Raw genomic sequence first — 57671 nt, 5'->3', positions numbered from 1 at the left:
TCCAGCGCCTGGAACGACTGCTCGATTCCCGCGCAGCCGAACCCGAGGAGGACGTCGCCCTCCCCGGCAGCCTGGTCGGAACGCTGCAACTGCCGCTGCAGCCCGCCAGGGACGTTCTGCAGACCCGACGAGGCGAACTCGAACTGCTGCAGGAGACCCTTGCCGACTACGCGCACGGCACCGTCCCCGTCGACATCTCCGATCAGCGGCTCGTGCGGAATCTGGCCCGGGCCCGCGGCGCCCTGGAAGCCATCTACGGCCAGCACCTGACCTTCGAGGGAGAGGACCGGCCCGCCTCCGGCCCGTTCGTCCACCAGCGAGTCACGACGCTGTCCGGAGAGGCCACGGGCATCGACAGCGACAAGATCGCCGGGAACTCCCGTGTCATCCAAGACGTGCAGACGGTCGATGCAGGCGGGAAGCTCATCGGCATGAGGGGCCAGCGGAACACCAGGCAGTAGCACGGCACCATTCAGACACCTGTGTACGCGGCCGTGCCGCAGCACCCGCTGACCGTCTCGAAGGGCTGATCATTGCCACCGATCGAACCGGCCGAACCGCCGACACCCCTGCCGTCCGCAGACGTTTCTCTGCTCAAGACAGCCACCGGACCGTCTCCGGCCGGCGAAGGGCACACCTGGCCTGACAGCCGAGGCCAGTCAAATCCCCAGGCACCCGCCGACGCGGCGGCGCCGCAAGCACCTGTCGGGACGGATGACCGGGATGACACTTCACCGGTCCAAGAGACGCCCGCGCCAACCCCACCCAGCGGTGCTCCTGCTCCCCGTACCGCCCCAGCAAACGGCAGCGTGACCGGCACGGACACCGGTGCCCACGCGAGCGACACGGGCACCGTGCAAAACGTCTCGTACAACTACGGGACTGTCGTCGCAAACCAGAACATAAGCGAAATCCAACGGCTGCGGGGAACGCCTCTGCCCCCGGACTGGATCGAGGACCGCCTTCACCCCTATCTGCCCGACGCCGAGACCACCAAGGCCGTCGATGCCATCCTCGACTCCTACAGGGTTGCCGTCATCCATGCGGGTGCCGGCACCGGCCGCTACACCACCGCCCTGCACACACTCGTACACCAAGGCGTTAAGGCCGTCCGGCAGGTCCGCCGCGAACCTGGAGAAGGGGTGGACCTCGAAGGACTCAAAGACGAGGACACCGGCTGGATCCTGGACCTGAGAGACAAGGACGAGACCCTGCGCCCAGGGTTCGGACTCCACCTGCGCGAAGTGACAGAGCACCTGCGCACGATGGGCTCCTTCGTCATTGTCGTCACCCACAGCGACACGTGGACGCCCGTTGCGGCCGAAGCCACCGAACTCGGCCACCGCCTGTCCCCTCCGGCCGCCCTCCAGGTGCTGCGCGCGCACCTGGAACGACGCCAACCCCCTATCGGCGAGCTGGACACGTGGCTTGCCGCAGGCGCAGTCACCGAGCAACTGGACGACCAGGCCACACCGGCCGAAGCCGCACGGTGGGCCCGCGTCATCATCGCGGCCGTCGAACTCAACGCCACCACCAGCGAACCCAAAGCCGTCGGCGAGCTCGTCGAAGCCGTCGTGCAGTCCGCCCATAACAACTGGCGCCGCACCCTGCGCACCTGGCACACGACCAACACCGACAGCGCCCACCGCAACTACCTGCTTGCCGCCGCCACACTCGACGGGGCACCCGCCGAAACCGTCTACGAAGCCCAGTCCACCCTCGGTGAGGCACTCAACGACACACCGCCGCCCACCCGGGGACAGCAAGGCCCCGGCATCATCGCGCTCACCGACGCGATCGGTGCGGAACTCGGAGCCGACGACTGCATCCGTTTCCGTAAACCCGGCTACGCTGAGGCCGTCGTCGACTATTTCTGGGTCGACCGCCCCCACCATGTCGCAGCCTTCACTCGCTGGACTGCCGAACAAGCCGCCTCACTGCCCCCCGACCTCGGCGTCCCCCTAGCCGAGCGCGTCACCCAGTGGGCCACCCGCTACACCCTGGCCAAACAGAGCTTCACCGTCCTGCGCGCGATCGCCGTCCACTGGGCCAAAAACAGCCACCTGCACGGCCACGCCCAGGACCTCCTGGTCGCGGCGGCCGTCGACCCCACAGCAGGCAAACGCGCCCGCGACCAATACCTCGCCTGGGCCAAGGCCCCCGACACAGATGAGCTCACCCATCGCCGGAACACCCCCATCGTCCTCAAACAGGCCCTTGCCGGCGCCCTGGCCCAACTTGGCCCGGCCTACCCGCAGATCGCCCTCAAACGGTTGTCGGAACTCGCCGTCAACACCACCAACGACGGCGTCGCAGACGCCGTCGGGGACGCGCTGACCGCCCTGTGGGACCAACCAGTCCTGCAGGGCACCATCCGATCCACCCTCACCTCCTGGTTCACCACCGCCCAGCACCACTACACCGCAGCCGCACGCCGGGCATTCCTGCACCTCGCCGACCGGACCACCCCCAACGGCATCCCCCTCCTGCTGGCCGGAGACGACAGCGAACCCAATGCCTGGGCTCTGACCGGCTGGCGCTGCGCCCTGGATGACGAGGCCAACACTCACCTACAGAGCGCCTTCGACACCTGGCTCGACACCGCCCTGACCCACCCACACCTTCGGCCTGCCGTCATCAAGACCTTCACCGAAGCCGTCTTCCGCTCCGACACCGACCGCACCTACCTCGCACCCCGCTACCTCGTCCTCACCCACGCGGCCTACGGATGGGAACCGGCCCGAGCCGGAGGCGAGCCCACCGCACGCACACACCTGCGCGACGCACTCGTCCTGGCCCTGAGGGAAGCCGACCCCACAGCACCCCCACGCCCGCACCATGCACCGGCCACGGCGTAAAAACAGCGGCTGGCCCTCACCCCGGGCAGGCACACTCGACCTCACCTGCCCGGCGCCCACCTCCATACCCGGCTACTTGTTCACCCTCACCCTCACCGGCGCATGGGAAGACCTCCCCTCACCCCACCCCCACCACAGCCCCGCCGAGGCCGCCGCAGACCACGCACTGACAACCGCCCGCGACATCACCGCCGACTACCTTCCGCACGACGCCGTGCCGGCCACCGCCCGCATCAACACACTCCTCGGCCGGCCCACCGACCTCCCTCACCTCCCAGTCCGGCTCGCCTGGGGCCACGTTCACCTCACCGCCGAACCCGACGCCATACACGCCGCGCAAACCCACCAGCGCCGCCAGCACGAACGGGAACAGCGCCGCTTGGAACACGACCGCCGCCTGGACGAGGCCCGCATCCTGCGCGACACCCTGATGAGCGACCCGTCACTGGCCCTGTCCTACTGGTTCGCCACCGCCCCCCACAGCATCGACACCGACACGCTGCCCCGCCTCGAGGCACTGCTGAACACCGCAGCCGCCTACGCACCGCAAGGCCAATGGGCACCACTGGCCCGCCTGCTGCACACGTTCTCCGAGCGCCTCACCGACGAAGCCAAGAACCATCTCATCGACACCCTGGCCACTCTCACCGACCGGTACGGGCAACCGGACATCACCACAGACATCCAGGCCATGCGTACGGCGACGGAGGCAGGAACCGACCCGCAGGACCGCGGCCAGCCAGATCGGGCGTAACCGTTCCGACAGGCCGTGATGTTGGACTCGCACCGAGCGGCTGACGGGCAGGCGCCGACACCACGAAGGTGAAGCGTGGTGACAGCCTGCGCGCCTCTCGCGGCCCGGTGCACCATCGAGGAGAGGCACTCGGGCGGGAGCGGCACAACGTCAGGCGGGTTCCTGGCCGACGGCATCGGCGTCCAAGGCCCTGTCGACGAACTCCCGTACCAACTGCCGGACCTGAACGGCCGACACTACCTGCTCCCACTGCGGGGTAAACGGACACTGCCAGCAGCGCAGCCGGAAACGGACCGATCCGTCCTCCTGCACCGAGCCCCACGCGGAGTAGGGCCGCTTCGCGCACGGGCCGTGCGGGTCGACCGTGAACGTCTGCAGCACGATGTCGGGCTGGTGGCGCGGCGGCACGGTCCTGTCGCGGCGGCAGCCCTCGCACTGCAGGAGATGGCTGACCGCACCCGGGTGGTGGATGAACCTGTGGCCGCCGCCTTCGTAGGTGTTGCAACTGGCACACACCGGCCCGCGCACGAATCCGTGCGCGTGGCAGTGGTCCCAGTACAGGGCCTGCCGCGGCCTGGGACACATTCGGCACAGGAACGCCTCCGGCTGCGAGTTCTTCAGCAGCGACGCATACAGCCTGCCGCGCAGGTGGCCTGTGTAGGGGCGGGCGATGGAGGCGGAGCATGCCGGGCACAGGGTGGTGTAGCCGCTGTTGCTGGACGTGCGCCACTTCCAGACGTTTCCGGCGGCGTTGCAGCGGCTGCACCGGGTGGCCTGTTCGACGCACTCGGCGGCGATCTGGTCCGCTCGGTCGAGGAGGTCGGCGTAGGCACGCGGGACCATCCAGGCGGTGCCGGACCACGTCAGCAGCGGCAGGGGGCTGGTGCACGCGATGGGCGACCGGCCGTAGCGTTCCTTGACCTGCTTGAAGGTCGCTCCGCACCCCAGCCCGTGGGAGTTGGGCCGACTGCGGCCGCACGGCCGCTGGCCTTCGCAGTGGCAGCCGTTGGCGCGCTGGTCGCGGTAGGAGATGTTGTCGAACCAGCGGTGGATCTGCGCGCGCCACATCTGGTCGCGCCCGGCGGACGAGAGACGGGCGTCGACCAGGTCCTCGGGGTCGAAGGGGAGTGAGGCGAGCCGTTTGCCGCAGGCGCGGATGTCCTTCTCTTCCAGCCGCCACCGCCCCCTGTACTTGTGGCCGCGGACGGCGGTGTCTCCGATGAGGACGTAGTCGCTCTGCTGGAAGGTGTAGCGCGACAGGGAGGCGGGCGCCGCGGGGACGGGGCAGCCCTCGGTGAGTTCCGCCAACAGCTGGTTGGCGTACTGCGGACTGATCGGTGGCATGGTCTGTCTCCATGTGCAGGTGCGGGGAAGCGGGCAGAGCGGGGCGGTGGGGGACGGCCCGCGACATGCCGACGTGACATGGCAGGAGGCGGGCGGGCCGGGCAGGGGGCGGGAGAGGTCACGGGCACGGTGTTGGCCCGCGCCGGGGTGAGGGCACCGCCTCCCAACCTCCGGTCAGGAAAGCTGCTTTGGCCTCTTCGCGGACGGTGCGGGATCGGCCCCCGGTGAGGAGGCTGGCTCGGTCGCTGTACTCGACGGGTCGGACCGCCGTCCGAGGCACCGTCCACAAGCCGTCACTGGTGGTTCCTGCCGCAGAGGTGAGCCGGTCCAGCCACCCTATGAGCGGATCGGTCCGCACGGCTGTCCTGGGCCTGGTACGGGTGTAGGCGATCAGCCAGTCCGCGAGCCACGGTCTGCCGGCCCGGCGGCTGATCTCCCGGAGCAGCAACGTTGTGGCGGCCTCGGCCCCGTCGGTCGCGGCCGTCTCGCGCAGCCGCTGCTGCCAGTAGGCGGCGCCGAGCAGTCGGGCCACGGTGATCGTCTCGGGGTAGCACACCAGCGCATGCGGCATCACCACCGCCGGCCTGCACCCCGTGACCGCGGCCAGCCGGCGCACCCGGTCCTGCCAGACCGTCTCGGACCTCCACCCCTGTACCTGCCACGACCACACCACCGCTGCGGCGAGCGCCACCAGGTCTGCGGCGTCCGGGCGGGCCCGTACGAGAGCGGCGTGGCGGCGGTGCGCGGTGAGCACCTCGGGCAGTGTCTCCAGCGCAATGCTTGCCGGTCTGCCGGGATGTGCCAGGAGCCAGCGACGGTGGCGTCGGCATACATGCCCGGCCGCCTGCGGGTACACCAGCACGCTCTGCCCGGGCAGCCAGGCCCGCCCGGTGCACGGAGGGCAGGCCCCCACCCACGCTGCGCACGGCCGGTACCAGGCGGCCCGCAGGATTTCGTCGTTTACGAGCCGCTCGTGCGTGGTGGTGAGAGCGGGCAGCACAGCGGTGAGCCGGGCCAGAGGCGCGCCGGTGAAGCGCGCCAGCCTCGTCTTCGCAGGCGCGTTGAGGAACAACTCCATGCCGCTGCTGGGAGTACCAGTCACCTCCACGCGGTGGGAGCTACCCAGGATGCCCCGGAGCAGGTCCTGGGCGGGCAGGCCGTATACGGCAGTCATTCTGCGGATCCATGAGCCGGTCAGTTCCCCTTCGACAGGCGGGAGTCGGTCGGGTGTGCGTGCGGGCGGGGGTAAGGGCACCGGGGGGTTTCCTTTGCGGCAGACGGCACGGAGGGCACGCCCAGGACAGAGATCGTGCGAGAGCGGGGGCATCCCGCCGGAAAAGGGGGCAGGGTGACGGGCCACCACCAGGGGGTGGGAGCGGGCGGCCCAGCGATGCGGCCCCTGGAAGCTGCATCGCTGCGCCGCCTGCCGGGGCCGGCCGGGGCCGGCCGGTCAGCTGCCGGGGCGCCGCTTGCGGGTGGCGCGGGCCGCGTTCGTGGCCTGGATGTCGAGCACCACCTGGGACAGCAGTTTCTTCGTGATCGCGTAACTCCCGTCCACGATGGAGCGGATCGCGGCTTCCCGGATCAGGAGGGACAGACTGGCCATCACCCCGCCGGTGAGCAGGTGGATGTAGTCGGCGTGGCGGATCAGCGTTCCGGGCCGGTGACGGGGCAGCCTGAGCGCCCCCTCCACGTCCCCGAGCAGCGCGCGCCACACCGCCTTCTGCCCGGGGGTGCCGTTGAGGAGCGGGGGAGTGCGCAGGATCTTGCAGCGGGCGGCGAGCTGGGCACCGCGGGGACCCGTCAGCAGCGGCGAGTTCTCCACGTCGACACCGGCCAGCACGAATGTCGCGGGCACCCGCTCCATGAGGGTCTTGACCTGGTCGGAAGTGTCGGCGCCGGGCCGGGTACGGGTGTTGAGCAGATGGACGTCGTCGAAGAACACCAGCCGGGTGCGGCGCTCGCACAGCACGTGGCACACGGCGTTGGTGATGGTGTTCTCGGTCATCCGGTCGTGGACGGGGATACCGGCAAACCGGGCCAGGACCTGGACGAGGCTTTTGGGCGTGTAGAGGGGCGGGATGGAGGCGAACGCCACGGGCATCCAGCTGGCGGCGCCCGGCCGGCGGCGCCGTTCGCTGCGTTCGAAGGACCGGCCCAGTTCCGCGAGCGTGGTCGACTTGCCCGCCCCGGGAGGTCCGGACACGATCAGGCCGCGCCGGGCGGTGCCCCGCTGCCGGTTGTTCACCAGCAGCGTCAACCTGAGCTGGGTCAACGCCTGTTCCATGGACGGAGTCCGCAGGATGACGAACTCGGAGTGGTAGCCCAGCAGTGCCTTTTGGCTCCAGCCCGGATCCTCCACCGGGGGCGCGGGCAGGCGCGGACGGGACACCTCCGCCTGCCACAGCAGGCAGCTGGTGACCGCGCCGGGAGTGATCTCGTCGTCGAAGGAGCCGTCCTCAGCGGCGACTACGGCAGCCATGGGTCGTTCATCTCCGGGTCCGTGTCGTTGCAGATGAAGGAGCCACCGGCAGACCGGCCGGTCTCCAATTCGTCGTCAGAGAGGTCGAAGGCGTCATCGCCCTCGTCCTCGTCGGGGACGGTCTCGTCGTCTACGTCGGGCACGGCGTAGAAGCCGGCCAGCCCGAACGATGGGGCGGGCACGTCCAGTACGTCGAGTCCGCCCTGCGGCACCGGCACCGCCCCCGAAGCGTGGGACTTCGCCACCACTCGCCGCTCCGCGGCCGACAGTTTCTCCTTGCCGGCGGCCTTTCTCAGGAACCGGTCCAGGGCCAGGGCCAGTTCGGCCTCGTGCTCCTCGCGGGAGCCGGTACGTTCGACCACCTTGCAGATGTGCTCCCAGACATGGTGCGTGAACGGGAGGGCGACCGAGGTGGCGTGGATCCACGCCACCTCACGGAACCCCTCCGGCAGCCGGACCCAGATCCGGACCGGGTCGTAGGGGTTGTAGTGCACCTCCCACCGGCCCTTCTCCGAGGCCACCCCGGAGTCCTGCCCCCGGTGGTCGTTGAGGCAGGCATCGTCGTAGGTGCGGTAGTCGAACCGGATGCCGGCATCCGTGATCGGCTGCCAGCGCACCGGCAGCAGCTCCACGTAGTCGTCCGCAGCCAGCGGCACCGGCACATACCCCGCAACCGGAAGCAGCGCCGCCCACATCTGGTTGGGCGTGAGAGCCTTCTTCGGCATCAGCGGATGGCGCAGGCCAGAATGCGGGCGGTGATGCCAGTGCACGACAAACTCGTCCCACAGCGCCTGGATCTCCGCCACGGTCCGCAGCGGCTCTTTCTCCACCTTGGAGCCGCGCTCACTTACGTTCGAACCGGTGAACCCGGCCAGCCACTGGCAAAACAGTGAGTTGATCGAACCGAACGGCCGCTCCACGTGCCCTTTGGCCGGCCCGTTGGCCGGAGGCACGGGCTGCAGCGAGATCCCCAGGCTCTCGCAGGCGGCCCGGGTGGCGGGCGAGACGAACACCTTGCCCTGGTCCACCACGACCGTCTCGGGCACGATGACCGGACGAGCCGCCGCGTCCTTCAGACGCTCGTCCATGCCCATCAGCTGCTCATGCGGCACGACCGACGCAGCCATCGACAGCGAGGCGTCCCAGCCGGGCCGCATCACCATCGGCGTCATCATCTGCGCCAGCAGCACCGCCACGTCGGTCAGTTTGCTGCCGGCTGGCCGCAGTACTCCCCACAGGCTGCGCGTCGTCACATCAACAGCGGTAGTCAGCTCCAGCCGACCGGCCACCCCGTCGTCGAGGACCACGAGCACGTCCATCGGGGTGCTGTCCATCATCACGAGCTCACCCGGGCGCAGCGCCAGCGTCGGCTTGAACGGCGGGGTCGGGCGCGAAACGCGGGCGCGCCGCTGCGCCACCGTCCCCTGAAGCCCGAGCGATTCCTCCACCGCGTCGATGAGTTTGTTGAACGTGGATTTCGGCGGCACCGCGACCGCCTGCTCACCGTGCTTGTCATCCAGCCACCACCGCACCTCCCGCCGCATCCGCGTCTTCCACCCCCGGGAACGGGAGCGAAGAGCCTCCTCAGGAAGCAGGGCGCGCAGCGCCTCGAGGAGTTGGGGATCGGCCCGGTCCAACCGCGTTGAGCCGCAGCCCTTCTTCTTAACCAGCCCCCACACGCCGTCCGCCCGGTAGCGTCCACGCCACCTGCGCACCGTTGCCCGGCTCACGCCCACCCAGCCCTGTAAGGCCAGTTCGTCGGCCTTCGCCTGCTCGCGCTGGGCCAGCGTCGTGGAATCAGGGTCGTACTGAGGCCTCACCGGGTCCTCGCCACCCGGTGTGGGCTGCCCGGTCTCTACCTCGCGGACATGCCGTTCCACCGCGAACGCCCGCCACTGCTCGTCCTCAGACACGGTTGACAGCAACCCCATCTGCGGCACCCGCAGACGCGGCGGACCACCCGCCAGAGCGAAGGAAGGATCACCGAGCAGCTCAGTCAGGCCGAACACCGCCAGACCGTCTTCTGCCTCTTGCCTGGCCAGCCAGATTCGCGCGCCGGACGTCATGCTCCCCTCGACACCCGCAACGGTCCACGCCTGGCCGCGGCAGGTGACGGCCGTACCGACCGTGAGCACCGGCCGGCTCACCGCTCCGCCCCCACCCCGGAGGTCACGGCGACGGCCCGCTCGTGCAGCGGACGCTCCAACGGTGTCTTCAGTACACCGGCCCACAGAGCGTGGAACACCGAAGGCCACACTGCGATCGGATCCCCCAGCAACCGCACTCCCTCGATGAGGGCCCGCGGGGTGCGGAAACACGCGGCCACCTCCGCCAACCGGCCGCACGCGCACCGCGGGTGCCGGTAGCCGGCCAGCCAGCGCACGTTGGCCTCCACAGCGGACGACGGGAACCCGACCAACCGGTAGTGCCAGCCGGCCGTGGCAGCGGCGGCCTCAAGATGGACAGCTCGCCTCACCAGCCGGCGCCCCGCTCCGAAACGGCCCACGCAGTCCACCAGCAGCCCGCTGCCGTCTGCCAGCCGCGCCATCAGGTGCGGGGCGTGGGAGACAACCCTGCCGCCCCGGCCCCGCCACAGCAACTCCACCGGCCGGCAGGCCAGTGCCACCACCTGCGGGTCATGGTCCAGCAGCATGACCTGCGTGCGCATGGCTTTGAATCCGTAGTGCACCAGAGCGTGGTTGGTCGCGGACCACCACCAACCCGGCGCCACTCGGCGGCCCTTCAGCACCGGGAAGGGCCGCACGGGCAGACAGTCCTCCAGCCGTTGTTCGCCGGCCACCTCAAGCCACGGCGCTTCGTGCTCGATACCGGCAGGATTTACGAACCGTGCTGTCATGCGAGCCGGATCGGCGAGGCGGCGTCTGGCGGGTGATGCAGGACACGAGCCCGACCGCTGTGCCATGGAAGGCGAAGAGATCACGAATAACTCCTGTACGGGGGAAGACCAGGACTTCAGACGTCGCCCGGCACGGCCGAGGCGGTGGCCTGGATGCAAGAGGCAGCCGCTGGCCAGTCCTCCCATCGGCGGCGGACCGAGGGAGGGCAGGCGTGCGTGCTCATACAGAACAGGCGGAAGGTGCGAGAAAGTAGGAAAAGGCCGTCATCGGCACAGGCCAGTGCCAGGCCGTCGTGAAGGACCGCTGCTGCCTGCGGATGTGCGCAGCGTCCTGTTTCTACCGAGGGGCATCCCGCGGCTCCGGGCCAGCGGCGAGCACGCCCGCGGCGCCACACGAGCCACGGGGGGATTGGCCGATGTCAGGCCGGCAAGGACTTCACCAGCTGGGTCAGGTTGTCAAGGAAGGCCCGGAAACGCTGGGGATCCTGCTCGTCGAGCTCGTCCAGCTTGCGGTTGGTCATGCCCATCAAGGCATCCAAGTCCTGCCCGGAAGGCTGCTCAAGCTCTGCCTCTCGCACCGGAGCAGGCAGAGCCCCAACTCCTGAGCTGGCCGCCGCCCTCAATGCTGGCGCGGGCCACACCATGCCCTGCTGGTCGCGGTGCACCAACAGCGCCAGCGCCAGCCACTCCACGAGGTACATGCCGCGCCGCGGCTTGCCGGGAAGGTCGCCGAGAAGGCGCCTGCCCAACTCCTCCGCCGGCAACGGACCGGGCCGCAACGCGACATCCGCCACTGGAACCGACCAGTGCGAAACGAAAACCCCTTGCAGCAGCAGCCGCGCGTAGGTCTGGTCTTCCTGCCAGCGCTGCACAACGGTCCAGCCGGCCTCGGTGACCGCGAACTTCCCGCGCCCGCCGCTGAACAGACCTACCTCACAGCAGAACCGCAGAGTCTGAGTGGCGGTTTCAGTGGTCACATCCTCCTTGCGCGCCACGTCTGCGCTAGAGATAGTGCGCCTCTCCTCGCCGCTGTCGAGGGCGGCATTCAGCGCGATCTGCCACTGGCGCCGCACACTGGCGCGATCGGTCGGAGATGTCCGTTGCCCGGATACGGAAGAGCGGACAACGACCTCCTTCAAGGACTCGGCGCAGACAGCATCGGGAGGGGCAGAGCCACCGGCGTGAGAGAACAGACTTTCCATGTGCGTGAGGCCTTTCTGATCTTGCTGCACGTGCGGATGACACACCACGCACCGCCCTCCGCACGCTGGGTATAGTGACGGGGCGCGTGAGGCCAACTACATGCGCACCGTGACACCGCCGGGCTACCACACACCGGCGGTGTTCGGTCTTTCGCGCATGCTCAGGCCAGCTGATTCAGCGGTTTTCGGCCCTGGCCCACTCACCGCCAAGCCGGTAGACGCCCCCGCGCGGGCGCACGAGCAACCCCTGCTTCACCAGGTGCGTCAGTTCCGGACTCGTGCTCTTGACGTTCACGTGGGGCAGCACCTTCTCGATGTGCTCACGGATTTCCTTCGTCGTCGCTTCTCCCTGCTCCAGCAGGAGTTCGCGGGTCGCCCGTTGGATGGATGCCCGTACAGTCGGTGGATCACCATGGCCGGGTTCCTCGGCGGTGTCGGGCCCCGTCTTCGGGCCCGTACTCGCCGTGTGCCGTTGGATCTTCTCCTGGAGAGCGGTGACCAACTCGTTGGCGCTCTGCGCCGAGCCAGCTCGCACCGCTTTCTCGGCGCGCACCTCCGCCAGCACACGTTCCGCGTCCTCTTCACGGCGGCACACCGCTTCGAATGAGGCGTTCTTCGTCGCCGCCAGTTCGCTGGCCTGATGCAGCATGCTGTGCAGAGCGGGCAGTTGCACGGCCGGTTCCCCCCCCCGGATCTTGAAGAAGCCGCTTGTCGGGGGGCGAGTCTAGGGGCGCAGCCGCCGCTCCTGGCCCCGTGTCAGAACCTGCGCACAGCCCCAACCCCCGCCACTGCGCTCAGCGCGCCGCTTCCACCTGCATGAATCGGTAGTTCCACAGGAATGACAGGCCTCAGAAGAATCCCACCATCGGGTGAGGCGCAGGCTCTCCGGCTTCACCGGGACACAGACATGTGCCCAGGCGAACCGGCGGCTTGCTCTGGTACCGCAGCCGCACTCACGCAGTCCTCGTCGCGGGAGGCCGTCCCATCCTGTGAAAGCCGGCTGCGGTGCCAGCGCCGACGGGATCACAGTGCGTGCAGCCGGGCCAGCCGGTGCGCCTCTTGCAGAAGCTGAAACACCTTGTGGTTCCCGCCCGGGCGGTCGGGATGCCAGGCCGCTGCCGCGGTCCTGTAGAGCCGGGAGACGGGCAGCCCGTGCGACGGATCCGAACCCGCCAGCCCGTGCAGCAGAGGCACAACCCGCGTGAGGGGCAGCGGTTTTGCCGCGGTGATCTGATCAAACTCGGCGTGGAAGAGAGCGACTTGCTCGTCCCGGATGCGGCGGGCAACGGCAGCCTTCTCGCGCCAGCTGGCCTGCTTGCAGGCGTCCGAGCAGAAACGCGGGGCTCTGCCCGGCTTCGGGAGCCGATTCCATCCCAGCCCGCACCAAGCGCACTTGAACCGCTGAATGGCCACACCTTCACGCGCTCGAACTGAGCGCACCTGACGCACCACGTCCATGTCCTCCGTATCCGTGTTGCCACCACGGCTACCGCACCGCAGAAGCGGCCATCAGACGAACCGCGACACGTCACGCCAAGGAGGGACCCTAAATACGGTTCCGGCCCCCTTTCTCCGCCGCCAGATAGACACCGCTCGCGGCCTGCAGACCGGTCCGTGCGTCGGCTTCATGCGTGTCACCACCCAACCCGCAACGCCCCTGCGCACAGAACCCTGCACCCCTCTTGGCCTGCGCAGACGTGACGGGCGCGAAGCCTGTGCCCCAGCGCTAGCGCCACACCCCGCAGTGCTGCTTTTCGTAACGCCTGCGCTTGCGGACAACCTGCCCTGACTACACGTCCAGACCTCAGGAACATCCACCGCTTGCGGGGGCCGCATGCTCCCGCCCGATTCGTAACGCAGGTCGCGCGAAAGTCCGCCAAGAGCGGTCGGGAGGATGCCGGCGACCTCAGCCCCACCGAGCCGGAGGGAGCCACGAGCGGCCCATACCTGACAGCAGCCGGCTGGGCTGGCATCCCGAACCAGACGCACACCACCCAAACCTGGACCGCGGCGGGCCGGGCCGCATCAGCGATCTCGCGCCGATGCAACGAGTCCCCAAGCAGGCCAAGGCAGCCCACACATGGGACATACGTTCGTAAGCATCCCCCTTCGGGGAGCAGCCCGCTGCATCAGCTCCCCGAATCCGCACAGGTCACATGGCATACGAGATCAGAAAAATCGTTCCCTGCGCGCAGCCGCACATCTTTGCTGGTGCGGCATGCTGAGATCCAGCGGAGCGGGTGGCCACACCCCGCCCTCAGGCGCTGAGGCCGAGACCAGGCGGAGGTCTTTGCCCCTCGGCGCCGGCATCCCCGGCCCGGGCGGCGGAGCTGATGGTCCGGGCGTGCCCAAGTGCCGTACACCTTCCTTCGTTCTTTCGGACTCCTGTCCTTGCCCGCAACCGCGATCGGCGCAGCCGCCGACGGTCCGGCAGCAACACCGTCACCGATACCCCTGACAGGCACACTATGGACGCGCACATCACTTCTCAGGACCATCTGCTCAACCAAGGCCCCCGGCCCCCGCAGCTCCCCCCGCCCGGAGAACGGCGTCGACTGCGTGAACTGTGGGGAGCCACCATCGAGGAAGTCGCCGACGCCCTCAATGAGGAGCCAGAAGTCATGTCCGACTGGGAGGCCGGCCAGCACAGCGCCGACACGGCCGACACCTATGCCTACCTGAGACTGCTCAATGCCTTCCGTGAGCAACTCCCCACGACCTACGAACCGGACTGGGCGGCCCTGCGCAAGCGACCGGCAACCCAGGCTGCGGCACCCGCTACCCCCGCGATCCCCGCTCAGGCCAGCGCTCCCGACCCGAAGGCCAAACCATCCCGTCGCGGAGCCCGATGGACCCATGAGGAGAAGGACCGCCTACGCACCGCATTCCTCGCCGGTACCTCCCTGCAAGAAATGGCCGAATCCCTGGGGCGCGGGGAGAAGGCCCTGCGCTGGGCGCTGTACCGCCTCAACCTCATCCCCTTCCCGGTCGACGACGTACCCGCCCCACACGCCGAACCGAAGAAAAAACCCAAGGCCTACACAGTCGCCGAAAAGCGCAAGACCCACCCCAACGCCTACGAACCCTGGAGTACCGAAGACCAGCGCCTGGCCGAATGTTGCGTAACGGGCGCATCGCTGGCCGAGCTGGCACAGGAGTTCGGCCGCAACCAGGGCGGTATCGCCTCCCGCCTCCTCAAGATCGACGCTGACGGGCCCGCTGTGGAAGAGGCCTGGGAGCACGGGGGATAGACCCACGACGCTGCTCCTTTGACAGCACCTCCAACAACTCCTACTGTGATGCCTAATCAGATATCAGAGTGCGCATATAGGGGTGTGGTTTCGGTGCTGCTGACAACCGGGCAGGCAGCCGAGGAGCTGGGCTGCGCTGTCACCACCTTCCGACGCCTCGTGCAGGCCGGACTGCTGCCCGGCCTCTCTCGCCGCGGCGTGCGGGTCATGATCCCCCTCACTGCAGTGCAATCCCTCAGCGCACGCCACCATGCAGCCCTCGGTCGGATCGAGGCCAAGGAGATCGCCGTACTGCGGGTCAACGCCGCCCAGCGAGTCGGCGAGCCAGACCGGGCCTGGATCGGCTTCGCGACTTCTCTCACCCCCGACGACATCCTCAAGGCGCTGCGTGGCTGGTGGCGATGCGACGCGGCCAGCGTCGCGGCTGGGGGAGTGCTGCCGGTGACCCTCTCGGGCTACGTGGTGGCCGTCCTTACCGGCCTGGAGCGGTGGGAGAAGAACAACCAGGGACGGTGCGCCTTCCCCGACGCCCGGCTGGCCGGCTACATCACCGACCTCGCCGCTCCGCAGCTTGTGATCACCTCCCCTGTGGACGCCGACCAGCGGCTCGCCGAGCTGCTGCTGGGCGCCCGGCTCACCTCCCACTCGGGTGGCGCGATCGCCTACGTCCCCACCAACACCACCGGCTGAACTCCCAGGCACGGACAAGGAAGCCCCGATGGACGCACAGAGCTACAACACTGCTCTCGCCGACCTGCGCACCGTGCGGGACAAGATCAAGAAAGCCCGGGCGGAACTGACCCGGCTGGAAAGCGAACGCGACCGGCGCATTGCCCACCTCGCTTCCTACGAGAAGGCAAAGGCCGAGCGGATCGCCCCGGCAGCCGGACTGAGCGTGGCCGACATCGTCTCCCTCGCCCCGGCCCTGGCCCCGGACAGCATTGCCGCCGATCAATCCCCACCGCAGCCCTCAGCCGCCGAACCCGTGGCCCCCGCCGCAGACAGCGAGCCCGAACCGGTCGACCAGACAGCAGCGGTGGCCCCCGCCAACGTCACCACCCGCGATCCACAGTCCGCACCCTCACCGGATCCGGCCGCTGAGAACACCCACGGCCCCCAGCAAGCGGCGCCTACGACACCGAATACGCCGCGCAGCCTGCCCTCCATCCCCGAAGGCGAAGCCGGCGACGCCTGGTGCACCCACACCGCGGGTCTAGCCTCCACCCGGCCCAACTTCACCCAGCAAGCCCGCTCCACCGTCTTCCTGGACACCACCACCGGCGTCCTGGTGCACCGCCACCAGACCCACCACCTCGACCTCGGCAACCAGACGGCCGCCGACATCCTCACCGCCGTCTCCGACACCCTCCCCGAAGGCGCCGAACGCATCTACATCACCGCAGGCGCCCCCTGGCACCGCAACGCCGACCGCTACCCATACCTACGCGACGCCGTCGCCGCCTGGCTCAACGCCCCCACCCCAGGCTGGCGCACCGACACCGGCCGCGGCCGCGACCGGATGGCCGGACACTTCGTCCACGCCCGCAACCCCGTAGGGCGCTACCAGCGCGAAGACGGCAGCCAGCACTGCGAGATCCGCTCGGTGGGGGAATGGTTCGACCTCGACGGCGACGACCCCGCCACCGTCCGCGACGCCTTCGTCCTCCTGTGGCAGACGCTGCGCCGCCACTGGCCTGACGCCGTCGTGATGGGCTCCCCCTCCCAGACCGGCCGCGACCTGTGGACCCGCACTATCCCCCAACGCGGCCAGTACGCCGACGGCTTCCCCGTCCTGTCCGAGGAACTACGCGGCCTGCTGCACGCCACCGCAGGACAAGGCCGCAACGAACTCATCACACCACCCCGCGTCCCCGCCCAACTGCCCCAACTCGTCGAATACGACCGCACCTTCGCCTACGCCAAGCACACCTGGAAATCTCCGGTCGGCACCCCCCGCCGCATCACCGCCGCCACATTCGCCGCCTGGAGCGAGAAAGAACAGAACCGGGCCCTGTACGGCTGCGGCCACTGGCACGTCCGGGTCACCGTTCCCGACACCTGGAACCACGTCGGCCTCCTACCCGCCCCGGCACCGGGCGAGCGTGCCTGGCACTACCCGAGCCAGCCCCGCACCACCTTCACCACCTGGGCCGGCGGCCCTGAAATCCACACCGCTCTGTCCAACCCGATCACACCGTGGAAGGTCGAGATCCTGGACGGCATCCTGTGGGAGAACGGCAAACCACTCGACGACTGGGCCAAGAAACTCAAAGAGACCTGGACCAACCTCTCCGCCCAAGCCCACTTTCAGGGCGACGCCCAGCAGGCCCGCGCCGCCCACCTCGCCTCCCGCGCGGTGCGCGCCATCCTGCTGTACGGCATCGGAGCATTCGCCCAACGCCCCCGCATGGTCACCGGCACCACCCCCCGCACCATGGAGCGAGACGTCCCGCCCGACGCCGAAATCATCGGCTTCGACGACGAACTGATCACCTGGCAACGCCCTAGCGGCTACAGCCGGGACACCAACGCCCACCCCGAATGGACAGCCGCGATCTGGTCCGGCGCACGGGCCGCCCTACTCACCCAGCGCCACCGCGACGACGACACCTACGCCGGAGCCCTGCACACCCCGCCCGGCAGCGTCGTCGCCTTCCGCACCGACGCCGTCTACCTCACCACACCGCAGAACTGGCCCTACCACCATCAGCCCGGAGACTACCTGCTGCGAGGCCACCTCAACGGTCCCCTCACAGCACCCACCACCGAAGAGGACCTCCTCGCTCTGCGCGACGCCGGCCGCGCCGCCCTCGCCTCCCCCGGCCAGGAGACCTGATGCCCCCCCGCTCTCGCCGCCAACAGGCGACGCCACAAGATGAGCTGAACGAAGCCGCGCGACTCGCCGACCGAATCCAACACGTCGGCTACACGAGACGCGACATCGCCCGCATCATCAACCGCGACCCCTCCCTGGTCTCGCAGTTCTACACAAAGAACAAAGGAGCCGCCTTCGTCACGGCCCTGCGCGAAGTCCTCACTGCTATCGAAACCGCCGGCATCACCGAACTGCCCGAACTCGCCGCCATCGCCGCCCGCCACACCCAGCGACGCACCACCGCCTCCGGCTCCCACGCCCGGGTCCGCGGCAAAGCCGTCCTCATCACACCCAGTGGATCTGGAACCGGCCGCGTCGGCGCCCAGGCGATCGCCTCCGGCTCCGCCCGCCTGCGCCCGCTGATCGCCGAAGCCGCCCGCCGAGGCCTACGCCTGGCCCTCACCGTCCGCCTGGCCAAGACCGGCTACCTACTCCCCTCCGGCAGCCGCACCGACTCACCCGGCATCCGCCGCGACGTCATCCAACGCGCTGACCACACTGAAGAGCGCTCCTACGGATCCGCCCAGACCGGCGGCTTCGACGCCGCCGACTTCGCCCGCCGCGTCAACGCCGCAGCTGGCGACGTCACCGCAGCCGTCCACCAATGGCTCGTGGAAACCGGGCGCATTCGCGCGGACGCCCACATCCTCCACCTGGAAATCCGCACCTGGCGCCCCGCCAACCGACCCCGAGACACCGCACCGGGCCCCATCCGGGCGTGACGCGGTGCAGACACACCCTGGCACGGACAGCGGTAGGTTGAACGCCATGGTGAGGTTGTCGGGGAACGAGTACAGGCCGCGATCGCCGCACTCAAACGGATGGCAGGGGAAATGCGAGCCTACCTCGCCGCCGCGCTCGGAATGAGCCAAGCACAGGTCAGCCGACGAACTGCTCCACACCGCCGACGGCCGCGTCTGACCCCCGCGTATGGCGAGTCCGATACGGTTCCGGTCCGGACTCTGGAACGCGGCAGCCCCGACGGAGCTCGTCGAGGCTGCCGCGCAACCAAGTCGTCCCCGCTACCTATGCCATGCCATGGCACAACCAGCAGGCCGGTGGGCTAAGCGGCGGGTGTGTAGGTGACGGTCTGGTTGGGGCAGGCGGCGGCGAGGTCGTTGAGGGCGGTACGTTCGGCGTCATCTACGCTGAGGTTCCAGCGGAGCTTGGTGCCGGTCCATTCAACGGCATACCGGCAGTGGACGTCGGAGGCCGGGGGCATCCACTGGGCGGGGTCCTGGTCGGCCTTGCTGCGGTTGGAGCGGGCGGTGACCGCGACCAGGCTGGCCTCGGCACCCTGGTCATTCGCGTAGGCCTCGCGGCGCTGCGCGGTCCAGGCGGAGGCGCCGCTGTCCCAGGCTTCGGCCAGGGGAACCATGTGGTCGATGTCCAGGCCGGAGGCGGACGTCACCGCGGTCTGGTCGTAGTAAGAGGTCCTAACAGAAGTTGTTGATCATGTGACTTTCGGCTTGGGTGGTCGTTGGTCTGGTCGTGGGGAAACGTCAGTCGCGGCCGTGGATCGTGTCGGACGAACTGTGGTCGCTCATCGAGCCGTTGCTGCCCGAGCCGGGGCCGAAGCTAATGGCGGGCCGGCCGCGGGTGCCGGACCGACAAGCCCTGTGCGGGATCCTGTTCGTGCTGCACACGGGCATCCAGTGGGAGTACTTGCCCCAGGAGCTGGGCTTCGGCTCGGGCATGACCTGCTGGCGGCGCCTGGCCGCCTGGAACGAGGCCGGTGTGTGGGAGAAGCTGCACGTGGTGCTGCTGAAGAAGCTGCGGTCGGCGAAGCAGCTGGACTGGTCGAGGGCGGTGATCGACTCCTCCCATGTGCGGGCGGCCCGACGGGGCCCAAAAGCGGGCCCAGCCCGGTCGACCGCGCACGGCCGGGCAGTAAGCACCACGTCCTCACGGACGGCCAGGGCATCCCGCTCGCGGTGTCGCTGACCGGCGGCAATCGCAATGACGTCACTCAGCTGATCCCGCTGCTGGACAAGGTTCCACCCGTGGCCGGCACGGTCGGGCGGCCGCGGAGACGGCCAGACCTGCTCTTCGCGGACCGCGGCTACGACCATGACAAGTACCGGCGACAGCTGTGGAAACGCGGCATCCGGCCCATGATCGCCGAACGAGGCCAGCCACACGGCTCCGGCCTGGGCATCTTCCGCTGGGTCGTCGAGCGCACCATCTCCTGGTTGCATGGCTTCCGCCGCCTGCGCATCCGCTGGGAACGACGCGACGACATCCATGAAGCCTTACTCGGCCTCGCCACCTGTCTCATCACCCACCGACACGTCCAACGCCTTTGTTAGCACCTCTAAGAGGCCGTTCTCTTTCCGAACCTTGTGTGACGTCCTCGCTGGTCAGACATGAAGTAGCTGCTGCCGCGGGAGCCTTGGCTTGTTGCCGGGCGAGAGGTCGTGGGGGTGGCGGATGCCGTCGATGCGGGCGGTTCTGGAGGCACGGCAGAAGGCCGCAGCCGCGCAGGTGAAGCAACTCGAAGCCGAGTTGGAACGGGTGCGGACGGCTCTGGCGGACGCGGAAGAGGTGCACCGGCGCCGGGTGATCGGCCTGGAGCAGTATCTGGAGGCGCTGGCCGAGGCGGATGCACCCGCCGACATGGCCGGTGAGGTGTCGCGGAGGAAGCCGGTCGGACCGCGCCGGGCGGTTCCTCACCGGCGACACGCGAGCGAGGTGAAGGAGCTGTCGCCGGACTATCAGGCGTTGATGGCCGCCGCGGTCGATGCGGGAGCCGACGGGCTGGGTGCCCGGCGGGCAGCGGTGGTGCTGGGCTGGGACAGCGCGTCCGCCTCCCGGGTCGAAGGTGCGAGGGCCCGGCTGAAGCGGCTGGTGGAACGGGGCTGGCTGGTGGAACCGAAACCGGGCAGGTTCATGCCGCCCGCACCGGAACAGGACACCGGTGCCGGGCGGCCAGGCGGCGGCTCATCAGCATGGTCATCGACCACAGGATGACGGCTTCGCTGGTGTCGGTGCGCCGCTCGTAGTCACGCACCAGGCGCCGGCTGCGCAGGCACCAGGCGAGTGATCGTTCCACGACCCAGCGGCGGGGCAGGACGCGGAAGCCGCGGGTGTCGTCGCTGCGGCGGACGATGTCGAGGACTACTCCGAGCTGTGCTGCACTCCAGTCGCCGAGATGGCCGGTGTAACCGCCGTCGGCCCATACCCGTGTCAGCCGCCCGAAGCGCCCCTTGGCCGTCGGCAGCAGGATGCGGGCGGCGTCCCGGTCGGTGGCCGAGGCCGGTGTGACCAGCACGGCCAGCAGCAGACCGAGCGTGTCGGTGAGCAGGTGACGCTTGCGCCCGTTGATCTTCTTGCCGGCGTCGAAGCCCCGCGAGGTGAGGGCGACGGTGGCGTCCGCCTTCACCGACTGAGAGTCCACCACTGCCGCACTCGGCTCCTGATCACGGCCTTCGGCCTCGCGGACGGCACCGCGCAGCCGGTCGTGCAGTTCGGCCACGAGTCCCGCATCCCGCCAGCGGGCGAAGAAGGCGTACACCCGTGGCCAGGGCGGGAAGTCCGACGGCATCGCCCGCCATTTGATGCCGTTGTCGACGAGGTAGCGGATCGCGTCGATCATCTGCCGGTGGCAGTAGCCCTCCGGCCGCCCGCCCCGGCCGGCCAGCCATCCCGGCACCGGCAGCAGATCCCGTACCAGGGCCCACTCGTCATCGCTCATGTCCGAGCCGTACCGGGGCCGACGCCCCGGGAGGTCGGCCGCGTTCCCGAACCTGTGGGCGAGACAGTCACACCCAGGAGTGGACGTACTGGACCCGGCAACCGTGACCACGCGACACTTCGACAACAGGGCCTCTTGCTCCTCGCTGGACTCGACATCCGCGAGCTACCAAGAGGCCCTTCTTCCATGCATCCTCACCGGCCGACTCACCCGGACCAGGCCCCTGTTCGAACCCGATCGACTCCACGAGCGGATAGAGAACAGCCAGTTAGCTTGTCGTTTAACCTCGGCTCTCGATGAGACGGGCGAGTGATTCTGTGGGCCAGCAGAGCCACTGCAGAACTGGGTTGGTGACCACGAAGTAGTGGGCGCTGACCCGACCTCGCTCCTTGTCCAGGATCTGCGGGGCCTCATCGCGGTAGACGTAGCGGAGATAGCGGCGGCGGATCGGTGCTCCTGCTATCAGCAGCACTGGTGAGGCGACAAGGACGGCCAGCTGGACCAGGACTTTCACGACTGTGAGCTTGGCTCTCTCCTCATAGCGCATGCGCTCAGTGTGCTGGCCCTCTGTGTCACTCGTCAGCCTGTTCTGCGGGGTTTGGTGCCCACCTTGTGGTGGGCGGGACGGCTGTATGCCTCGCCGGTGGCGAGGACGCGTCCCACGTCATGACGGATAGCCGGATAGCGGTTCTTCGAGCCGGGCGGTCGGCCTGGGCCGGGACGGGAGGGTTTCGGTGCGCCGACGGGTGAGCCGGTCTTCGCGTGCAGGTTTCTGAACCCTCTGCGGACGCGGGCGGGTGTCATTTTGTTCGGCTCGGTCGGCTTTTCCCAGGGCCTGCGAAGGTCGGTGGCCAGCGGGCGGGCGATCCGGAGCTGGGCATAGGCGGCGATGACGAGCCAGGTCCACCGGTCGGCCGCTTCCGAGCTGCGGAGCCGGGGCTTGGTCCACCCGAGGGTCTGCTTGAACAGGCGGAATGTGTGCTCGATGTCGAAGCGGCGGAGGAAGGACTGCCAGCAGCGGTCGACGTCCGCTTCGGTGGCGCCGATTCGCGACCACCACAGCCAGACCGGCCTGTTGACTCCGCCGCTGGGCAGCTTCTCCACGGCTAGGCGGATGACGGTGCCCTCGATGATGGGCAGCGGCCCGTTGTGGTCGAGCCATGCGGCCCGGTGGGTCAGCCGCGGGTGCAGCCGGTCCCATGCCTGCGCGGTCGCCTTCCCATAGAGCCGGGTGGCCGTGGCGGTCACGGCCTGCTCGGTGCCCCAGGTTGCGGCGTCACCGAAGACGAACTCGCCGCCGTGCTTGGGTGGCCGGCCGCCCTTGGGGTTGGCCAGGTGGAACTCTTCGCGGGAGGGTGTCGGACGCCGCATCACCCGGTCTGAACGGAGTCGGCCGAGGATCTCGACGGGCAGGTCACTCAGCAGGTGGGCGATGCGCGGGGCGTCGTATCCGGCGTCCAGCACGACCAGGACCTCCGGGTCACCCGGTCGCCACTGGCCGGCGGTGACTAGCCGCTCGACGACCTCGCGGATCTGCACCGTGGTCACGGCGGCGACGTCGGCGCCGGGCTCCAGGCGGACAGCGTCCAGCACCGCCGTCCAGGACGTGCGGCCGGTCTCCAGCGCAGCCACCACCGAGTACGGCCAGCCTGGCACCATCTGATGCTTGCCCTCGCCCCGGCCGAAGGTGTGGCAAAAGGCACGGTTGGCAGAGGTGTTGGCGTCCGGTCGCAGCCACGGCGAGACATCGACGGCCAGTACGAGCCGACCGTCCGCCGCCCTCGGCAGCGGCACCTCGGTCAGGGCACGACGCAGCCGTGCGACGTCGATCCGGCCCTGGTTGAGTCCGCCGTACAGAGCCCCGTGACCTCGGCGGTGTTCGGGCGCGAGCGCGAGATCAACCAGCGTCCGAACCGGCCCGTCCGTGCACAGCAGCGCGTCGCACAACTCGAACAACGCGTCGCCCCGCGTGGTCAGACACGCGTACAACTCCGACCGGAAGCGTGACACTTCCGCGAACGCATCCCGCAGGACGCCCTGATGCACCAAACTCACGACCACGGCCTTCGCGCTGATCCACTCTGTGACGGAGCACAGGATCAGACGAAGGCCGCCTACACGTCCGCCGAACTGCGAGAACGCTGATCAAGTTCGAGCCGCGTTCGACGCTGGACGTTAAACGACAAGGTTAGACGTCATCTCAATTGGTATGTGATGGCGTAGATAGTCGCTGGCAGGCGTGCTGTGGGGGAGGGTTGAATGCCGTGGTGAGCGACTACTGGACACCCGCGCATCAAGCGGTCGAGCAGGAGGACGCTGAGGCCCTGGCCCGGTTGTTGGCCGCTGGTTCCGATCCCGACGAGGTCTTCAGCAACATGACGCTGCTGACGCACGCGATCGACGTTGAGGGCGATGGGGCCCTGCAGAGCGGGCAGCCGTTGACTGTGCACACCACGGCCGTGTTGCTGGCCTTTGGTGCTGATCCGGAGCTCGCAGACCCAGACGGCCGTACCCCCATGGACATGGCCAACCACTACGGCCACGACCTGGCGATGAAACTGCTGCAGACCCACATCAGCAGACGAGCCGCCGAAAACAGATGAGGGTGCAGGCGATGCGAAGGTCACGGCGACGAGAAGGCCACCACGTGCGCGTACTTCCTGACCTGGGCCGCAGTGACGGACGACGCCTGGCCCTACCGCAAGAGCTTCGCCTGGCGGCAAGCCGTCGCCGACCTCGGTGCGGTCGGCACGCTCACCCGCATGTACCGGCCGCAGACCAACGGAAAGGTTGAACGCTTCAACCGCACCCTGCTCGACAAGTGGGCCTACCTGCGGCCCTGCACCGCCAACGACGAACGCACTGCAGCCCTGGCAGACTTCCTCCCCACACCTACAACCACCACCGCTTCCACACCGCACTCGGCGGCCAACCGCCCATCAGCCGTGAACAACGCTTCAGGTCAATTCACCTAGCTCCTGACGCACGTCCAGATAGCAGCGCAGCCGTACGCCGGGCTCACCAGGGACCCGAGTAGCACCGTCCGCCAGCGCGGTCGCCCACCGCCCGGCAAGAGCCTCCTGGATGGCGAACGCGGTCTGGTCGTCGGCGGCCGCGACTTCAACCACGGCCAGGCCTGGCTGCGCCACATGTGCTTCGTTGATCGACTTCATGTATGGCATTACGCCCGGCCGCCCGCAAAGTTCCGTCGATTTCGGCTTCTTCACACGACCGGGTAGAGGCTCTCCGGGCCGGGAGAGCGGGCTGCCCCGGCCACCACAAGCGGTCCTGGACGAAGGCGGCCGACGAACGACATCGGGCCCTTCCTCGTACATTGGTCCTGCCTCTACGCTGTCCCAGTGTCCAAGTGTTCCCAGCCAGGCGTCAGCGCCGTCACCCAGGGGAGAGCGTGGACGTCCCAACGTTGATCGTGCTGGGCGCAGCGGGCGGTCTGCTGCGGGGGGCCGTGGACCTCTACACCCGCTTCGTGTCCTGGCAAGCCGTCCGCCTCGCCTGTCTTCAAGCGGGCAACCAAGCCCCGCGGTTCCGGGAGTACTTCGACCCCTCCACCGACATCGTCGCACCCGCAGTGCACACCGTCATGGGGGCCGGCGCAGCAGTGCTGTTCGGCACCACAGGACAGATCAGCGGCGCGTACGCCGCACTCGTTGTCGGCATGTCGGCTCCCATGCTGCTCACCCAACTCACCCGCGTCCAGACAGTGAACGAGGTGATCACCGGTGACCGCCCGGCGCCTGAGACGGCGCAGACGGCGGCAGAGAACGGGACCACTGCCACCGGCGCGCTGGCCGGTACCGGACCCGCAGGGGCCGTAGGGCCGCCACTCTTCCCAGTGGAGCCCGGGCTCGCGCCTTCTGCGGGCCCGGCCCATCCCTCCGCCCCAAACCCGAGCTCACGGCCCACTGCCCGGTCCTCGGCCAGGCCGCCCGCTGCAGTCACTCGCGCGCAGGATCCCGGCCCCGAAGAGCCCCCAGCGGACGAAGCCCAACTCCATGAGCCCGCGCGCCCCACGAGTACCCCGCTGGCTGCCGACGCGCCCGACGGGACGGGATCTGGCATCGATGGGCGCAGCGCGCCACGATGGCGGCACGGCCCGGTGATGGGGGAGGAGGGGCTGTGAACAGCGTTCCGCAGCACCTGCTCAGCGAGGACCGCCAAGAGTACGAGCGGCTCCTCGATGAGGCGCTGCGCTCCGCACCACATCGCCCTGAACTGGCCGCAGCCGCACGGCGACTCAATCCCGAACAACTGCGCACCATGGCACTCAACGCGACCGCACTCATCACAGCGGCCGCAGCGACGGAGTACCAGTACTACCTGAAGGTCCGCGAGGAAATGCCCGACCCGGCGCACCAGTCCGCGGGCCGGGCTTCCACCGCCTCCTCGTCGGCCCCTTCTCGCTCCGCCCTCCGCCCGGCGGCCACAGGCAGACCTGGCCCAGCAGGTCCGGGCCGTCGAATCGGCGGGGCCGTTCCCAGTGCTGGACCATCCAGCGGCCGCCGAGTTGATGGTGTCGCTGCGCAGCGATGGGCCAGGATGTCTTATGGACGTCGCCTTCTGGCAGCGCTGCTTGGTCTGCATGTACGTCCAGAGGCGCCAGCAGGCGGCGCGATGGATTCCCGCAGAGTAGATCAAACCTCGAGGGAGGCGGGCGAATCTAGGGCATTGTCGTTCTTCGCTCTGCCTGCCGCCGTCCTGTCCGCAACGGTCACTGCGATCTTCCTCCTCGCTGGCTTCGCCCTCACGCTGTTCAATGCAGCGTCGAAGGCCGCCCGTCCCATGATCACGGCTGGGTTGGTGTCGGGGGCCGTTGCTGCGGGCGCACTTGTCCTCGTTTGGGCCATCTCCCGTCGTCGGCCGTCTTCACTTGATGACATGTCATACGGCGAGATAAACGAAAAGGTGGGGCGAGCCAGAGAAGCGTGGCGCAAGGCTCTGCTGGAGCGCGGCATCCTGCCCTTCCTGCGGGAGGCACTGACCGACCCTGACAGTGCTGCAGCCCTTTTGTCTGCGCCGCCAGCGCCGACCAGCCGTATGCCGCGCCTCGGTTACGACCGCCCCGGTTTTTCGCGTCCCGATAGCGGAGCCCCGGGGCAGCGCCCGAGTTTCACCAGTCCGGACTACAGCAGCCCAGACTTCGGCGGCCCCGATCATCAGCCGGAGTGACTCGGGCACCGCTACGTCACCCTTCACCTGAAACAGGCCCTTGATCTTTGGACGTTGTTGCAGACGCCCCCGAGAAGCGGTTCCTCCCCGATCCTCCAGTTGCCTGGACTGTGGGACTGCCGGAAGAGGTAGCCGGAAACCTGTGAAGCTGCGCGGCACCGCGGCCAAGCCTCCGCGGGCCTTCGCTCGCGCACTGTTCAGGCGGCCGGAGGTGTGGCGGGGTGGGTGCCGATCCATGACAGGCCGCCGAGGTCGAGGTGATGCCGACCGCGGGTGACAGCGACGTAGGCGAGGCGGGCATCGGTGTCACTGACCGGCTCGGGGATCGGGCGGCCGTGCGCGTCCTGTTGATCGGTGTCCTTGGGCGGGGGAAAGTCGTCAGCGATTCTGACGGTGGGCCATTCGCGGCCCTTCGCCGTGTGGGCCGTGGAGACGGTGACGTCGGCGACCTTCTCCTCGGTGAGCTGGTTGATCGCGGCCAGGATGGCGTCGGGTCCGTGGGTGTCGACGAGGTCCACGAAGGGCTGCAGGTCACCGCCGGCGGGGTCGTGTTCGGCGTACTCCTGCAGCTCGCCCCAGGAGCTGAAGAGGACGAGTTCGGGGTGGGAGGTTCGGCGGCCGTCCTTGAGGTCGCGGGCCGCGAGTGCCAGTGCGGCCAGAGTGTGCCCGCCGCGGGTCAGTGCGACGCGGTGACCGTCGCCGAGCAGGCGCATGACCTCGGTCATGGCGCCGATGTTGGTGCGGCACAGCACTGCGTCGGGGCAGTCGAGGTCGCCGACCTGTGCGGGGATGGTCTCGGTGCCGGTGAGCCTGATGGGGGCGTCGGTGAGCGCCAGCCACCGGTTGGCTTCTTCGGCGATCAGCGGGCCGAAACGGAAGGAGCGGGTCAGGGTGAGGGGCATGGCGTCGAAACCGGTCATCACGTCCCTGGCGCCGCGCCAGCCGTAGATGGCCTGGGCGGAGTCACCGACCATGACGAGCTGGGCATGGGCGCGCTGGGCGGCGAAGACCTTCTCCAGAACAGGGTTGGTGTCCTGGGCTTCGTCGAGGAAGAGGAAGTCCGCTTCGAGTCTCGGTTCGGTCAGGGCCCACATTTTCAGGTAGTGGTCGTGTTCGAAGCGGACCACACCCTGATCGGGGTCGTGCAGGTCGGCCCAGGCCTTGCGGGCGAACGGCAGTGCCTGTTGTGCGAGTTGGGCGTGCTCGTCTGCGGTGTCCAGGCCACGCAGATTCGGTACGTGGTGGCGGGCCAGGGTGCGGTCGGCGGAGTAGCAGTAGCGGGTCACGGTCCGCAGTACGGTGTGGGACAGCGCTCTGGGGCTGATCTCGTGGGAGCCGATGCGGACCGGGTGTGTGATGCCGAGTGCCTGGCCGGTCTTCCACGCGGGCTGGCGGGGGCTGTTGAGCCGGCTCGTGTAGCGGTGGCCGACGGCGGCGTAGGCCGTTGCATGGGCGGTCTTGCACACCACGGTGCGGGGGAAGCGGGTGGCGGCGTCCCGGGCGATGTCCTTGTTGAAGGCGAGGTAGCGGCCGCGGCGGCGGGTGCTGGCGGCGAGCAGGCCGAGCGTGCTGGTCTTCCCCGTTCCGGCGCCGGCCTGAATGACGAGATGGTGGCCTGCCTCAAAGGCCTCGACGGTGTGGGCTTGTTCATCGGTGGGCGTGCGCAACGAGGGCTCCGTGAAAGAGAGAAGAGAGAAGAGAGAGGCGCAGAGCGGAGGGAAAGAGATCGCCGCCGCCGCGTTGTACGCGAAGGGAAGGGGAGAGAAGAGGACCGTTACGGGGCTGTCGATGTGCGGCGGTGCTGACGGCCGTGCAGGAGGCCAGCCGCGCAGGCCAGGACCTCTTCAGGGGTATGGCGGGCGAGCAGGCTCTCGAGCCGTTTCTCCAGGCGGCGGGCGCGTTCTTGTTGGTCCCGGGCAACACCTGCGCTCACCCGCTGGCGGAGTACGTCCTGGGGACGCTGTCCCACGGCGGCGGCGTCCTGGCGCAGGGCCTGGTCGGCGTCCTGGCTGAGTGCGATGTTGATCACGACCTGGCCGTGCCGGTCGGGATAGTGCGTGGTCAGCACGTCGATCGGCAAGCGTGTACCCAGCCGACGCCGCAGCGCATGCAGGGCGCCGCCCGGATGGCGTGCACTGTGGAGCGCCATCAGGCGTGTGCGGTCCGCGTTCGCGGCCAGAGGCACGCCATCGGATGCCGCGCTAAGTTCGCCGTGGGTGGCTGGTCGGGTCAGGGTGATCTCGACGGCGTGGTGCGGTGTCACGGTCGGGCTGCCTGTCGTGCACGGCCCGCAGGGCCGGGGCGTCGGGCGGGGGCGGGCAGGCGGGTGTGGATGTGCGTGTGGTGGCGGATCGGGTCGAAGAGCTCGAAGTCGGCCACCGCCAGGTCGGCGGCCGTCGGGGTGGTGGCATGCTGCGGACAGCGCTGGGCGCGCCAGCGCAGCTGCTCGGCGTAGGGGAGGCGGCTGAGGTCGTATACCGCCATCACGTCGGCGGGCAGGGCCAGTTGGCCGTCCGCCGCGGTGGTGGGCATCAGCTTCCAGGTGCCGGCCGGGGCGTCGGAGGTGAGTAGCGGGCTGGTGCAGCGGTGGCGGCGCCGGGTCTGGGCGACGCACAGGATCTCGTCCACCGGCCGGGCGGCGAGATAACGGACGTACAGCAGCTGCACGATGGGCCGGGCTGGCCGGCAGACGGCTGGCCGTGATGGCGGACTGTCCGGCGAGGCCGGGGCAGGGGTGAAGGTGCCGGTGTCGATCAGGCGGCGCGAGCGAACGGCCAGCGACCGGCGCAGTCCGGCCAGCTCGGGGAGAGGTGGGGGAGTGTCCCGGGCGGGGCAGACGGCGGCGTGCGGCAGACGGCACCAGCTGCTGCCGTCCCCGGCCGGGTTGGCGACGCCGGAGCTGACATGCCAGCGCCACGCCACTGGTACCTGGGCGGTCGGCAGTTCGTGGGGATGCAGACGCACCGGCCGGCGGTCGCTGCGGTGGTACCACTCGATCCGGTTGCCGCACTCGCGGCACCGGTCGCTCTGGCCGCAGCGCAGCAGCCGGCTCGCGCCGTTGGGGGTGACCTGCAAGGAACGGCGCACGCGATGGGTGATGGGGCTGCCGTCCCAGTGCCGCGATGGGGGAGGTGTGGAGCGCATGCGCGCGAACCTGCCAGCCACCACGCCGACCCTGCGGCAGCGCTGCCGCAGGGTCACCTGCCTGGCCGCACGTTATGCGACTGGCATGCGAATGATCATGCGCACGTTCGAGGTGGTCTCGTCGGTTCGGGTGATCCGCCGTGGCCGCTCGGACGGAGGACTCAGTCCCCGCTCGCTCCCGGCAGGTCGTGCCCGCGGCACAGCGTGCCGAAGAGCTCGTCGAACGGGGTGCCCAGCGCATGGGCGAGCGCGTGCCAGGTCTTCAGCGTGCCGATGGTGCGGCCCTGCTCGATTTCGATGACGGTGCGCCTGGCCAGGCCGCTGCGGGCGGCGAGCTCGTCGTAGGTCCACCCGCGCGCGGCCCGCAGACGCGCGAGCTCCAACCGCAGCGCGTCGAGGTCCGGATCGGGCGGCAAGATCGTCACCCGTCCATCCGACGGTGCAGACCCCTGCCCTGTCAGTGCAGACCTCTGCCCTACTTCTGCAGGTGGCGGCAGCGGCGAGAGGGCAGACCTCTGCACTATGGTGGGCCGTCGCCCCACAGCCACCGACGAAACCGGCGCGCACGCAACAGGAGGAACACGCGCCCATGAGGCTGCGCACAGCATGCCCGGCGACACCACGAACCTGGACCGTGGAACTACGCCCACACCCCAGCGGGCTTCTCCTCGTATGCCGCCAATGCCCGCGCGGCAGCGGACAGGTCACCGCAGGCTCCGCCCGCTCGGCCGCTCTCGCGCACCTCGCACGACATGCACGTGGTGACCTGCTCCCGCCCCACCTGCGGACCTGTCGATGCCACGAGCGCGGCTGCCGCTGGCATCCCCGCCACCGCGGCTGCGCCGGCCCCATCCACCTCCTCCTCGCACGCGAACGCGGCGGACGACTCTGGCGACTCGCCGACGCCTGCAGCGCCTGCGCCGCAGCAACAACACACGCCGCCGTCGTCCCCGACACAACCCTCGTCCGCGCCCCGGAGCCCACAGCACCCCGGCGCCGCAGACGGATCCCCAGAGGCCCGGGCGAGCGGGTCCGAGTTCGCGAAATGCTCAGCTACCTGGCTGCCGCGCTGCCCGAAAGCACCCCGGCCGCAGCACGCCTGCTCGCACTGCAGTGCGCGCTCCGCGTGGACACAGCCATGCAGGTCCGCCTACCCAAAGGCATGCTGCGCAGCCTCCGCCTCGACACCCCAGACCTGTGGCGCGAGCTGGAACATGCACGATGGCTGCGTATCAGCCCGGCAAGCGCCGCCAGCGAAGTTGGGGCTGAACTACTCGATGCCGCACTGCTCAGCCAGGCCCCCGCACGCCCCGACCGCACGCAGGCAGCAGACTGGGCACTCCGTGTCGCCAGCCCCTCGACGGCTGGGGCGAAGGCGGGCCCACTGCCGCAGCTGGCAAGCCTCTACCTCACTGCACACGCCGACCCGGACACCGGAACCGGTCTGACAGGGCTCGACCAGATGGCCCGCGCCTGCGGAACCCAACCCGCTGACTTGGTCAGCACATTTGATCAGCTGGCCGTGACCGGATTGCTCAAGTCCTGGCAGACCTGCAGAGACTGGGGAGATCTGCATTGGAGTCTGGCGGGCCTTCAGGGGAAGACGCGGCATCGAGCTGTTGCCCGCCCTGGCATTCGGCGAGGTCAGGCGCCATCAACTTCTTGAGGTCGCTGCTTTGTGGCGCTTGCCGGGGTCTTCACGGCGAAAACCGGCAGGCACAACGGGATCGTCGCCTCGCCCATGCCCCGCCACCTGGACGACCGGCGAGTCGGCCTCCGTGCGCTCGTCGGCGAGCTGCTCGCGCATCCACTGCCATACCCGCTCGGCCACGGCGAGCTCGTCCCGCTCGTCCTGCACCTCCGCTAGCTGCTTCTCCCGCTGTTCTCGAGTCCGTCCAGCTCCGCACGCCGCGCGGAGATCCGCTCCAGCACCTCGGGTCCATCATGCGCTGGAGGGTAGGAGCGGCACCCGCGACTACGGACCGGAATCCAACAAACCCGCCCCTGGAACCAGCACGAGCACCCCGACACTGCGTCACCCCAGCACCTGATCAGCTATTTCAAGATGGCGCAGTTTCTCTGAAGGACTCCCTCGGGGAGTTGTGTCCTGGAGAAGTTGCACGGCTACCGAAACGGGCAGCCACTCGCCCGTGCGGTCGATGCGGCGGAGGGAACGGCTCGCCTCGCCGACGTGGACACCGCCACACCCGCCCAGGTATGGCGCCAGCACCGCGCCGCCTGCGGCGTCAGCAGGGCTGAACACACCGCCTACACGGACGGCGCCGCCCAGGCCTCTGCCCTCCTCATGGACTAGCCCCGCCTGCTGACCGACGCCGTACCGCTGGCTCACCTGCGCCGCACGGGCTCCTTCCACCGCCGCAGAGCTACCGCTACGTTGACCTACCCGCGCTGCGCACCCTGGTTTCCGGACACGAAGCTGCCAACGAACTCCTCAATGATCTCAGCGCAGCAGGCAAACCGGCCCCAGCTCGTCCCGCCGCGTCACTCCCCTCTCCTCAGGCCGCCGGTCCTGGACACGCTCGCCACAGCTTGCGCTCCGCCGTTCTGCTTACGGCACCCTGATCCCTGTCGGCCTCAGGCCTGGGCGCGGTCCTCGGGCCACGGCCAGGTAGCCTCCGTGCCCGGAGGCCGGGTTGGGGGCGAGTAGGTGCATGGTGTTGTCGAGGGCGCGGAGGCGGTCCTGGATGTCGTAGGCGTCGGAGGCGACGCCGGGCAGCGGTAGCTGGCGGGCCCGGCCGCCTCAGGAAAGGATGTGGGGTACGCCTGGGACGAGCTGATCGTTCCGGACTTCCCAGACCGTGGTCGCCGTACCGGTCGGGCAGCAGTTGCTGTCCGTCGGTCGGTACCATTTCTCGTGTGCGGTGACCTTGCCGGCAGTCATAACGATCTTCGCCAGCAGCGTGCAGTGAACACCCGAGGGTTCCTTCTGCGGCTTGATGGTGCCGAGGGCAATGAGCCGGCCCTGGACGTTGCGGAACACGACGGCTCCGTAAGCAATTTGTCCGGCGGCGGTTCCTCCGCCGGTGTCGCAGCCGATGTGGACAGCCGCTTCATCGCGTCGGTCACCGTCGATGTCACCGTAGACGACGTCCCAGCGGTCGATGTGCACGGTGCCCCAGGTGTGGGAGGAGGCAGTGGCCTCCTGCTTGCCCTTGAAGTGGATGAGACCCGGAATGTCACAGAAGTCACCTGGAATGGGCATGTTCGACCATGCCGTATCACGTAGGTTCTCGGGTGCGGCGCCGACCGCCTTCGTTGTGGCCGGCGAGGGCCTCGACGACGGTTCCAACGTGGCGGAGGACGTGTGCGAGGGCGGGGAGATGCGCGGGCCCGGCTGCGGGGAACCACAAGCAACTGCTACGAGCATGACGCCTGTGAGCGCCGCGATCCGGCCGGTGTTCGCGATGCTGAGAGTCACTGGTCCTCCCGGGCCACAGCGCCTACGCGCACGGTGGGTCGTAGTCGAGTCCTGGTAAGTACTGGGCCCACTGACTGGGCGTGATGGGAGCCGAATCCCTGCACAGGCGTTGAAGGATCCTCGTCCTGTCGACATCCCAGAGCTGGACCCCGCCTTCGCTGTCGGCCGCCAGGAACCGCCCGTCGGGGCTGAAGGAGAGCGTGGCCGAGGGAAAGCGTCCGCCCCCGCTGAGCAACGTCAGTTCCAGGGGCCGCGCCGAGTTGCCAACGTCCCACAGGCGGATGCCGCCGTCCTCGCCGGCACTGGCCGCGAGCGAGCCGTCGCGGTGGTACGCGAGGCCCTCGACGCTGCCGGTGTGGCGCCCGGACGACCCCCGTCGCACGGGGTGCCGGGGGTCGGACGCGTCCCACGCCGTGACCGATCCCATGCTGTCCCCGACGAGCAGCGTGCGGCCGCGGGGGCTGAAGGCCAGCGCGCCGACCCTCCCCGCCGTCGGCTTGACGACACCTCGCAGGCTCGGCTTGGAGGGGCTTGTGACGTCCCAGAGCTGGACGGTTCCGCTGTCGGTCACTGTCGCCAGGACGTGTCCGTCACTGCTGAAGGCGAGGCCCTGTCCGTCCGCGTCGGAACCGCGCAGCGCGCTGAGTCGTGCCGGGCGGTCGCGACGGCTGATGTCCCACAGTTGCACCGGCTCGGAGAAGTCTCCGATCGCCAGGACCGGACGAGTGGGGCTGAAGCTCACGGCCTCGGCACCGCCCGAACGCTTCACGGTGGGTGTCAGGGAGCGAGGGCGAGCAGGGCTGCTGACATCCCACGTGACCACGGGGACTCCCGAGGCGATGGTGGCCCCGTCGGCACTGAACGCCACCACCTGACCGCCGACGTTGAAGGTCTGGAGAGTGGAGACCTTACGTGGTGCGTCCTGATCGTCCAAGGCCCATAGGGTGGTGGGCATACCAGCCGCCATGAGGGTGCTGTCGGGGCTGAAAGCGGGCGGGCCGGATCCAGAGCCCGACAGGGTGGCGGCTGCCGAGGAACGGGAAGAGCCCGACACAGGCCACAGCCTGACTGTGCTGTTGAGGCTGTCCGTGCCGTCCGCAGCCAGCGGCGCGCCGTCGGCGCTGGCGGAGGCGAGAGACCGGCCGTCAGGGCTGAAGGCCAGGTCGTTCACCCAGGAAGTGTGTCCGGTCAGCTGGGAGCCCGGCTTCGGCCGCATGGGGTCGGAGACGTCCCAGAGATGGATGGAGCCGTCTCCGGCTCCTGTCGCCAGTGCCGTGCTCTGACCGGAGAAGGCCACCGACCGGATGCCGAGGTTCTGTCCGTTGAGGTCGGCCAGCACCGCCGGCTTGCCGGGGTTCGCCACGTCCCAGAGCCGGACCCTGTTGTCATCACCTCCGTACGCCAGGATGTGCCCATCAGGGCTGAAGGTCACGTTCCGCCGTGAACCCAGCGGGGGGATCCCCGGCGTCTCGACGGTTCCGGCGCGGGTGAGACGGCCTGAGTCGGACAAGGTCCACAGGTGCGCAGTGTCGTCCTGCCCGTCGGTGACGATCAGGCGTGCATCAGGGCTGATCGCCGCGGCGCCGTCGAAGTCCGAGTCCGTCACACGAGGCCGGGCCGGGTCGCGGATGTCGAGCGCGGCTCCGGATGTGTCGGCATCCACGAGCAGCAGCGGTGAACGCGGATGGAAGAACAGCCCCTCAATGGAGTCGGTGGTGGCCTGGCGCGAACCGAGAAGTCGCGGGGAGCGAGGGTCCGCCACGTCGAACAGACGCGTGTGACCCCGTCGGCTGCCTACCGCCAGAAGGCCCCCGTCCGGGCTGAAAGTGGCGGCTGTGGCGTGCTTCTTGGGTACGGGAAGCGTGGCAAGGACCGCCATGGTGGCCGGGTCGTAGAGCCTTACGGCGTCGTCCGTCACGACCATGGCTCCACGATTGCTGTAGCTCACCGAGCGGGAGTCGCCGTCCGTGTGGATGACCCGGGCCATCGAGGTGCTGGCCAGCAGCGCACCCTGCGCCTGACCGGTCGGTGACATGCGGTGGGCTTGCACAAGCAGCTGCCGGGCGAGTTCCGGCTGGGAGTCCTGGATGGAGGAGGCTTCGGCGACGAGTTGACGGGACTGGGCGGCCAGCGTCTGTTCGCGCGCGGTGTTGCGTTGCACGTACGCGGTGATCCCGCCCGCGGCGGCGATCACCAGCAGGCTAGTGAGCGCGGCGATGACCATGCGCACGAGGCGCACCGTCCGCCGGTGCTGGCGTATGTGATCACCGATCAGTTCGTCCTTGGACTTCCCAGCGAGCGGGGCGACGAACTCCGCCACGCATTCGAGCAGCCGCGGGTCGGCTCCATCGACCTGACCGGGGCTGCGCAGCCACCGCAGATCCACCCAGCGCGGCTGCCGGCCGTCGAAAACGGCGGCCAACTCCTCGCGGGGCAGGGCGTTAGTGGCAGACCAGTCGAACGTGCCGCTGGAGGCGTCCCAGGCCAGCTCGCCGTCCGTCCAGGCGATAAGAATCGTGTCCCGCGACCGGTGCTTCAGCCACCAGCGGATCTCCTTGCGTACCCACATCGAGTCGGCCGCTCGCGGCGACGCCATGAGCACCAGCCACCTGGATCGGCTCAGCGCCGCCTCGATCTCCCGCCAGAGGTCGGGACTGGCCCCCAGGTTGGTCTCATCGCGGAAAATGCGTAGTGAACGGGGCCTGTACCACGGCCTGGCGAACCCTTGCAGCTCCGCCTGGAACGCGACGGCAACGGCCTTGTCCCAGGCGTGGCTGTAGGAGATGAAAGCATCATGAAGGTCGTCACCGCCTTGTCTCCTGCCCATTCCGCCCCCCAGCGTGCATCCGTATTCACCCTAAGTGACCGCCCGGGGCGGCGTCAGCGTTTGTGCGGACTACCGACGAGCAGTTCGGCACTCTCAACCCCAGCGAGGCGGGCGAATCCCAGCGCATAGACGTGGATATCCTGCAGGAGCCGGCGCAGGTCTGCCCTGCAGGACCCATTTTCCGGGCAGGCGGATTCGGGACCGTCGGGGTGGCGCCGCTCCTGCGGTCAGACACGTATGCCAGCTGAACAGGAACGGCGGCCTCAGCTGCTGGTACTCGACCGTGTGCCCCGTGCGACCGCAGTCGAGGGGCGGCTGACCTTGAGAATGTCTCGCCTGGTCGCGAACAGGCCGTGCAAGGGAGCTGAACGACTCCCGGACCCTCGTCATTAGGACGGTCTCGCGGTCTGGTCGATGACGAACTCGACGTTGAAGTACCAGTCGGGAACGCCGGGTGGAGGGCCTTGGCCTGGGCCATGATGTGGATGCTGAACTCGCGGGCCCTGCGGCCGAATTTTGCGTCTCCGCGCTGGGAAGACTGATGGCGCAGGTGCGGGCGTGGGTGGCGTGGTCGAGGTTGACGGCGATTTCAACGCGCTGCGAGATCTCCGGGATCAGCCCGACAGTGGTGTAGGGGGGGGCGAGGGCCATGGGCGCTGCCTCCTTGTTCGAGGCCATCCCGTTGGGGCGGTCGGACAAGGGTTCGTGACCGTGTTTGTGCAGGTGGCTACACTGGCCGTCAGCGCGGGGGCGCGCAGGAGGAGTTCTGGCCCCTGCCGCCTCGCCGTCCTGTCGGCCATCGCCGTTGACGGGCGGCCAGCGATCTCGGACGACGCCCTGCCGATTATCAGCGGGCACCGGAGAGGGTGATCGTCGACGTGGTGGGGCCGCAGATCCGTGAACTGCTCGAGCAGTGGCTGAAATACCGGCGACAGTGATCGCTGAACCGATCGGCTGAAGCCACACCTGACCGCTTCCAACCACTGTTCGTGCGCTTCCCTACTTGTGTTCACCGTTGGGGCTACGTTCTCCTCGTTGGGGTACCACGGTGCGCGGCCGGTGGTTGCGTCGCCGTGGAGCTCGAGGGCGGGCAGCGAATGAGCGTAGACCTGTTGGCACCTAGAGCCCGAGCCACTCGCTGGCGATGGAATGCCGCGAGGTGTCACGTTGCGGCAATTGCCATCGGGGGGGGGGGTGACAGGGTCGGCCATTTTAAGGTCTTACCGAGATGACGGGAAGGGTCCTCTTCGCCGTTACTGGGGGAGTCGCAGGCGCCGTCGCCGCACTGTCGACGCAGCGGTATCCGCAGGCAGAACACCCTCCGGCAACCACGCCATCAGGCACGCCTAAGGATCGGGGACAAGAGAGTGGCTCTTCAGGGTGGTAGCAGAACCGAGTATGACGCGTTCATATCATACAGTCATGCCTGGGACAGGACCGTCGCGAAAGCCTTCCAGGCTCAGGCACAGGGGTTCGACCGACCCTGGTTCAAACCTCGCAGTCTGAAAATCTTCAGGGACGAGACCAACCTAGGGGCCAGCCCACAACTGTGGCCGGAGATCGAGGCGGGCCTGGCCAGATCCCGCTGGCTGGTGATTATGGCCTCTCCGCGAGCTGCGGTGTCCCCATGGGTGCGCAAGGAGATTCGATGGTGGCTGACTCACCGGTCGCCGGACACCATCCTCATCGCATGGACCGACGGCATACTCGTCTGGGACACCGCCCGACAAACTTTCGACTGGTCGGTCACTGACGCCCTGCCGCGTGAGGAAATAGGCCAGGTATTCAACCAGCAACCCCGGTGGGTGGATCTGCGCTGGCTACGCAGCTCAGAACAGGTTAGCGCTGCCGACCCACGGCTTCTCGAATGCGTAGCGGAATTCGTGGCCCCGCTCACCGGAAAATCCAAGGACGAGCTGATCGGCGACCACGTACGGCAACACCGCAGGACGGTCCGGTGGGTCCGAACCACCATCGCCGTACTCACCGCGCTCGCCGTGACCGCCGCAATGGCGTCGGTGGTGGCGCTTCGGCAACGAGATGCCGCCAGAGCGCAGACGCGGCTGGCGACCGCGCGACAGCTCGCCGCCACGGCCCAGAGCCTGAGCGCAGACAACCTCCACCTCGCCTCACTACTGGCCGTAGAGGCTTACAGGCGTCAGCGGACTCCCGAGACACTGTCTGCGCTGCAACACGTGGCTACGGCCAGTCCGCATCTTGTGCGGTTCGTGCACAACGATGTGGCAGTCACCCAACTCGCCTTTAGCGATGACGGCTCTCTTGTGGCAGTCGGCGACAACGAGGGAACGGTGAGTGTCTGGCGGAACGACGGCAAGTCAGTCCTAAGCCGCACACGCGTACGGGGGAAGGTAACTGCGATGGCGTTCGATCACGGCACGCGGATGCTCGCTGTAGGCGATGAGAAGGGAAATGTGCACAGTCTGCACTTGAGAGAGAAGCACTCGGAGCGTGTCGGTGTCATGCCGACTGCCGTCACCTCGGTGGCCTTCGACGACAGGGGGAGGCTCGCCGCCGGTGCCTTGGACGGCGCCGTGTCCCTGTTCCAGGGCGTCAGGAGGATTGCTACTCGGGAAACCCAGACGTCCTCCGCCTTGGTGTCCTTTCGGGACAAGGGCACCCGGTTGACTGTATCCAGCCCAGCGGGGAGCGGCTCTCTACTCGACGTCCCGGCGCTGAACGAGGTAGGGGAGCCATGGGGAATGAGGGCCCCTGCTGGTCACTTTGCCTCGGGCACGTCCCCGTCAGGGACGTGCTTCGGTTTCGTGAAGCGCGGGTTGGTCTTTGCGGAGGCCTCCGTCCCACCGCGGAATACCGGTAGCAGCAAGCGCGACTCGTGCGGCAAGTTCCCAAGACTTCCTACCGAGGAGGCGCGGCACTTTGCTCTGGCCGACAGTGGAAGGCTCGCGGCGGGAACTGCCAGGGGTCTCATCGTGTCGGAATCGCCTTCGTCAACAGCAGAGGCTGCGGAACCGATCCAGGTACTGGACGGGGTCGCTCCGCCCGCGGTGATGGTGTTCTCACCCGGTCGAGGTGACCGCCTCGCTTCGGCCTCGGGAGGCACGGTGGCGTTGTGGGATCTGGACCAGGTGTCCCGGACAGCGGAGCCCACAGGTCAGACGGTATCCGATAGCGCTACCGTGATTTCGCCACCGCCTCTAGCCCTCTTGCCGCCCGGCGACGGGGTGGCATGGAGCTTCGAGGGCGACGGATGGCAAGGTACGGGCCCCATCCGTTTGTGGACTCCGAGCAGGCGCCGTCCCGTCACTGGTAGCGCTGACGACTTCCTCTACTCCTTGGCTTTTACCGCGGATGGCAAGAAGCTGATTGCCGGCGGAAGCTCAGCGGTGATCCTTTGGGATGTGAAAGGCGAGCGTCTGGCCCCGGCCGACATCATCAAGTTGCCGACGGAGGAGGACTTGGGGTCAGGGGTGATCTCTGTCGCCTCGGGTCCAGATGGTTCGGTTATCGCCGTGACGAATCATGGCGCGGTCCACGTAGTGGACCCGTCCACCAGAAGGGTCAGGACTCCCATACCCATGGTGCCCAGGAATGACTCGCATCGGGGGCTCGCGTCTGTCCTCAGCGAAGACGGCAGGATTGCCGTGATTGCACGCCCAGCTGGCGGCTTAAGTGTGAGGGACACCCTTACCGGAGACCTGCGCCAGTCGGTGCCGTCGACAGCTGGGCGCTTCTTGAGTCTCGCTCTCGCCTCAAGGAGCGGGCATGTGTTCCTTGTCGGTGAGGACGAGTCGCTAACGGCCTGGGATATTGATCGTCGCCAGATCCTGTGGCGATCGGATAACGGAGGGGCGTGGCACGTCGCCGCCAGCGCCGACGGACAAACCCTCGTCACCCTCTCGACGGACGGCGCAGTCACACAGTGGGATCCGCTCACCGGAGACAAGATCGGACGATTCACGGTTCCAGCACCAGACCGCTCGCTTTCTGGAGGGGCGGACGGAATCGGTGTCCAAACCAACATCGTGTTGAGCCCGGCTGGCGACCTGCTGTGGACTGCTACGGAAGGGGGCAGGATTATCAAGTGGCACATGTCCGTCGAAGCCTGGCGACGGACGGCATGTGGAACTGCGGGACGTGACCTGACAAAGACCGAATGGAGTCGCCATATGGCCAGCTCTCCCCCCGAAGACCTTGATTGCGACCGCACTTCCTGATCGACTCGGTACCCCGGTCGATAGGGCCCGCCCGACTTCACCGGTCTCAGTGCCCTCACGAAAAGCGGTCAGGCCATACCTGCCGACGCCAAGCTGGTGACCCCCGGAGGCTCGAAACTCCCCGGTTCGCCGCCGAACTGCCGATACCGCCGTGATCGACCCGCACCACACTACCCGCCAGCTCGAAGAGCTCATCCAGCTCCTGGCCCCGCTCTGGGCTTGTGGCGCCTATCGATCTGCGCCGGGTACGGCCGCAAGGAGGTTGGGGACGCCGCAGGCGCTGGCGAGGAGGTCGGCGTAGGCGGTAAGGATGCTGCGGGTGTCGCGCAGCGCGGTCCGCAGTTCGCCTGCGCGGATCCAGGCATGTTCGTGGTCGCGGCGCGAGCGATCGGCGGGGCGGCGCGTTTCCCAGTCCTCCAACGCGGGGTGCCAGCTCGCGAGTAGGGGACGGATGCCGTAGTTGAGCATGGCGACGGCCAGAAAGCCGAAGTTGTACTCGCCGTTCTTCTTGGGCTCGGCGACATCCGGGCCGTACTTGCGCAGCACCTCGCGAGTGGTGGTGAACAGGGAGTACAGGCTACTCAGTGCTTCCCGCAGGAGCCCCTCTTCCTCACGGAGCGGCACCACCGAGACCCGGGTCACCAACTCGACGTACAGTTCCCAGGCGGCCCGCCGCTCGGCGTCGTTCGGCTCCCATGTGCCGGAGATCTCCAGCACGCGCAGGTTCAGCTTCACCTCTACGCTCTTCGGCGCCCGCACCATCTCGTGCCCCCTTGCCTGGACTGCTGAGGAGTGAATCATTCGCACCCTACGGCCACCGTATACGGGGATCACGGGTGCGGCGTTGTGTCGGGTTGGCATTGAGGGGATGGGGCCAAGAGATGGCGGCCTCAGCCGAGTCGGACCTCGTCAGTTTCGCCGGACAAACAGACCGACGCGATCGGGAGGGCCTGCCGGCCGCTTCCCCCGTCTGCTGCCGCTCCAGCAAACGACGCACCACCAACCCCCTGGGCAGCACAGCCCCACGGCCGGCCTTACCTCTTGATCCACCCCACTTCGCCGCGGACCGAGGAACCGAGCTCCGGGTCGGCCCGGGGCGAGCCCGCGTAGGCGGCGAGGTGGCCGGCAGCCGGGAAGGTGCCGCCGTCGCCGACCTCGATCAGGATGCGGGCTCGGTCCTGATGCCGACGCCCGGTATCGAGGTCAGGACCTTCGAAAGAGGGTGGTCCTCCAGGAGTTCCTCGATCCGCCTGGCCAGCACCTTGCGCTGGTCAAGGACGGCGGCCAGTGATCCGGCCAGGTTCGGGACGATCAGTGCGGCCGCGTCGGTCCCCGGAACGGTCACGGTCTGCTCGCCCAGCGCGGCGAAAATCTCCTCGACCAGCCGCTCGGCCATCCGCGGGGCCTTCGGCCGCATCAGCGTGACCAGCCGTCGACGGCCCACATTGCTTATATGTGACGGGGACTCGAACCGTTCCAGCAACGTGAGGACGACCGGTGTCGAGCCCGACGATCATCTCCGACTCGGCGATCGTCTCGTCCTTGCCGTCGACCGCCCGCAGTGTGCGGCATCGCGCGGGCCGCGCCGGCGATGATGAACGCGTCCTTCGCGTCCGCCCCGATTGAGGCAGCTGATCGACCACGACCAGCGCCGTTTCGTCCTTGCTCTGGAGTTTCGCGAACAATATGCGAAGCGTGGGTTGGGTGTTGGGCAGGTGCTTGAGCCTTCTCCCCGGCAGGGGGGTGACGGCGGTGGCGTGGCGTTCGCCCTCGCTCCCCTTGTTCGTCGAGGGCGCTGCAACCGGCTCGCCCGAGCTTAGCGTCTAGTGCTGCGACCGGAAAGTTTCACCGGCTTGCGACGCCCGGCACGGCACCTCGCCGCGTTGTCGCATCACCCGAGTACATCCAGTACGCGGGCGATGCTCCGCCTTGCGATGCACCGCACCGGACGCCGCAAGCTTTCCGGCAAACCTTTCCGGTCACAGCACTAGGCAGGAACTACGAGCCGCGAGGTTGCATTGCGCCGTTCCCGCCCGCCACGCTTGCGGATCCAGCAGCTTCCACGACGTCCACCCATTCGTCAGCGACCGGTGTCGCCGACCCAAGGGGCGGCGACATCCGACCTGTCAGCGCGGTCTCGGTTATGGCGATGGGGTACCGCGCCTGGCCGCCTTGCAGCTCGGTGGTATCGACGGGTGGACTGGGTGAAGCACACCGCTGTCGTGGCTGCCGTTGTAGCCGCTACCGGTCTGGCCGTCACCGCGTGGGGCACCTGGAAGTCCGCCCAAGTTGCAGACGACCAACTGACTCAATCTCAGGAGGGGCGTGAAGACGAGCGACGCGCCCAAATTTCACTTGTCACCTTCTGGTCGGTGAACGGGCGCATAACCATCGGAAACCGGTCATATGACCCGGTTCACGTGTCACTCCGCTACGGCCCTGGCCGCAAACATGCGCATGTCGGCATCCTGCCCCCTTGCACGAACATCACCCTGGAGCGCATCGGAACCGGCTATTTGGAGCTCTACGTTCAAGATTCAGCGGGCAGGACCTGGCGACGATCGACATCCGGGGATCTTGAGGAGGGCGCCTCGCCCTTCGCACTCCCTTGGCATCACAACTGGTTGACCGGCGAGGGACGGACTGCCGCGAAGGGGTGCAAGTAGACCAAGATCAGCGAGGTCCCACACACCTCAAGGTCGGGAGCCGTTCTCGCGCATCCACGTTATGCAGACCTGCCGCCCACGAGCGGCCTGGCGTTGCGCCAGGCCGGGCGGTGGTCGGACCTCTGATCAGCGTCTCCGACGGCACCCCTCGGGCCCGGTGACACCACCCCCCCCCAGGTCATCCCATCGACAGGGGGCAACAGTCATGCCGGGCCCGGAGGCCAGCGGCCCTCTTGCAGGACCGCCAAGAAGATAACGGGGGGAAAGGCGGCTCAATTCTGGATCAGAAAGTCCGCCGCTTCCCGTGTCCTGTGCTTGCGGTGGAAAGTCTCCTCCTGTGCCGCCCACAGTGGCCACATCTGGGCCGTGGAGAGGCCATCTCTGGATTCCACGCGTGCGCGGCGCTGCGGCGTGTTTGCCTCCACCCAGATCGTGGAGTGGAGGTACGGCGCCGACTGCAAACTGTACGAACCGACGCCCTCCACGATCAGCGGTCCGCCGGGACTGATCGTGTGGGTCTCGGCGAATTCCTCTGTGTACCAGTCGTATCTACGCCAGATTGCCGGGCGGGACTCCGCCAGTGGGCGCAGTATCCAGTCGACGAGGTACTGGGCGCCCTGCTCCAAGCCCGTCCAGCCCGGATAGATGTCGTCCATGTGAAATACGCTGGCCCCGGACTGGGCTGCGATGCACGCAGCCAACGTCGTTTTCCCAGCCCCGGACGAACCATCAATGGCCAGTACGAAATCCGGCCGGCCAGAGGGGCCATTAACAGCGTCCGCGATCCGTACGGCAGATTCGTGCATCTCCCGGGAGATGCACGAGCAGCCTGTGAGGTGCACGCTTGCCAGCGGTTCCATAGCACTCGACAAGATCCACCTCTTCACCGCGGCCGCCCGGTGGCACCAACGTCCCACAGGGGCCCAGTGTGTTCAAGACGATCCTGATCGACGGCGTAGTGAACGCGCGCCGCTGATGGCAGCGGTGAAGTAGGCGAACAGCTCGACCCGGTCCGCTGGCCGGGAGCCCTGCAGCACCCGTAGGAACCCACAGGTCAAGGCTACGAGACGGGCGGTTGCACAAAGCGCAGCCGCGATGATCAGCAGCAGATTCCACGTGTCCACGATCTTGCCCTCCAAGCCTGTGCCCGACTCCTCACCCTCAATCTGCCGCCGTCCCACCATCCGCACGCGGCTTGGGACAGCCCCGGATGGCCCAGATATCCGGTGCTGTCGCCGGGACGTATCTGGATGCCCCGGGCAGCTCACGGATGCCGGTGCTCGGGGCAGTTATCGGGAGGGTGCACGTGAAGCGGGAGTCACTGAGCTCTTTCCAACTTGCAGCAGGAGCGAGCCGGTTGGGCTGACAACGTGGTGAAGCCCCTGGTAGATGGGTTTTCGACCAAGAGAACCGTCTCCACCAGAGGCTTCGCATGCTTGTCTACCCGTCGGGCGGCGACGTGTCCAGCTCTGCCCTGCGCTTCCTGTCCACCTGTCTGCGGCAGCACCGTCGTGCGATCGGCTCCCGCTGGCGGCGTCTGAACCCCGGCCGCCAGCCCCTGCTCGCACTCGCCCACCTGCGGATGGGACACACGTATGCCCAGCTCGCGGCCGGATTCGGTATCGGAACCACGACCGCCTACCGGTATGCCACCGAGGCTGTCGAACTCCTGGCAGGCCTCGCGCCCACCCTGGCCGACACGATCCGGGTCGCGTCGACGAAGGCGTTCGTGATCCTCGACGGCACACTCCTGCCGATCGACCGCATCGCCGCGGACCGGCCCTTCTACTCCGGGAAACACAAGAAGCACGGGATGAACCTGCAGATCCTCACGGATCCCTTCGGCCGGCTGCTGTGGCCTCGCCGGCCCTGCCCGGCGCCGTCCACGATGTCCGCGCTGCCCGCGAGCACGGCATCGTCAACGCCCTTGCCGCAGCCGACATCAAGTGTTGGGCGGCCAAGGCATATCGGGGTTCCGGCGGAACCGTCCGCACCCCCTACTGGGGCCGCTGGGAAACCCTTTCCGCCGGTCAGAAGGCCGTCAACCGGTCCCACGCGAAGATTCGCGCACTCGTCGAGCAGGCCATGGCCACCTTCAAAGCCTGGCGGCTCCTCCGCAGGCTCCGGTGCTCGACCACCCGCATCACCAGCCTCGTCCAGGCCGTCCTCGCCCTGCATCTGGCCAGCTCGGAGTGAGGATGGAAAAGGCTCACTGCCTTCTCACCGCTTCGACCCAGCGCCCCTGCACTCCTTACGGCGACAGCCCCGAAATCTCGGCGGTCAGAGCCGCCATGTTGGGATGTTTCGGAACGCCCTGACCGCGTAGCCCGATATCCATCGGGGGAAGAGCTAATGCGGAACAGGCGCAGAGTTGAACGGGGGACGTGGCCAATGGGGGACATGCACCGCACGAGAATGCTGATGTCGTTCATGGACGACCTCTGCGCCATGAAGCGCCTGGTTGGCCTCTCGTACGAGCGCATCGAGCAGCTGTCGGAGCGGCAACTCCACGAGGGAAGGCGGCTTAATCCCGCCGGCTCGACAGGCATGCAGGTGCTTGCCCGCACCACCACTCACCGCATGCTCAAAAACGGCGACGTATCTGTCGCCGACCGCCCCCGCGTCATGACGTTCGTAGCAGTCTGCCTGAAGGCCGCCGAAGAGCGAGGCGTCGCATTGCCCGCCGACTGGCGGGACGCAGACCGGTGGGCCCGCAGGTGGTCGATGCTGGTGTCGGAGTCCCTGTCGAAGACCGCCCGCCCCATCGCCAATTGCTGGGGCGACGAACAAGACGACGACGGCTCAGGGGAGGGCGACGCTGCAGGACTGGTGCGGCTGGCCCCGGTGGAGCAACTCTGGCCCGCCCGCAACCCGGAAATCGGGGAGCTGGCCACGGCGATCCGGCATCTCGGGCGCTCAGGGCGTCCGGAGGCGGCCGCCTCGCAAGCTAACGAGCTCGTCCAGCGCTGCGCCCAGCGGCTCGGCGGTGACCATCTAGGCACGCTCGCCGCTCGGCAGGCCGCGGCGTACTGGGCCGGGGAGGCGGGTCGAATGAGGGAAGCGGTCCAGCTGACCAAAGCCGTTCGTGAAGACTCCCGCCAGATGCTCGGCGCCGACTCGCCTTACACACGTCTGACTGAGCGGCGGCTCGTCTACTGGGTAGGCACCGCCGGCGACTGGACTGGCGCCTGGCACCACGCCAACAGGCTGCTCACGCGCTGGGAAGGCGATCCGGCTGTGGACGCGCTGGACCTCAGCCTTGCCCGGATCGACGCACTGTACGCGGCCGCCCAAGTCAGAGGCTGGAACTCCGCGGTCCACTACCTCCGCCATGAGATCCCCGGTCTGTCCGAGCTGTTGGGCCCGCACCACCCGATAGTTCTTTGGGTGCGAGCCAGCGTCGTCGAGGGCCTGATTCGCTGCGGTGAGACGGCGGAGGCCACCGACTGCGCCGTCAATCTCGTGGAGGACACCGAAGGGCGGTTCGGCGCAGACCACCAGCGGGTCCTGTGGGCCCGGTCGGCGCTCATCTCCGTGCTGCGCGGGTCGAAGCGCCTGTCAGAGATGGTCGACATCGCCCGCGTCAACGCAGCGGAGGCCGACCGCATTCTCGGGTACCTCCACCCCGAAGCAGTGAAGATCAAACTCACTTATGTCGAATCGCTACACGACGAGGGCGCTGTCACAGAGGCTCAGGAAATCGGTCACGAACTCCTGGCGACGGCGAACGCCTGCATGGGCTGGGACAGCCTCAGCATGCTGCGCATCCGGCTCGCCCTGTTGAAGACCGGCGACACGGACGTCGGCGGCAGCCGTCCGGTCGTGGATGCAACCCCTGAGAGCCTGCATGCCGACGCCCGTCGACTGCTTGGGCCGGACCACGAAGTGACGCTCAAGGCCCGCCTGTTATACGTGTCCCGCGGTAGCCCGCGAGACCGCGGACAGCGCCTCGCCGAACTGACCGAGGACTGTGTCCGGGTGCTCGGCATCGGTCACCCGCTCACCGCGGAGGTGCAGACGGCTCTCGAGACAGCGCCCGACGTCCCCTGAGGCCAGGAGTTCGACCCGACTGGAAGGGAAGAGGCCGGCGCTCACCGCGAAGCCACCCGGCACCACACCGCGCGCTTCTCTCAGGCCGTCGACCAGTACCTGACCGGCGTCGATCAAGTCACCGTTGGCGACGAAAACAAGGAGGGCCGGCGGATGGCCTGCACGGCTGTGTCGTAGAGGCCGAACAGGTCGACCCGCCCGCCGAGGCGCACCCATTCCTGGTTCGCTGCCTGCAGGCAGGTGATCGCTGCGGCCGCGATCGCGCGCGCCTGAAGGGCGCGGTGCTCGGAGTCGGGCAATCGCGGCTCGATCAGTGGTGCGAGCAAGTCCTGCCAGCGAGCCTGCTTCTCGGCGTGGCCGGCGCGCAGCGACTCGTTGTCGAACAGGAGGGTGACCAGCTCGAGCCGGTGTTCGGGGGTGGTCTCGATCTCGATGGGACAGGTCTTCATCGACCATGTGCAGCGTCCACTCCAGCTGGCGTTCCAGAGGCTTTTTGCTGAGAACAAAGAGCTCGGTGTGCGTATCGATGAGGAAGTGAGCGAGTGGGCGGTGCAGGCGGACAGCCGTCTGGACCCCCACCGGCTGGCGATCTTGTCCTCAGTGGCGGAGGGGTCAGCGGGGAATGTCGGGAGTGGTGGCAGGTCGCGGTGGACGGGTTGCCCTGTGTACGACAGCCTCCGGGTCGAAGAGGCCAAGTCCTCCCAGGCTCGGCCGGACACTTCGAGATCGTCCCACTGCGCGTACCGAGGCCAGGGACAGTCAGGGAGCAGGGCGGTCTCTCTCACGAGCCTTATGGAGTGTTGAGCAGGAGGGTTGTTGGTCCTAGCGGCGGGGGAGAGGTCTCGTCGGTACTGGAGCGGACGTAGACCGTCAGGTGAGGGGAGAGGCGGATTCCGTCCGCTGCACGGCGGGCACGCTTGCGCGCGCGCCGGGTGCCGCTCGCCGCCGGCTGGGCGGCCCGCAGCGCCTTGCGAACGGGCCGCCAGTCTTCGGGCTGCACCGCCAGGGCGGCGATCGCCAGGCCGTTCCAGTCCTGCGGGCGTTCACGATGGACGACGTCGAGGGAGTCCAGAATCTCCGCAAGGACGCCGGAGCCCGGACGGGCAGGAGAGGCGGAGTCCGGTGCGATGACCTGCGTGTAGTAGTCATTGACAGCTTCATTGCCGGTGTCGAGGAAAACGATCTCGTCCGGTGCGGGCTTAACGGGCTGAACACGGTGGTCGAGCCAGCCCGCTAGGGCGTCGGCCTCGATGAACACCCGGGGGCCGCCTGCCTTGGCGATGGCGGCGCGGGTGTGGGCGTAGGCGTAGAACTCGGCTGGGTGGCGCAGGATATCGGCCACCATCACCAGGTCGGCCAGGGTGACCAGCCAGGTGCCGTCCTTGGGTTCCGCGCGGCGCTTGCCGCCGTCGGGAAGATGGGTGGCGAACGGGTCCACACGCTCGAGGGTGACGATCACCGACACGGCGGGCGGGAGATGGTCCGGCAGGAGAAGACGTTTCTTGTTCCGGCTGCGCAGGTTGCCTTTCCCGCTTTCGAGGTAGGCGATGGTACGCGCATTCTGTTCCAGGGCCTTGTCGACGAACTCGCGTGTCTTTCTGTTCACCCGGTCCGGTGCCGCTCTGCGGGCAGGATCGGTGAAACGCCCGCCCTTGGCCTCGACGGTGAGGACGGCGCCGGGCATGGCGACGAGAACGTCGACGTCCGGATGGCCCGGGTCCGGGTAGGTGGCGCCGTGATGGACGTAGATCTCTCCGAACACCGCGGCCAGGGTGCGCCGGACGAGTTCTTCGCAGCCGTCCTGGCGCTGTTTGTCGAAGCTCTTCAGCAGGTCAGGGTGATTGTGGCAGGCGTCGGCGGCCCAGTCGAGTGCCTCGTGCATGAAGTCCCCGGGACGTGCCCACAGACTGCGTGAGTTGTCCAGGCCGATGACCGGACGGCGGCGCAGTGAGTTCGTGTCGCCCAGGGTCTTTAGCGCTGGTTGGCTGCCCAGCGGCGTGGTCAGGGCAGCGACCAGGCGGGCCATCTCCTCGTGAGGAGCATTCAGCTCCGTGGCGAGCACCCCAGGCAGGTCGTCCTCGATGGGCGAGGCCCCGAACGTGGCCACTCCTGCGGTGAGCGTGGCCGCCACCTGCACACGCTGTTCTCTGTCAGGGGACGGGGCGAGAACGGCAGAGGCGTTCTCGAACGCATCCATGACTTCACCCAACCGTGCAGCCTGCCGGGCGTGATAGATGTCCGCGGCCTCCAGCGCCTGGTGCAGCGCGAAACCGAGGACCGCTCTGGACGCGTCGCCCAAAGGAGCCGTGATCTCCTCGAAGATCGGGCGCAGTTGTGCGGGGTAGCCCTGCATCCGGTCGAAGCGCTGCTCCATCTGCAGCATGTGCAGGACACTCGTCTGCTTGTCCGCAGCGCCCTCGCGGAGGACCTTGGCCTGATGCGCCAGGTTCTCCGCCTGTGCGTACTCGCGCAGCAGCCGGTCCATGTCGAACAGCGCCTGCGGGTGGAAATCGGCGCCGAGCCGCTGAAGGACCTGATCCGCCGGCATCGCGGTGACCAGGCCTCCGTAGAACTCCACCATCGCGTCGCTGCCGAACGTCATGTGCCCCGGCTGCGACGACCGGCGCATGGCGTCGAAAACATGAAGGCTGCTGTAGAGCATGACCGGGTCTGCTGCCAGTGCCGTCTGGGAAATCTCCTCGAGCAGCCGGGGCAGCTGCTGTTCGGCCTTGTGTATCTGGTCCCACGCCGTGCGAAGACCAGCACCCTGGACGTCGCCTGGGCGCCGGAAGCGGCGAAGCCCTCCACCGACGACCGGGGTTACGAACGGTGTCCCGGTGCCGAGATAGGGCTCCATCTCACCTGCTGCCGCACGCCGGCCAGCGCGAGAACCCGCCGTAGCCATGTATCTCTTCCCTCTCCGCTGGCGCACAGGAAGCTCAAACCTGCAGCCCCTCACAACAGACTAGCCACGCAGTCCCGGCGCAGCGCACACGATTTACCCCGCATGCCCAGGCGGCGGCCCGTGGCAGAACGAGAGCAGGCGGAACTGGGCCGGATCGGCCGTGTGGCTGCAGCGCGGCACGACGTGGGGCACCGCCTACGCTGCCCCTTTCCTCGCTGACGTGACTGCCTGGACGAGGACGATCACACATAGGGTCATACATATAAGAGAGGAGAAAGTAAAGTTCGAATATTGGTCTTCGAGCCTCCTGGATGCTTCTTCGGTAATCTAATGGAATTTACCAAAGTCAATCCATATTTTTGTTATCAATCAGTCGGAATGACTCTCGCGATCTGGAGACGATGTGTCGCACATGCCGCCCTCCCCCGCCTGGGTACGCGAGAATGGGAGCCGTTTGCCGACGTCTTCGGGAGTCGCTTCTCGAGTCCCCTCCATGATCAATTCCGATGATATGGAGAGCTGCCGTGGCCGCTATTGCTGCGGAGGCGTTGCGCCGTGCTGGGCCTGGGGGAGTGGTGCACGCTCATGCCGGTGGGATGACCCGGCTGCGGCTAGGGGAGCGAGATCTGGCGAGTCGGCTGGCGGAAGCCGTCGTACCGGCGTACGCAGTGGCCTCGGGCTGCCATGCTCGGCATTGTGACCACAGCAGTTCCCCGCCGACTCAGAAGCCGGGGTTCCCGCAGGGCGGACAGCGCGATCACCAAAGCGCACCAGGCGCTCGTGAACTTCGGTGTCCATAGCCCTGTGCCGAGCGGTGTCTCATCGCCACCGGTGCCGCGGCCGTTGCCTGGTACTGGGTACTCGACTTGGGCAAAGTCCTTTCCGCGGATGAGGGAGCGCTGCTCTCGTTGCAGGGGGGCGGTGTGGCGACCGCGATCGGCAAACCCTGGGCGTGGTGATCCTGTAGCTGCCGACCATGTGGTGCCTGGCTCTGTAGGACGGGGGACTGAGGGCATCGCCAGGTCTATTGCTGCCATGCGCTGATCGTCGCGGACGCCGCCCGCGACGCCGCGAGTGAGACGGGCAAACCGCTGCGTACCTTCTTCCGGAGCGATGGCCATCGTGGAGCGCTGCGTCGGCAGCGCAGTCCGCCGCCAGCGCCATCTCGTGTGGCGGTCCCACCGGCGGCGGACGCTTAAAAAGCATGCGGGGCTCGTTGTGGCCGCGCTCCGCGCAGCCCAAGCGAAGATCGACACGGCGGGGCCGGACGCGCTCACCGAGGTAGCGTAATCCCTGGTCACCATCGCTGGCCGTTACTGCCAGGGCCGACCATGCGCTCTGCTCGAAGAGAGTGAGCTCACGGACCTGCAGCCTGCCAAGGACCGCGAACCGTTGCGTGCCGCCGCTGTCGCCGTCCTAGTCGCGGCCGAGGCCATGCCGGCCCTGATCGGTGCCTTCGGAATGGTCGCCGTCACAGTCGTCTACGGTTGCCGCGCCCGGCAGATGACAGACCCGATCGGGACGATCCGGGGCTAGCCGGATAACCATGACGCGGCGCTGTACGGTGTCCGCTGAGCCGAGCTGGCTGCGATAGCGCGGCCTCATTGATCACATTGGCGTGTGCGGGTGCCTGCTGTTCCCGCATACATCAGGGACGGTGCGACTGCCCATCTCGCGTCGAAACCACATCGCGCTATGCGCACACAGCCGCCTTCCGGACAGTGGGCCGCTGCAAGCGGCCCACGCGTCGGACGTCTTTGACCAACGAGCAGGCCGTCCTCCTCAACTCGAGTCCTCCTCGTTCGTGGCTCTTGGGCGACGGCAATCAGATCGTCGGGGCAGATCCGGCGTTCAGCAGCCGGCCCAAAGCCGCCAGGAAGCGTGCCGTCTGCCACGCAATGGCGCTGCGGGGAAGGCAGCCCGCGACTGCTTTGCCCGTCCCGGTTGTCCCTGCGCCCGTGAACCCTTCCCCGGCCGGACGCCTGGCCTGCCGCGTCCGTATTGCAAGCTCTCTTCCCGTGGGCATCGTCTCTGGATCCCCAGGACGCAGACGGATCTGACGGCTCGGCCCAGGAGACGACCGGACCGTCCGTCAGGCTGCCGCGCGCTGTGTGCGACCGGCGTGCCAGCGGCGCCTACCGGGTGCGACCTCAACAGCAGGAAGACTTCGCCGACGATCGAGGCGGCCGCGAACGTCGTGTGTTGCGGTGGTCGGCCTCGTCAGCCGTTGCGGCGTTCTTCCTGCCTGACCGGCTCGGGCTCGGTCCTCACCCACTGTCCAGGCCAGGCTCCCCGGTTCTTGCGGTGAGCCCGGGCCCGTCTGCGGTGCGATGCGGTGATCGGCTGTGCGGCTCATCCGGACGGATCGGGGGCGCCTTGCGGTGTCCGCCGCGGCGGTGGGCGGTGGCGAAACCAGGACGGGCATCCACCGACGCGCACAACTGATGGAGCGTCAGAAGATGAGCGGCGCAATCGTCTGGGGCGTTCGACGCAGCGCATCAGCGCAGCAGCGATGCTGGCGGTTCGCCGACCGGTTTACACGGATCCGCACGCTGTTTTGATTCTCGCTGAAGAGTGATACGTAACCAGGAACCCGCTAATGGTGTTCAACGTTCACGCCATCGTGGCACTCTTACTACATGGACCGGCTGTGCCGGTTGCGCAGTGATGCCAGCCATCGCTGTCGGAAGAAGAACGGTTCGTCTCCGCGCTCCGGCCAAGAGATGAGAGGCGGACCGGCCAGGCGGGAGCGAGAGCTCCCGCCTGCTTCTGTTTGCGGCCCCCTACCGTCGCAGCGTGCCGCAGAACTGCGTTGACCAGCGCAGCAACGCAGCGGCGCGTCCCAGCAGGCAGTGTGCGAAGGGGGTACACCAGGGGCCGCTCCCGCTGGGGGCACAGGTGCGAAAACTGGAAGCCTTGATTGCGAAGGAACTCATCCCGCGGGCTGGGACGGGCGCGTGTGGTGAAGCCAGATCGGCGACCGTTTAGCGCTGGACTGTCGGCGACTGCGGCCGGCAGGTGAGGGGTCCATCCCACATCAGGCCGTCACAACCCTCGACGACATGAAGATCGGCTGCAGCAGCGATGCACCGCACCCCTTCAGTCCAACGCGGGACGGATGGACACCACACTGTGGCGCCGCCATCGCAGGAACGGAGCACGGGCCAGACCACGGGAGAGCCGGTTGCACCGCGGTACGAGCGTGAGAGGAGCCCGACGCCGCCAGTGCCCCACCGGCGGTAAAGGAAATGACCGGTCGCTCTGCGGGCAGCCCGAGAGGCTGGGCCATTCCCGGCTCCTGGTGCTCGCAGCGCTGCCGACCGGCCAAACGTCTGCCAGTTGCGCCGCCGCCTTCGCCAGAAGAACACTGTCCTTGTAGCCCAGCGGTGAGAGCGCGGAGAAGGCTGCCCGCTCCGTTGGCTGTCTGACGGGCGTAGCTGAAGCCCCAGGCCGCTCCAGGGGCGGCATCGAGCTCTTGTACGTCGACGAACTCTGCAACCCGACTCAGTGGCTCGCCCCGTGCCCGTCGCCGCTGGCGGTTGCGGGCAGGGCTGCCCGATCTGCCAGGCAAGCCACCGCCATCACGTTCTCCAAGCGGTCCCGGCCCCTAGGGCGGATCGCAACGCGTAAGCTCTCACGGATCGAACAGCAGCTCCCCGCTGTCCAGGACAGCGGACGCAGCCCCTGGGCGTGTTCGCTGCCGCGTGCGGATCCGGCTGGGAGAGCCGCAGCAGCCCTCCCAGCGGACACGACCAACCGGAACAGCTCTGTCGGGCCGCCACTACCCCATGCCCGCCTCTTTGAACCACTGCGCAGCGTCGTCCTTTCGCAGACACGATCTGGCAGGAGCTCTGCACTCGCCCAGCAGGCCACAGCACTCGCACGCGACCGACAGGACCAGTGCGAAGGCTGTGAGTATCACGGCGGGCAATACCGACGATGTCCAGGGCCGGGGGTCTGCAGAGAGCGGTCCTCCTTTGGGCGACCGGCCCGTCGTGGCGAGCCATACGTGATCTGCGACGGTTGCGCAAGGGAAGCCGTCCACGAACTTTAAAAGGTAGGCAGACGCCTTCGTGCCTCTGACGCGGCGACGCGGGCATTTACCCACGTGGCCCGCCAGCCGCAGAGGGTGTTCCCCGCCGGAGGCCGGAAGAAGGCACGCCAAGAGTGCACCGTGACCGGGAGCCGTACCGGTCCGCCAGGGCCGGACCATCACCGCAGTGCCGTCCTCCCCTCACGGGCCTTCGGCGGCAGCCGTAGGCAGCGCAGAGGACCCGGGCCGGGACAGCCGCTACCGTCCCCGGCTCACGGAAGACCGCCGGCGGCACTCTGTTGCGGCGTGGAGCAAAGACTTATGGGCCGATCGCCCAAGGCTGCTCAACGAGAGCCACAGCGGAGGAAAGCGCTAGGTGTATTGACCCGCAGCGTTGTTCACACGGCTGATCGGTGGCTGGCCGCCTTCTTCCGCCGCATTACGGCAGGGCTCCTTACTTTCGGGCAGCCCTACGGTCAGAGAATAAATTTCATAGCCCCTCCTTCAGGGCCCGCTTGCAGATGATCATGATGAGGCGGTGGGAATCTTTTGAAGGAACTCCGCGACGCCTGCCCGAGGCGGGCGGTTAATTTGCGTGTAATTCATTCGCCCCGTGGCGGAGTAGATCTGCTGCGGGACGAAGCCGCGAACGACCCGTCCTGACGTGCACTTTGAATGTCGCTCAAAAATGTGCCCCTAGAACAAACTTGCGGAAATGGAGATGGAAGCCGGACCGCCTCACGGCTCGCATATATGTGAGCCGCCCTCAGCGCCAGCCTTCCGGAAGCAGCCGTTCCGGCTCCGAGGCTCCTGCCGAAACCGGCCCCGCCCACCTCTTGCTGACGATCAGTCGACGACGCGAGGAGAACACGGAGAACGACAGCCGAAACCCAAACCCGAGATCGTGTAGACGAGCGGGGTCCGTGGGAGTCATGCTGTTTCATGGCGACCTCTAAGCAAACCTTGGCCGGAGCGCGAGGGGCAGCCAACTTCCGACAGGCGCAACCGGCTTGCAGCTCCTCCGGGAACTGCAAGCCGGTCCGATCAGAACACCACGGTGATGACTGACCTTCCCTTCTCCAGCGAGCCGCAACTGCGGCCGCACAAGATCACGCGCAAGAACGTGGACGAGCTGCTCCGCCGCGTCAACCTGCGCTTCGACCCCAGCGAGATCTCGCTCAGCACCCGCTACGCGATCCCTCGTGCCCAGCGCGGCGCCGACGACAACCGCTGCGTCACCGCGGCCGCCGACACCCTCCTCGACCTCCTCAACCACCCGAGGATCACCCGGTTCGTCACCAGCGGCAGCAACGTCGTGCTGACCAACCTGACGCTCAAGGCCACCCACCCGGACCGCGAGATCAGCGTGGAGATGACCTCCAAGGGCGTCTTCGCCACCGTCAAGGGCACCGACGAGGACTGGGTCGACGGCCGGTGCGAGGACCTCCGCCACGCCCTCGGAGGCGACCATGCCTCCTGGGCCCTGTGGCGTCCCTCGCGCCGCCGCCGAGCCCTCGGCTTCGGTCTCGCGCTCGACGTCCTGACGGCCGCCACGGGCTGGGGCATCGCCGGCAGCCAGTTGCAGCACCTCTGGCCGGCCCTGGTCCTCGGCGCCCTCCTCCTGGTTATCCCGACCGTGTCCATGCTGGTGGGCAGCCGACTCGTCCGATGCCACCTCCGCATCGGCCACACCGACCCGACGTGGTTCTGGCAGCGCTGGACCGTCAGCGAGAAGCTCGCCCTCGCGAGCGTCACCGTCGCGGTCCTCGCCATCCTCACCCAGCAGCTGACCAATTCCAGCTCCACCGAAGGACACCACGCCCCCAGCCGGGCTCCGAACACCGCCGTAAGCAGTGAACTGCCGTGACAGGACCCTCTTCAACCGGCCGCGGGCCGGACTCCACCACACCGGAGTCCGGCCCGCCCGGGCCGATGCCGTACGCCGCCTTCGACGACTTCTACGCCGAGACCCAGCGCCGCTTCCTCGCGTATGCCCGGTACCACGCGACCAGCCGCGAGCAGGCGCTCGACGCTGTCCAGGACGCCTACTTCGACGTCCTCGCCCGCTGGGACACGATCAACAACCCCACTGCGTACGGGATCACCGCCGTACGCCGTAACGTCCTCGCCCAGAACCGCCTGTGGGCGCGCACCGCCCCCACCTCCACCTTCGAGGACGACATCTCCTACCTGGAGGCCGAGCCCGACCCGGCCGACATCATCGTGCTCAAGGACATGCTCTTCAGCGCGATCAAGGAGCTCCCGCCCACCCAGCGGACCATCGTCGTCCTTCGCTACGTGAAGTCCATGAACACGGACGAGATCGCCACCTCCCTCGAGATCTCGCGCAGCACCGTCCGGGCCCATCTCAGCCACGCCCGCCGACGCCTCCGCGACCTCCTCACCGACCAACCCCCCCCCCCCCGGACACCCGCACCCACCCCCTCAGCAGCCCAGCCGACCATCCACACCCTCTACGACCGCTACGCCGACTTCGTCTACCGCTACATCTGCCTCCTCGTCGGCACTGGCCCCACCGCCGAGGAACTCACCAGCAAGACCTTCCTCCGAGCCCTGCCCCACCTCACGACCGCCGACCCCGAGACCCGGCTGATCGCCACCGCCCGAGCCCTCGTCTCCGCCACACAGAAAACCGTGCCTCAACAAGACACACGCCGCCAGGCGGTCACCGCCCTCCTGGCCGCGACCGCCGGCGAACAACCCGCCGGCTTCCCCCTCCCCACACTCCTGAGCGCCCTCAACGACCTCAACCCCGCCCAGTACGAGTGCATCGTGCTCCGCTTCCTCCAAGGCCTCTCCGTCTCCGAGAGCGCCCGCGTGATGAACCGAAGCGAAGGAGCACTCAAGCTCCTCCAGCACCGCGCCCTCAAGAACCTCGCCCAAGACGTCGACAACCACCCCCCCCCCCCCGACACCGAACCCGCCGACATCTCCCGCACCCTCCACGCCGTGGCCCCCGGCTGCTCCCGGTACCTCACCCCCCACCCGGCCGGCCGTCACCGCATGAGAGCCGGCATCGAACGCCCCGCACACGCGGACACTCAACTCACCCGCTGAGCCACAGCCCCCAGCACAAGACCCGAGCCCGTACCCAAGAACGAGGGGTACGGGCTCACGTACGTCGCCCGGCGTTGGCGCCCAGGGCCGCAGACAGCCATACAGCCCAATACACCACCGTGGGTTGCTCCCTCGTCCCCGCCCACGTCTCGCCGATCGACCCGTCAGGAAGAAGCTCCGGAACGCCGAGCCGCACGCAGGCCCCCCGGCCCCCACACCCGCAGGGCCCTTCGAGGGCGACGGCGTCCTGGACGCCCTCGAAGGGCGCCAGGGCCTCGGAATGGTTGTGGTGCCGTCCACGGCGTGCTCTAGGCCGGCGACAGAGTCAGGCTCACCGGTCTCCTCGAATCAGGACCGACGACATAGAGATCACCCCCGCCGACGAGGTACACACCGCCCCGTAGACATGCATGGCCGCCCCCGCCCCAAGACACACATCACCGTGAGCACCCACACCACGACAACCAGCGCCGTCAGGCGCTCCACACACCCCCGAGAACGGACCGCCACCCCTACCTAACAAACACAAATGGGGCGTGCACAGGAGTGCACCACCCCCACACGACACATCCTCACGTCCCGTGTCCCCCCAACTCCACCCCCTCACGCACACCCAACTCACAGTCATGCCAACAGATATGACAACACCTCACCCCTTCACCACCAACCCCCAAGGCCGCGCCAGCGGCCGAAAAGAAGCCCCCCACACACAAAGACCGCGCCAGCGGTCAAGGAAAAGCCCAAACGATTCGCCGCCAGGCGAATAGAACCAACAAAAGAATTAACCTCAAGAATTTGCCGCCAGGCAAATTCAAGCGCTAATCAGGGC

Annotated in this window: 39 protein-coding genes and 5 pseudogenes (1 of these 44 running past the window's edge); 19 read left to right on the top strand and 25 right to left on the bottom strand. The window is 68.0% G+C overall.

Annotated features, from left to right (window positions below; all coding sequences use genetic code 11):
- The 3 genes from A4E84_RS00215 to A4E84_RS00205 all read left to right on the top strand — a co-directional run.
- Positions 1-461, top strand: the 3' portion of a protein-coding gene (locus tag A4E84_RS00215) for a hypothetical protein (protein ID WP_062924589.1). 64 nt of this gene lie to the left of the window's left edge; the window shows 461 of its 525 coding nt (coding positions 65-525); its start codon lies off the left edge, out of view; it ends in the stop codon at positions 459-461.
- A 348-nt stretch (positions 462-809) separates the two neighbouring features.
- A complete protein-coding gene (locus tag A4E84_RS00210; RefSeq protein ID WP_237304722.1) occupies positions 810-2858 on the top strand; it encodes a hypothetical protein in 2049 nt (682 codons plus the stop codon).
- Positions 2859-2934: 76 nt separating this feature from the next.
- Complete coding sequence (locus tag A4E84_RS00205; protein WP_237304720.1) at positions 2935-3612, top strand: hypothetical protein; 678 nt, start codon at positions 2935-2937, stop codon at positions 3610-3612.
- A 150-nt stretch (positions 3613-3762) separates the two neighbouring features.
- Here A4E84_RS00205 and A4E84_RS00200 read toward each other — a convergent pair whose 3' ends face one another.
- The 8 genes from A4E84_RS00200 to A4E84_RS00165 all read right to left on the bottom strand — a co-directional run bounded on the left by A4E84_RS00200 (position 3763) and on the right by A4E84_RS00165 (position 12955).
- On the bottom strand, positions 3763-4956 hold the full coding sequence (locus tag A4E84_RS00200; RefSeq protein ID WP_062924587.1) for an endonuclease domain-containing protein: 1194 nt from the start codon (positions 4954-4956) through the stop codon (positions 3763-3765).
- 118 nt (positions 4957-5074) lie between these two features.
- Positions 5075-6211 carry a TniQ family protein gene (locus A4E84_RS00195; protein ID WP_257784314.1) on the bottom strand — a complete coding sequence of 379 codons (1137 nt, stop codon included), beginning with the start codon at positions 6209-6211 and terminating at the stop codon, positions 5075-5077.
- Between the two features lie 195 nt (positions 6212-6406).
- Entirely contained in the window at positions 6407-7438 is a 1032-nt protein-coding gene (locus A4E84_RS00190; protein WP_062924585.1) for an AAA family ATPase, read from the bottom strand.
- Positions 7426-9585 carry a DDE-type integrase/transposase/recombinase gene (locus A4E84_RS00185; protein ID WP_062924584.1) on the bottom strand — a complete coding sequence of 720 codons (2160 nt, stop codon included), beginning with the start codon at positions 9583-9585 and terminating at the stop codon, positions 7426-7428. Before A4E84_RS00185 ends, A4E84_RS00190 begins: the two co-directional genes overlap by 13 nt.
- Entirely contained in the window at positions 9582-10295 is a 714-nt protein-coding gene (locus tag A4E84_RS00180; RefSeq protein WP_079128791.1) for a TnsA-like heteromeric transposase endonuclease subunit, read from the bottom strand. The genes A4E84_RS00185 and A4E84_RS00180 overlap by 4 nt, the downstream gene beginning before the upstream one ends.
- A gap of 419 nt (positions 10296-10714) precedes the next feature.
- Entirely contained in the window at positions 10715-11527 is an 813-nt protein-coding gene (locus A4E84_RS00175; protein ID WP_159029528.1) for a hypothetical protein, read from the bottom strand.
- A 145-nt stretch (positions 11528-11672) separates the two neighbouring features.
- Positions 11673-12170, bottom strand: a complete 498-nt coding sequence (locus A4E84_RS00170; protein WP_062924582.1) for a hypothetical protein — start codon at positions 12168-12170, stop codon at positions 11673-11675.
- A 350-nt stretch (positions 12171-12520) separates the two neighbouring features.
- Positions 12521-12955, bottom strand: a complete 435-nt coding sequence (locus tag A4E84_RS00165; RefSeq protein WP_159029527.1) for a J domain-containing protein — start codon at positions 12953-12955, stop codon at positions 12521-12523.
- A 1010-nt stretch (positions 12956-13965) separates the two neighbouring features.
- Here A4E84_RS00165 and A4E84_RS00160 point away from each other — a divergent pair.
- The 4 genes from A4E84_RS00160 (at position 13966) to A4E84_RS00145 (ending at position 18345) form a co-directional block, all read left to right on the top strand.
- Complete coding sequence (locus A4E84_RS00160; RefSeq protein WP_159029526.1) at positions 13966-14748, top strand: hypothetical protein; 783 nt, start codon at positions 13966-13968, stop codon at positions 14746-14748.
- 93 nt (positions 14749-14841) lie between these two features.
- Entirely contained in the window at positions 14842-15438 is a 597-nt protein-coding gene (locus tag A4E84_RS00155) for a helix-turn-helix domain-containing protein (RefSeq protein ID WP_062924579.1), read from the top strand.
- Between the two features lie 28 nt (positions 15439-15466).
- On the top strand, positions 15467-17584 hold the full coding sequence (locus tag A4E84_RS00150) for a hypothetical protein (protein ID WP_062924578.1): 2118 nt from the start codon (positions 15467-15469) through the stop codon (positions 17582-17584).
- Positions 17584-18345, top strand: a complete 762-nt coding sequence (locus A4E84_RS00145; RefSeq protein ID WP_062924577.1) for a hypothetical protein — start codon at positions 17584-17586, stop codon at positions 18343-18345. The genes A4E84_RS00150 and A4E84_RS00145 overlap by 1 nt, the downstream gene beginning before the upstream one ends.
- Before the next feature lie 341 nt (positions 18346-18686).
- Here the strand turns inward: A4E84_RS00145 and A4E84_RS00140 are convergent.
- Positions 18687-19055: pseudogene (locus A4E84_RS00140) on the bottom strand (HNH endonuclease family protein); the annotation flags it as partial.
- A 41-nt stretch (positions 19056-19096) separates the two neighbouring features.
- Here A4E84_RS00140 and A4E84_RS40040 point away from each other — a divergent pair.
- A pseudogene (locus A4E84_RS40040) lies at positions 19097-19932 on the top strand (IS5 family transposase).
- A gap of 130 nt (positions 19933-20062) precedes the next feature.
- Positions 20063-20593 (top strand): hypothetical protein, encoded by a 531-nt coding sequence (locus tag A4E84_RS40035; RefSeq protein WP_079128790.1) that lies wholly within the window; start codon positions 20063-20065, stop codon positions 20591-20593.
- Here the strand turns inward: A4E84_RS40035 and A4E84_RS00125 are convergent.
- From A4E84_RS00125 to A4E84_RS00115, 3 genes are all read right to left on the bottom strand, one after another.
- Positions 20511-21317, bottom strand: a complete 807-nt coding sequence (locus A4E84_RS00125) for an IS5 family transposase (protein WP_107308240.1) — start codon at positions 21315-21317, stop codon at positions 20511-20513. The two genes, A4E84_RS40035 and A4E84_RS00125, sit on opposite strands and share 83 nt — an antisense overlap.
- A 280-nt stretch (positions 21318-21597) precedes the next feature.
- Entirely contained in the window at positions 21598-21864 is a 267-nt protein-coding gene (locus A4E84_RS00120) for a hypothetical protein (protein WP_062924574.1), read from the bottom strand.
- A gap of 32 nt (positions 21865-21896) precedes the next feature.
- Positions 21897-23372 carry an NF041680 family putative transposase gene (locus tag A4E84_RS00115; protein WP_237304718.1) on the bottom strand — a complete coding sequence of 492 codons (1476 nt, stop codon included), beginning with the start codon at positions 23370-23372 and terminating at the stop codon, positions 21897-21899.
- A 212-nt stretch (positions 23373-23584) separates the two neighbouring features.
- On the opposite strand from A4E84_RS00115, the gene A4E84_RS00110 reads away from it, so the two are divergent.
- Both A4E84_RS00110 and A4E84_RS41840 read left to right on the top strand, forming a co-directional pair.
- Entirely contained in the window at positions 23585-23920 is a 336-nt protein-coding gene (locus tag A4E84_RS00110) for an ankyrin repeat domain-containing protein (protein WP_062931198.1), read from the top strand.
- A gap of 72 nt (positions 23921-23992) precedes the next feature.
- A pseudogene (locus A4E84_RS41840) lies at positions 23993-24292 on the top strand (integrase core domain-containing protein); the annotation flags it as partial.
- Here A4E84_RS41840 and A4E84_RS00100 read toward each other — a convergent pair.
- Positions 24275-24490, bottom strand: coding sequence for a DUF6207 family protein (locus tag A4E84_RS00100; protein WP_062931197.1), 216 nt, complete (start codon positions 24488-24490; stop codon positions 24275-24277). The pseudogene A4E84_RS41840 and the gene A4E84_RS00100 overlap by 18 nt on opposite strands.
- Before the next feature lie 1513 nt (positions 24491-26003).
- On the opposite strand from A4E84_RS00100, the gene A4E84_RS43190 reads away from it, so the two are divergent.
- A complete protein-coding gene (locus A4E84_RS43190; RefSeq protein WP_162494360.1) occupies positions 26004-26504 on the top strand; it encodes a hypothetical protein in 501 nt (166 codons plus the stop codon).
- Positions 26505-26701: 197 nt separating this feature from the next.
- Here A4E84_RS43190 and A4E84_RS00090 read toward each other — a convergent pair whose 3' ends face one another.
- The 4 genes from A4E84_RS00090 to A4E84_RS00075 all read right to left on the bottom strand — a co-directional run bounded on the left by A4E84_RS00090 (position 26702) and on the right by A4E84_RS00075 (position 30073).
- Positions 26702-28171 (bottom strand): UvrD-helicase domain-containing protein, encoded by a 1470-nt coding sequence (locus A4E84_RS00090; RefSeq protein ID WP_062924571.1) that lies wholly within the window; start codon positions 28169-28171, stop codon positions 26702-26704.
- A gap of 107 nt (positions 28172-28278) precedes the next feature.
- Positions 28279-28767 carry a hypothetical protein gene (locus A4E84_RS00085; RefSeq protein WP_062924570.1) on the bottom strand — a complete coding sequence of 163 codons (489 nt, stop codon included), beginning with the start codon at positions 28765-28767 and terminating at the stop codon, positions 28279-28281.
- Positions 28764-29591, bottom strand: a complete 828-nt coding sequence (locus tag A4E84_RS00080) for a DUF6083 domain-containing protein (RefSeq protein ID WP_335340812.1) — start codon at positions 29589-29591, stop codon at positions 28764-28766. Before A4E84_RS00080 ends, A4E84_RS00085 begins: the two co-directional genes overlap by 4 nt.
- Positions 29592-29809: 218 nt before the next feature.
- On the bottom strand, positions 29810-30073 hold the full coding sequence (locus tag A4E84_RS00075; protein WP_062924569.1) for a helix-turn-helix transcriptional regulator: 264 nt from the start codon (positions 30071-30073) through the stop codon (positions 29810-29812).
- 620 nt (positions 30074-30693) lie between these two features.
- Here A4E84_RS00075 and A4E84_RS45380 point away from each other — a divergent pair.
- Positions 30694-31314, top strand: coding sequence for a hypothetical protein (locus A4E84_RS45380; protein ID WP_335340811.1), 621 nt, complete (start codon positions 30694-30696; stop codon positions 31312-31314).
- On the opposite strand, the gene A4E84_RS43655 is transcribed toward A4E84_RS45380, so the two are convergent.
- Positions 31303-31506, bottom strand: coding sequence for a hypothetical protein (locus A4E84_RS43655; protein ID WP_174569396.1), 204 nt, complete (start codon positions 31504-31506; stop codon positions 31303-31305). The two genes, A4E84_RS45380 and A4E84_RS43655, sit on opposite strands and share 12 nt — an antisense overlap.
- A 333-nt stretch (positions 31507-31839) precedes the next feature.
- Here A4E84_RS43655 and A4E84_RS45155 point away from each other — a divergent pair, with 333 nt between their 5' ends.
- Positions 31840-31962, top strand: a complete 123-nt coding sequence (locus A4E84_RS45155) for a hypothetical protein (RefSeq protein ID WP_257784313.1) — start codon at positions 31840-31842, stop codon at positions 31960-31962.
- A 447-nt stretch (positions 31963-32409) separates the two neighbouring features.
- Here A4E84_RS45155 and A4E84_RS00060 read toward each other — a convergent pair whose 3' ends face one another.
- The gene (locus A4E84_RS00060; protein WP_159029525.1) at positions 32410-33087 is read right to left on the bottom strand and encodes a hypothetical protein; all 678 of its coding nucleotides are present in this window, start codon (positions 33085-33087) and stop codon (positions 32410-32412) included.
- Between the two features lie 22 nt (positions 33088-33109).
- Complete coding sequence (locus A4E84_RS00055; protein WP_062924565.1) at positions 33110-35914, bottom strand: TIR domain-containing protein; 2805 nt, start codon at positions 35912-35914, stop codon at positions 33110-33112.
- A gap of 1367 nt (positions 35915-37281) precedes the next feature.
- Here A4E84_RS00055 and A4E84_RS40010 point away from each other — a divergent pair.
- On the top strand, positions 37282-40110 hold the full coding sequence (locus A4E84_RS40010) for a toll/interleukin-1 receptor domain-containing protein (RefSeq protein ID WP_079128787.1): 2829 nt from the start codon (positions 37282-37284) through the stop codon (positions 40108-40110).
- A 228-nt stretch (positions 40111-40338) separates the two neighbouring features.
- Here A4E84_RS40010 and A4E84_RS00045 read toward each other — a convergent pair whose 3' ends face one another.
- The 3 genes and pseudogenes from A4E84_RS00045 to A4E84_RS00035 form a co-directional block, all read right to left on the bottom strand.
- Entirely contained in the window at positions 40339-40845 is a 507-nt protein-coding gene (locus A4E84_RS00045) for a hypothetical protein (RefSeq protein ID WP_237304714.1), read from the bottom strand.
- A gap of 320 nt (positions 40846-41165) precedes the next feature.
- Positions 41166-41882: pseudogene (locus A4E84_RS40005) on the bottom strand (transposase); the annotation flags it as partial.
- 1166 nt (positions 41883-43048) lie between these two features.
- Positions 43049-43432 (bottom strand): nucleoside/nucleotide kinase family protein, encoded by a 384-nt coding sequence (locus tag A4E84_RS00035; RefSeq protein ID WP_079128786.1) that lies wholly within the window; start codon positions 43430-43432, stop codon positions 43049-43051.
- Positions 43433-44208: 776 nt separating this feature from the next.
- On the opposite strand from A4E84_RS00035, the pseudogene A4E84_RS00030 reads away from it, so the two are divergent.
- Positions 44209-44972 (top strand): annotated as a pseudogene (locus tag A4E84_RS00030) (transposase family protein).
- 204 nt (positions 44973-45176) lie between these two features.
- Positions 45177-46826, top strand: a complete 1650-nt coding sequence (locus tag A4E84_RS00025; RefSeq protein ID WP_159029524.1) for a hypothetical protein — start codon at positions 45177-45179, stop codon at positions 46824-46826.
- A gap of 113 nt (positions 46827-46939) precedes the next feature.
- On the opposite strand, the gene A4E84_RS00020 is transcribed toward A4E84_RS00025, so the two are convergent.
- Both A4E84_RS00020 and A4E84_RS00015 read right to left on the bottom strand, forming a co-directional pair.
- The gene (locus A4E84_RS00020) at positions 46940-47275 is read right to left on the bottom strand and encodes an acyl-CoA-like ligand-binding transcription factor (protein ID WP_062924560.1); all 336 of its coding nucleotides are present in this window, start codon (positions 47273-47275) and stop codon (positions 46940-46942) included.
- Positions 47276-47616: 341 nt separating this feature from the next.
- Positions 47617-49683: a hypothetical protein gene (locus A4E84_RS00015; RefSeq protein WP_159029523.1), complete on the bottom strand. Its 2067-nt coding sequence runs from the start codon at positions 49681-49683 to the stop codon at positions 47617-47619.
- Between the two features lie 5141 nt (positions 49684-54824).
- On the opposite strand from A4E84_RS00015, the gene A4E84_RS00010 reads away from it, so the two are divergent.
- Together A4E84_RS00010 and A4E84_RS00005 are read left to right on the top strand one after the other, a co-directional pair.
- Positions 54825-55631: a hypothetical protein gene (locus A4E84_RS00010; protein ID WP_062924558.1), complete on the top strand. Its 807-nt coding sequence runs from the start codon at positions 54825-54827 to the stop codon at positions 55629-55631.
- Positions 55628-56842, top strand: coding sequence for an RNA polymerase sigma factor (locus tag A4E84_RS00005; RefSeq protein WP_159029522.1), 1215 nt, complete (start codon positions 55628-55630; stop codon positions 56840-56842). The genes A4E84_RS00010 and A4E84_RS00005 overlap by 4 nt, the downstream gene beginning before the upstream one ends.
- The last annotated feature ends 829 nt before the right edge of the window (positions 56843-57671 follow it).

Origin of the sequence: Streptomyces qaidamensis (assembly GCF_001611795.1) — a bacterium.
GTDB classification, from domain to species: Bacteria; Actinomycetota; Actinomycetes; order Streptomycetales; family Streptomycetaceae; genus Streptomyces; species Streptomyces qaidamensis.
Note: the sequence above shows the minus strand (reverse complement) of the source record. Positions and strands in the feature narration are given on the sequence as shown.

What these genes read in the sequence shown, in the direction of transcription:
- A4E84_RS00200 (WP_062924587.1), bottom strand. Translation starts at nt 4,956, where the DNA reads ATGCCACCGATCAGTCCGCAGTACGCCAACCAGCTGTTGGCGGAACTC.
- A4E84_RS00190 (WP_062924585.1), bottom strand. Translation starts at nt 7,438, where the DNA reads ATGGCTGCCGTAGTCGCCGCTGAGGACGGCTCCTTCGACGACGAGATC.
- A4E84_RS00180 (WP_079128791.1), bottom strand. Translation starts at nt 10,295, where the DNA reads ATGACAGCACGGTTCGTAAATCCTGCCGGTATCGAGCACGAAGCGCCG.
- A4E84_RS00165 (WP_159029527.1), bottom strand. Translation starts at nt 12,955, where the DNA reads ATGGACGTGGTGCGTCAGGTGCGCTCAGTTCGAGCGCGTGAAGGTGTG.
- A4E84_RS00160 (WP_159029526.1), top strand. Translation starts at nt 13,966, where the DNA reads ATGGACGCGCACATCACTTCTCAGGACCATCTGCTCAACCAAGGCCCC.
- A4E84_RS00150 (WP_062924578.1), top strand. Translation starts at nt 15,467, where the DNA reads ATGGACGCACAGAGCTACAACACTGCTCTCGCCGACCTGCGCACCGTG.
- A4E84_RS00145 (WP_062924577.1), top strand. Translation starts at nt 17,584, where the DNA reads ATGCCCCCCCGCTCTCGCCGCCAACAGGCGACGCCACAAGATGAGCTG.
- A4E84_RS40035 (WP_079128790.1), top strand. Translation starts at nt 20,063, where the DNA reads ATGCGGGCGGTTCTGGAGGCACGGCAGAAGGCCGCAGCCGCGCAGGTG.
- A4E84_RS00125 (WP_107308240.1), bottom strand. Translation starts at nt 21,317, where the DNA reads ATGAGCGATGACGAGTGGGCCCTGGTACGGGATCTGCTGCCGGTGCCG.
- A4E84_RS00120 (WP_062924574.1), bottom strand. Translation starts at nt 21,864, where the DNA reads ATGCGCTATGAGGAGAGAGCCAAGCTCACAGTCGTGAAAGTCCTGGTC.
- A4E84_RS00100 (WP_062931197.1), bottom strand. Translation starts at nt 24,490, where the DNA reads ATGAAGTCGATCAACGAAGCACATGTGGCGCAGCCAGGCCTGGCCGTG.
- A4E84_RS45380 (WP_335340811.1), top strand. Translation starts at nt 30,694, where the DNA reads ATGCTCAGCTACCTGGCTGCCGCGCTGCCCGAAAGCACCCCGGCCGCA.
- A4E84_RS00055 (WP_062924565.1), bottom strand. Translation starts at nt 35,914, where the DNA reads ATGGGCAGGAGACAAGGCGGTGACGACCTTCATGATGCTTTCATCTCC.
- A4E84_RS00035 (WP_079128786.1), bottom strand. Translation starts at nt 43,432, where the DNA reads ATGGACGACATCTATCCGGGCTGGACGGGCTTGGAGCAGGGCGCCCAG.
- A4E84_RS00025 (WP_159029524.1), top strand. Translation starts at nt 45,177, where the DNA reads ATGCACCGCACGAGAATGCTGATGTCGTTCATGGACGACCTCTGCGCC.
- A4E84_RS00020 (WP_062924560.1), bottom strand. Translation starts at nt 47,275, where the DNA reads ATGAAGACCTGTCCCATCGAGATCGAGACCACCCCCGAACACCGGCTC.
- A4E84_RS00015 (WP_159029523.1), bottom strand. Translation starts at nt 49,683, where the DNA reads ATGGAGCCCTATCTCGGCACCGGGACACCGTTCGTAACCCCGGTCGTC.
- A4E84_RS00010 (WP_062924558.1), top strand. Translation starts at nt 54,825, where the DNA reads ATGACTGACCTTCCCTTCTCCAGCGAGCCGCAACTGCGGCCGCACAAG.